At 69.0% G+C, this 40,506-nt stretch carries 44 protein-coding genes; 19 read left to right on the top strand and 25 right to left on the bottom strand.

Going from position 1 to position 40,506, the window contains the following annotated elements; all coding sequences use genetic code 11:
- The 5 genes from NM203_RS21100 to NM203_RS21080 all read right to left on the bottom strand — a co-directional run.
- The coding region (locus NM203_RS21100) for a cadherin-like domain-containing protein (RefSeq protein WP_255062359.1) at positions 1 to 1,803 on the bottom strand (1,803 nt) is incomplete at its 3' end.
- A 160-nt stretch (positions 1,804 to 1,963) separates the two neighbouring features.
- On the bottom strand, positions 1,964 to 3,031 hold the full coding sequence (locus tag NM203_RS21095; RefSeq protein ID WP_255062358.1) for a dihydrodipicolinate reductase: 1,068 nt from the start codon (positions 3,029 to 3,031) through the stop codon (positions 1,964 to 1,966).
- A gap of 96 nt (positions 3,032 to 3,127) precedes the next feature.
- Positions 3,128 to 3,427, bottom strand: a complete 300-nt coding sequence (locus tag NM203_RS21090) for a hypothetical protein (protein WP_255062356.1) — start codon at positions 3,425 to 3,427, stop codon at positions 3,128 to 3,130.
- A gap of 187 nt (positions 3,428 to 3,614) precedes the next feature.
- Positions 3,615 to 4,043, bottom strand: coding sequence for a TIGR03668 family PPOX class F420-dependent oxidoreductase (locus NM203_RS21085; protein WP_255062355.1), 429 nt, complete (start codon positions 4,041 to 4,043; stop codon positions 3,615 to 3,617).
- Entirely contained in the window at positions 4,040 to 4,639 is a 600-nt protein-coding gene (locus NM203_RS21080) for a hypothetical protein (protein ID WP_255062354.1), read from the bottom strand. Before NM203_RS21080 ends, NM203_RS21085 begins: the two co-directional genes overlap by 4 nt.
- Before the next feature lie 204 nt (positions 4,640 to 4,843).
- Here NM203_RS21080 and NM203_RS21075 point away from each other — a divergent pair, with 204 nt between their 5' ends.
- Genes NM203_RS21075 through NM203_RS21060 form a run of 4 tightly spaced genes read left to right on the top strand, consistent with a single transcriptional unit; the run spans position 4,844 to position 8,635 of the window.
- Positions 4,844 to 5,974: an ABC transporter substrate-binding protein gene (locus NM203_RS21075; RefSeq protein ID WP_255062352.1), complete on the top strand. Its 1,131-nt coding sequence runs from the start codon at positions 4,844 to 4,846 to the stop codon at positions 5,972 to 5,974.
- The gene (locus NM203_RS21070) at positions 5,971 to 6,831 is read left to right on the top strand and encodes an ABC transporter permease (protein ID WP_255062684.1); all 861 of its coding nucleotides are present in this window, start codon (positions 5,971 to 5,973) and stop codon (positions 6,829 to 6,831) included. The genes NM203_RS21075 and NM203_RS21070 overlap by 4 nt, the downstream gene beginning before the upstream one ends.
- A complete protein-coding gene (locus NM203_RS21065; protein ID WP_255062351.1) occupies positions 6,828 to 7,589 on the top strand; it encodes an ABC transporter permease in 762 nt (253 codons plus the stop codon). Before NM203_RS21070 ends, NM203_RS21065 begins: the two co-directional genes overlap by 4 nt.
- Positions 7,586 to 8,635: an ABC transporter ATP-binding protein gene (locus tag NM203_RS21060; protein ID WP_255062349.1), complete on the top strand. Its 1,050-nt coding sequence runs from the start codon at positions 7,586 to 7,588 to the stop codon at positions 8,633 to 8,635. Before NM203_RS21065 ends, NM203_RS21060 begins: the two co-directional genes overlap by 4 nt.
- On the opposite strand, the gene NM203_RS21055 is transcribed toward NM203_RS21060, so the two are convergent.
- Both NM203_RS21055 and NM203_RS21050 read right to left on the bottom strand, forming a co-directional pair.
- Positions 8,632 to 9,210: an orotate phosphoribosyltransferase gene (locus NM203_RS21055; protein ID WP_255062348.1), complete on the bottom strand. Its 579-nt coding sequence runs from the start codon at positions 9,208 to 9,210 to the stop codon at positions 8,632 to 8,634. The genes NM203_RS21060 and NM203_RS21055 overlap by 4 nt on opposite strands.
- Positions 9,211 to 9,243: 33 nt before the next feature.
- On the bottom strand, positions 9,244 to 10,044 hold the full coding sequence (locus NM203_RS21050) for a HugZ family pyridoxamine 5'-phosphate oxidase (protein WP_255062347.1): 801 nt from the start codon (positions 10,042 to 10,044) through the stop codon (positions 9,244 to 9,246).
- Positions 10,045 to 10,164: 120 nt separating this feature from the next.
- Here NM203_RS21050 and NM203_RS21045 point away from each other — a divergent pair, with 120 nt between their 5' ends.
- The 3 genes from NM203_RS21045 to NM203_RS21035 all read left to right on the top strand — a co-directional run bounded on the left by NM203_RS21045 (position 10,165) and on the right by NM203_RS21035 (position 13,021).
- Positions 10,165 to 11,319, top strand: coding sequence for a hypothetical protein (locus tag NM203_RS21045; protein ID WP_255062345.1), 1,155 nt, complete (start codon positions 10,165 to 10,167; stop codon positions 11,317 to 11,319).
- Between the two features lie 94 nt (positions 11,320 to 11,413).
- Positions 11,414 to 11,713: a hypothetical protein gene (locus NM203_RS21040; protein ID WP_255062344.1), complete on the top strand. Its 300-nt coding sequence runs from the start codon at positions 11,414 to 11,416 to the stop codon at positions 11,711 to 11,713.
- Positions 11,714 to 11,779: 66 nt separating this feature from the next.
- Positions 11,780 to 13,021, top strand: coding sequence for a maltokinase N-terminal cap-like domain-containing protein (locus NM203_RS21035; RefSeq protein WP_255062343.1), 1,242 nt, complete (start codon positions 11,780 to 11,782; stop codon positions 13,019 to 13,021).
- Positions 13,022 to 13,028: 7 nt separating this feature from the next.
- On the opposite strand, the gene NM203_RS21030 is transcribed toward NM203_RS21035, so the two are convergent.
- Positions 13,029 to 14,129 (bottom strand): cellulase family glycosylhydrolase, encoded by a 1,101-nt coding sequence (locus tag NM203_RS21030; protein WP_255062342.1) that lies wholly within the window; start codon positions 14,127 to 14,129, stop codon positions 13,029 to 13,031.
- A gap of 208 nt (positions 14,130 to 14,337) precedes the next feature.
- Between NM203_RS21030 and NM203_RS21025 the strand changes: the two genes are divergently transcribed.
- Complete coding sequence (locus NM203_RS21025; protein ID WP_255062341.1) at positions 14,338 to 16,230, top strand: ArnT family glycosyltransferase; 1,893 nt, start codon at positions 14,338 to 14,340, stop codon at positions 16,228 to 16,230.
- On the opposite strand, the gene NM203_RS21020 is transcribed toward NM203_RS21025, so the two are convergent.
- From NM203_RS21020 to NM203_RS21010, 3 genes are all read right to left on the bottom strand, one after another.
- Positions 16,223 to 16,963, bottom strand: coding sequence for an ABC transporter permease (locus NM203_RS21020; RefSeq protein ID WP_255062683.1), 741 nt, complete (start codon positions 16,961 to 16,963; stop codon positions 16,223 to 16,225). The genes NM203_RS21025 and NM203_RS21020 overlap by 8 nt on opposite strands.
- Before the next feature lie 67 nt (positions 16,964 to 17,030).
- On the bottom strand, positions 17,031 to 17,849 hold the full coding sequence (locus tag NM203_RS21015) for an ATP-binding cassette domain-containing protein (RefSeq protein ID WP_255062340.1): 819 nt from the start codon (positions 17,847 to 17,849) through the stop codon (positions 17,031 to 17,033).
- A complete protein-coding gene (locus NM203_RS21010; RefSeq protein ID WP_255062338.1) occupies positions 17,846 to 18,295 on the bottom strand; it encodes a MarR family winged helix-turn-helix transcriptional regulator in 450 nt (149 codons plus the stop codon). Before NM203_RS21010 ends, NM203_RS21015 begins: the two co-directional genes overlap by 4 nt.
- A gap of 96 nt (positions 18,296 to 18,391) precedes the next feature.
- Here NM203_RS21010 and NM203_RS21005 point away from each other — a divergent pair, with 96 nt between their 5' ends.
- A complete protein-coding gene (locus tag NM203_RS21005; protein ID WP_255062337.1) occupies positions 18,392 to 18,733 on the top strand; it encodes a hypothetical protein in 342 nt (113 codons plus the stop codon).
- Positions 18,734 to 18,740: 7 nt separating this feature from the next.
- Here NM203_RS21005 and glgX read toward each other — a convergent pair whose 3' ends face one another.
- The 8 genes from glgX to NM203_RS20965 form a co-directional block, all read right to left on the bottom strand.
- Complete coding sequence (glgX, locus tag NM203_RS21000) at positions 18,741 to 20,885, bottom strand: glycogen debranching protein GlgX (RefSeq protein WP_255062336.1); 2,145 nt, start codon at positions 20,883 to 20,885, stop codon at positions 18,741 to 18,743.
- A gap of 178 nt (positions 20,886 to 21,063) precedes the next feature.
- Positions 21,064 to 21,615, bottom strand: a complete 552-nt coding sequence (locus NM203_RS20995) for an isochorismatase family protein (RefSeq protein ID WP_255062335.1) — start codon at positions 21,613 to 21,615, stop codon at positions 21,064 to 21,066.
- Between the two features lie 9 nt (positions 21,616 to 21,624).
- Positions 21,625 to 22,944: a hypothetical protein gene (locus NM203_RS20990; protein ID WP_255062334.1), complete on the bottom strand. Its 1,320-nt coding sequence runs from the start codon at positions 22,942 to 22,944 to the stop codon at positions 21,625 to 21,627.
- Positions 22,945 to 22,947: 3 nt separating this feature from the next.
- Positions 22,948 to 23,391 (bottom strand): hypothetical protein, encoded by a 444-nt coding sequence (locus NM203_RS20985; RefSeq protein WP_255062333.1) that lies wholly within the window; start codon positions 23,389 to 23,391, stop codon positions 22,948 to 22,950.
- Complete coding sequence (locus NM203_RS20980) at positions 23,388 to 23,579, bottom strand: hypothetical protein (RefSeq protein ID WP_255062332.1); 192 nt, start codon at positions 23,577 to 23,579, stop codon at positions 23,388 to 23,390. The genes NM203_RS20985 and NM203_RS20980 overlap by 4 nt, the downstream gene beginning before the upstream one ends.
- Complete coding sequence (locus NM203_RS20975; RefSeq protein WP_255062682.1) at positions 23,579 to 25,345, bottom strand: hypothetical protein; 1,767 nt, start codon at positions 25,343 to 25,345, stop codon at positions 23,579 to 23,581. Before NM203_RS20975 ends, NM203_RS20980 begins: the two co-directional genes overlap by 1 nt.
- 212 nt (positions 25,346 to 25,557) lie before the next feature.
- Positions 25,558 to 26,940, bottom strand: a complete 1,383-nt coding sequence (locus tag NM203_RS20970) for an acyl-CoA dehydrogenase family protein (protein ID WP_255062331.1) — start codon at positions 26,938 to 26,940, stop codon at positions 25,558 to 25,560.
- 70 nt (positions 26,941 to 27,010) lie between these two features.
- The gene (locus NM203_RS20965) at positions 27,011 to 27,775 is read right to left on the bottom strand and encodes a CDP-diacylglycerol diphosphatase (RefSeq protein WP_255062330.1); all 765 of its coding nucleotides are present in this window, start codon (positions 27,773 to 27,775) and stop codon (positions 27,011 to 27,013) included.
- A gap of 28 nt (positions 27,776 to 27,803) precedes the next feature.
- Here NM203_RS20965 and NM203_RS20960 point away from each other — a divergent pair, with 28 nt between their 5' ends.
- From NM203_RS20960 to NM203_RS20935, 6 genes are all read left to right on the top strand, one after another.
- Positions 27,804 to 28,337 carry a hypothetical protein gene (locus tag NM203_RS20960; RefSeq protein WP_255062329.1) on the top strand — a complete coding sequence of 178 codons (534 nt, stop codon included), beginning with the start codon at positions 27,804 to 27,806 and terminating at the stop codon, positions 28,335 to 28,337.
- A 91-nt stretch (positions 28,338 to 28,428) separates the two neighbouring features.
- On the top strand, positions 28,429 to 28,731 hold the full coding sequence (locus tag NM203_RS20955) for a hypothetical protein (protein ID WP_255062328.1): 303 nt from the start codon (positions 28,429 to 28,431) through the stop codon (positions 28,729 to 28,731).
- A 42-nt stretch (positions 28,732 to 28,773) separates the two neighbouring features.
- Positions 28,774 to 29,229 (top strand): PPOX class F420-dependent oxidoreductase, encoded by a 456-nt coding sequence (locus tag NM203_RS20950; RefSeq protein ID WP_255062327.1) that lies wholly within the window; start codon positions 28,774 to 28,776, stop codon positions 29,227 to 29,229.
- A gap of 96 nt (positions 29,230 to 29,325) precedes the next feature.
- Positions 29,326 to 30,573 carry an MMP alpha-(1->4)-mannosyltransferase gene (locus NM203_RS20945; RefSeq protein ID WP_255062326.1) on the top strand — a complete coding sequence of 416 codons (1,248 nt, stop codon included), beginning with the start codon at positions 29,326 to 29,328 and terminating at the stop codon, positions 30,571 to 30,573.
- Positions 30,560 to 31,279, top strand: coding sequence for a class I SAM-dependent methyltransferase (locus tag NM203_RS20940; protein WP_255062325.1), 720 nt, complete (start codon positions 30,560 to 30,562; stop codon positions 31,277 to 31,279). Before NM203_RS20945 ends, NM203_RS20940 begins: the two co-directional genes overlap by 14 nt.
- On the top strand, positions 31,279 to 32,340 hold the full coding sequence (locus NM203_RS20935) for an MMP endo-(1,4)-3-O-methyl-alpha-D-mannosidase (protein ID WP_255062324.1): 1,062 nt from the start codon (positions 31,279 to 31,281) through the stop codon (positions 32,338 to 32,340). The genes NM203_RS20940 and NM203_RS20935 overlap by 1 nt, the downstream gene beginning before the upstream one ends.
- Before the next feature lies 1 nt (position 32,341).
- Here the strand turns inward: NM203_RS20935 and NM203_RS20930 are convergent, their stop codons facing one another.
- Positions 32,342 to 33,001 carry a class I SAM-dependent methyltransferase gene (locus tag NM203_RS20930; protein ID WP_255062323.1) on the bottom strand — a complete coding sequence of 220 codons (660 nt, stop codon included), beginning with the start codon at positions 32,999 to 33,001 and terminating at the stop codon, positions 32,342 to 32,344.
- Positions 33,002 to 33,053: 52 nt separating this feature from the next.
- On the opposite strand from NM203_RS20930, the gene NM203_RS20925 reads away from it, so the two are divergent.
- The gene (locus NM203_RS20925; protein ID WP_255062322.1) at positions 33,054 to 33,623 is read left to right on the top strand and encodes a TetR/AcrR family transcriptional regulator; all 570 of its coding nucleotides are present in this window, start codon (positions 33,054 to 33,056) and stop codon (positions 33,621 to 33,623) included.
- Here the strand turns inward: NM203_RS20925 and NM203_RS20920 are convergent.
- Complete coding sequence (locus NM203_RS20920) at positions 33,620 to 34,228, bottom strand: TetR/AcrR family transcriptional regulator (protein ID WP_255062320.1); 609 nt, start codon at positions 34,226 to 34,228, stop codon at positions 33,620 to 33,622. The two genes, NM203_RS20925 and NM203_RS20920, sit on opposite strands and share 4 nt — an antisense overlap.
- A gap of 113 nt (positions 34,229 to 34,341) precedes the next feature.
- Here NM203_RS20920 and NM203_RS20915 point away from each other — a divergent pair, with 113 nt between their 5' ends.
- Positions 34,342 to 35,697 carry a cytochrome P450 gene (locus NM203_RS20915; RefSeq protein WP_408633390.1) on the top strand — a complete coding sequence of 452 codons (1,356 nt, stop codon included), beginning with the start codon at positions 34,342 to 34,344 and terminating at the stop codon, positions 35,695 to 35,697.
- A 107-nt stretch (positions 35,698 to 35,804) separates the two neighbouring features.
- Here NM203_RS20915 and msrA read toward each other — a convergent pair whose 3' ends face one another.
- From msrA to NM203_RS20900, 3 genes are read right to left on the bottom strand one after another with little or no spacing between them, the layout of a single operon-like run.
- On the bottom strand, positions 35,805 to 36,314 hold the full coding sequence (msrA, locus tag NM203_RS20910; RefSeq protein ID WP_255062318.1) for a peptide-methionine (S)-S-oxide reductase MsrA: 510 nt from the start codon (positions 36,312 to 36,314) through the stop codon (positions 35,805 to 35,807).
- Entirely contained in the window at positions 36,311 to 36,769 is a 459-nt protein-coding gene (msrB, locus tag NM203_RS20905) for a peptide-methionine (R)-S-oxide reductase MsrB (RefSeq protein ID WP_255062317.1), read from the bottom strand. The genes msrA and msrB overlap by 4 nt, the downstream gene beginning before the upstream one ends.
- A gap of 46 nt (positions 36,770 to 36,815) precedes the next feature.
- Positions 36,816 to 37,724, bottom strand: coding sequence for an alpha/beta fold hydrolase (locus NM203_RS20900; RefSeq protein ID WP_255062316.1), 909 nt, complete (start codon positions 37,722 to 37,724; stop codon positions 36,816 to 36,818).
- A gap of 57 nt (positions 37,725 to 37,781) precedes the next feature.
- Here NM203_RS20900 and NM203_RS20895 point away from each other — a divergent pair, with 57 nt between their 5' ends.
- Both NM203_RS20895 and NM203_RS20890 read left to right on the top strand, forming a co-directional pair.
- Complete coding sequence (locus tag NM203_RS20895; RefSeq protein WP_255062315.1) at positions 37,782 to 38,300, top strand: nuclear transport factor 2 family protein; 519 nt, start codon at positions 37,782 to 37,784, stop codon at positions 38,298 to 38,300.
- Entirely contained in the window at positions 38,297 to 39,316 is a 1,020-nt protein-coding gene (locus NM203_RS20890) for an NAD-dependent epimerase/dehydratase family protein (RefSeq protein ID WP_255062314.1), read from the top strand. Before NM203_RS20895 ends, NM203_RS20890 begins: the two co-directional genes overlap by 4 nt.
- A 6-nt stretch (positions 39,317 to 39,322) precedes the next feature.
- Here the strand turns inward: NM203_RS20890 and NM203_RS20885 are convergent.
- The coding region (locus tag NM203_RS20885) for an HNH endonuclease signature motif containing protein (protein WP_255062313.1) at positions 39,323 to 40,506 on the bottom strand (1,184 nt) is incomplete at its 5' end.

The raw sequence follows: 40,506 nt of genomic DNA, 5'->3' as shown, positions 1-40,506 counted from the left end.
GGGCACGCGGTAGGTGACGGTGTCGCCGTCCGGGTCGGTGCTGACGGCGGTGCCGGTGACGACGCCGGTCGACGCGTTCGGGTTGTTCACCGTCACAACCGGAGTCGTCGGCGGTTGGTTCGCTCGCGGTGCGACGGTGACGGTGACGGCCTTGGTGGTGCTGCCGCCGTGGCCGTCGGTGATGGTGACGGTGAACGTGTCGGTCTTCGCTGACGCCGGGGCGTTGACTGCCGCGGCGGCCCGGCGGGCGGCGGCGGTGGGGGTGTAGGTGAAGTCGCCAGTGCCGGTGATGGTCACCGCGCCCTTCGAGGTGGCCGCCGGGGTGGTATAGGACAGCGTGTCGCCGTCGGCATCGGTGGCACGTACCGTGCCGGTGACCACGCCCGTCGCCGGGTTCGGATTGCCAACGGTGGCAATCGGATTGGTCGGTGCGGTGTTCTTGGGGATGATGGTGAGGGTGACGGGGATGTTGGTGGTGCCGCCGTAGCCGTCGCTGACGGTGAGGGTGATGGTGTCCTGTTTGGCTGAGGCGGGCGCGCCGATTGCGGCGGCGGCGTGTCGGGCGGCGGTGGTGGGGGTGTAGGTCCAGGCGCCGGTGGTGGTGACGGTGACGGTGCCCTTGGTGGTGTTGGCGGCGCTGTAGCGCAGGGCGTCGTAGTCGGCGTCGCTGGCGGAGATGGTGCCGGTGGTGACGCCGGTGGTGGTGTTGGGCCAGCCGACGTTGGCCCAGCCGCCGGGGGCGGTGTTGCGGCCCAGGATGTTCACGGTGACCGGGGCGGTGGTGGTGCCGCCGTAGCCGTCGCTGACGGTGACGGTGAAGGTGTCCTGTTTGTCTGAGGCGGGGGCGGTGATCGCGGCGGCGGCGTGTCGGGCGGCTGCGGTGGGGGTGTAGGTGAACGCGCCTGCGGCGGTGATCGTCACCGCTCCCTTGGTCGTGGTCGCGGGCACGCGGTAGGTGACGGTGTCGCCGTCCGGGTCGGTGCTGACGGCGGTGCCGGTGACGACGCCGGTCGACGCGTTCGGGTTGTTCACCGTCACAACCGGAGTCGTCGGCGGTTGGTTCGCGGCTCCGGCCAGCGCCGTCGTGCGGGCGAACGCGACGTCTCCGACCTCGCGGCGTGCCGCGGCGGCCAGAACCCAGGACAGTGGCGTCTGACTCGGTGTCTTCGGACCGGGGCCGCTGCCGAAGATGGCGGCCAGCGCGTTCCAGACGGGGTGCACCGCCGTCGACACCACCGCGGTGCGTGGTTCGGCGGCGAGCCCTGGCGGCGAGGTGACCACCTCCGCCACCGCCGTCGACACCACGGCGGGCGCGGAAACCTCGGCGACCTTCGGCGCGACCGCGCGTTCGGTGCTCGACTCCGCGGGGGCCGGCGGCGACGCCGTGGTGGATGCCGGCGCTGCCTTCACGGTGTTCGGCTTGTTCGAATTCTTAGGCGGTGCATCGTTGTTCGACGCCGATCCGTACGTCGAGTCCTGCGCGCCGCCCGAGTGGGCGACGACTACACCGGGCACCACCTCGACGCGAGACTGCGTGGTCTCCTCCGCGGGCACTGAGGTGGGCGGCGCTGTGAGGTCGGCCGTTGGCCCGGCTGTCTCGGGCTGCGGTGTCGGCTCAGCCGTCACCGCATCCGCCACCGGGTTGTCCGCGGTCTGCGCCGGGTCCGAGTCGGTGGCCGCCGACGTCGCGGCCTTCTCGGCCGGCTCCGCCCAGGCAGTACCAGCCGAGCCGGCGATCGCCGTGCCCACCCCCAGTGCCACAGCCAGCGCGCCGACTCGGCCTACGTGTTTCGCGTACCCCATCGATGTCCCCCCAGGCGTCAGCAATGACGCCTGGGGGAAGGCTAGCCCCCCGGAACGCCCGAGGCAATGGCCAGGGGATTCGCTGCCCGAACCGTTGCGCCGCGACCGGTCCCGCGATTTCGCATGTCAACGGGATCGGCCGAACGGGCACGCCGTCGGCTCACGTGTTGCCGAAGCCGATGAGGCTGCGAACCGCGGGTAGGTCGGCGATCGTCGCGAAACCCGGTGCCGCCGCGCAGACGGCCGGTACCGCGTTGACGACCTGCATGGCCGTGGCCACGTTGGCCGAATTCACGTGCTCGAGCATCGACGCCTCGCGCTCGAAACTGGCCAGCGACATGAAGTGGGCCTGCATCGACGGGTCTCCCTCGATGGTCAGCGTCCACCCGTGCCGGGGCTTGGGCCAGTGCCGCGGATACTCGTTGCCCACCGTCCACAGTGTCTCGATCTCGACCAGCGGTTCGCCCTCCCGACGTCCGACCCAGTTCCACCGCTGGCCAGCCGTGGTGCCGGCGCGCAGCACGTGGTCGAAGATCTCGTGATCATGTTGCGCGGCAACGGCTTCGACGTCGGCGGTGACCTCGTCGATGCCGGCGCGCAGTGCGTCCGCCAGCAGCCACACCTGCTCGGTGAAGATCGCACTGTTGAACGCCAGGAAATCGTTGGCGGTGACGCTGATCTCCTCGACGGGAGCACCGAAGCGCATGTTGTCGAACGTGATCGCCGTGCTGTCGTACACCGACCAGTCCGCGCGCTCCTGCAGGGTGAGCTTCTCGATGGTGCGGCTCATGCCGGACAGCGCCAGCGGCAACGCACCCGACAGGTTGCCGGGATTCAGTCCGCAGCCGTGCACGCTCGCTCCGCCGGCGAGCGCCGCCGCGAGGACCCGGTCGCGGTCGACCGGTGCGATGCGCTGGGGGTGGAACAGGAACGCCGTCGTCACCACGTTCTTACCCGACTCGAGGATCGCGCAGACCTCGTCGATCGACGTCAGACGCGGTGTGTACACCACGCAGTCCGCATCGAGGGCGAGCACGGTGTCGATGTCCGCGGAGGCGGCCACCCCCATGGCCTCCCGATCGAGCAGCGCGCCTGCGTCGACGCCGTCCTTGGCATCGGAATACACACGTACGCCGACTAATTCGAGACCGCTACGGGAGTCGAGGACCGCGCGCAGCGCCTCTCGTCCGACCGCTCCGGTACCCCATCCGATGATGCGCAGCGCCATCGGTCCACCATTCACTGCGGCGTGGCTCGACACAAGGGGCATCAGACGACGGCAGGGGCGCCCCGTGCCGGAGCGCCCCTGCCGAGTTGCGTCGTGTTACTTGACGTCCACGTACACCGTCTTGCCGGTCACCTGGGTGAGCAGGTCGTCGCCGGGGTTGCCCGAATCGGTACGGGTGTAGGTCTGGCCGGGCCGCACGGCGACCACGGTGGCCTGATCCAGCGGCGTGTTGCCGACGTGGTTGACGATGACCTCGTAGCCCTGCGATTCGAGCTTGCTGATGGTGGCCTGGGCTCCGCCGGGACCGCTCGGCGCGGCAACGGCGGGTGCGGCGAATCCGAGAACGGCGGCGGCGAGACCGCTGGCGGCAATGGTGGTGAGTCCGAGTTTCTTCATGGTGGTGCTTCCTCTTCTGCGTCGTCGGATCGCCACAAGCCCCGATGCGTGGCGATCCACTGGAGGGAACCGGCCGCTGACGAGGTTTAATTCCGTTGGCAGGAATTGATCGACGGTTGGCAGAAATTGTGCTGCGGCGTTGCGCCGCAAGGATTTCGGGTGTGCCGACCGAAGGGGGCGCAGCGGCTCACGCGTGCCAGGACGCCCAGTGGTCGATCTCGACCGTGACGACGGGCCCGTTGAGGGCGATCCGCTCGTACTGCGGGTACTTGCGGCGCAACAGCGCGTAACCGGTCGCCATGGCGTCGCCGTGCTCGTGGACAGCGGCCGCGCCGTCGGCGCGAACCCACCACAGCTGCTCCCAGTCGACGTCGTAGTGGTCGGCGAGCATGCTCACGCGCGGGTTCGCCGCGATGTTCGCGAGCCTGCGCAGCTTGTGCGTGCTCTTGCGCTTGGCGTCCACCGCGGTGTACACCGTGACGCCGTCGGGGTGAACGCGCACCGCGAACACGACCGGCACGGTGTGCGGGGCGCCGTCGGCGCCGACGGTGGCGAGCACCGCGACCGGTGCCGCGGCGAACGCGTCCACCGCATCGAAGGCGCCGGGCACGGTCATCCCTGGCCGCGCGGTTGCGGGCGCACGCTGATCGGCTTGCGGGTGACGTTGATCTCCGGCTTCTTCGTGGGCCGGGTGCCGACGGGACCACCACCGCCACCGCCACCCCCTGCGGGTGCCGATACCGGCGGCGGCGGGGGCGGCGGAGGTGGTGGTGGCAGCGCGCTGCTGGTCGCGGTGACGGTCGTCGGAGTCGCGGTGGCGGGCGTCGTCGACGTGCGGGGGGCGGGCACGTCGTCGTCCGCCGGCTGACGGAAGGCCAGCAGCACGACCGCGACGACGAGAGCGACGAGGGCGATCGCCACCGCCGTGATCCCGACGACCGCGGGTCGCGTCCGATACCAGGGCACCGGCGCCGGTTTGAACCGCCACGTGCTCGCATTGAACGCGTCGAAGGGCGTGAAGCTCGGGTCCTCGGGAACCGGCGGCTGCGGGCTCGCCGTGTCTGACTCGGGTTCGGGCTCCCGCTCGGGCGTACCGAGCAGGTAGTCGAACTCGTCGTCGGGCTCCGGGGTGGGCGGCTCCTGGACACTCAACTGGTCGGTATCGACCGGGTCGTCCAGCACCGACTCTCCCGAGCCCTCGCTTTCGGGCACGGGGTAGATGCTAGGTGGATCGGGCCACGATCGTGCGTTCGGGAGCGAATCGGGCCGGCCGCGTCGTGAACCACGGGCGTCGAGGTGTGCCCCCGGGTAATGTCCCTGGCGATGTTCACACGTTCACTGGTGCGTCCCGCACCAGTCACTCCGACGTCGGGTCTGCGTCACCGTCACGCATCCCGCCCGTACGAAGGTTCGGCCATGAATAGTTCTCGGCTCGCCGCCGCCGCAAGCGCCCTGATCCTCGTCGCCGCCGGCGTGGCCGGGTGCGCACCGCCGGAGAAGGAGGCCGACGGTGCGGTCACGTCGTCGGGTGTGAAGGCCGGAGAGGCCACGTCGGCCGCGGACTTCGGTGGGATGGACGGGCTCGTCGCAGCCGCCAAGGAGGAGGGCGCACTGAACGTCATCGCGCTGCCGCCGGACTGGGCGAACTACGGCGCCATCATCAAGGCGTTCTCCGAGAAGTACGGCATCATGGTCAATTCGGCTCAGCCCGACGCCGCCAGTCAGGACGAGATCAACGCGGCGAACCAGCAGAAGGGCAAGAGCACCGCGCCCGACGTGTTCGACCTCGGACAGTCGGTGGCACTGGCCAACACCGCGATGTTCGCGCCGTATCGGGTGGAGAAGTTCGACGAGATCTCAGATTCGTTCAAGGACCCGGATGGCAAGTGGGTCAACGACTACGGCGGCTTCATGTCGATCGGCTACGACTCCTCCCAAGTGCCCGACATCACCTCGGTCGACGATCTGATGAAGCCGGAGTTCCGGGGCAGGGTCGCGCTCAACGGCGACCCGACCCAGGCCGGCGCCGCGTTCTCCGGCGTGATGATGGCCGCGCTGAGTCAGGGCGGTTCACCCGACGACATCGCGCCCGGTGTCGAGTTCTTCCGAAAGCTCAACGAGGCGGGCAACTTCCTGCCCGTCGACCCGACGCCCGCGACCATCGAATCGGGTCAGACGCCGGTGGTGATCGACTGGGATTACCTCAACGTCGTCGAGACGAAGAAGCTGCCGTCGTGGAAGGTGTACATACCGAACAACGCGGTGCTCGCCGGGTACTACTTCCAGGCCATCAACGCCGACGCGCCGCACCCCGCCGCCGCACGACTGTGGCAGGAGTTCCTGTTCAGCGACGAGGGCCAGAACCTCTACCTGCGGGGTGGCGCCCGCCCGGTGCGCGCCAACTCGATGGTGACCGCGGGCACGATCGACATGGAGGCCTACCGCGTGCTGCCGCCGGTAGACGGATCGTCGCAGTTCGTTTCGGAGGCGCAGAACGACGCCGCCAAGAAGTACCTGGAAGCCAACTGGGCGAAGGCGATCAGCTGAGTACGGCAGGCCTCGTCCGTCGCGGTAGGGACACGCTGCCCCTGCTGCCGTTCTTCGCGATCGTCACGATCTTCCTGATCGTTCCGACCGTCACGGTGGTGGTGAGTGCGTTCGTCGACGAGAGCGGGTTCTCGACCGCGCGCATCAGCGCGCTGTTCAGCGAGACGGCGCTGTCCGCGCTCGGGCGCAGCGTGCTGCTGTCCGCCAGCACCGCACTGCTCGGTGCGGTGTTCGGGGCGCTGCTGGCGTGGCTGATCGTGTCGCGTCCCCCGTCGTCGATGATCCGCCGCGCGGTGCTGGCGCTGTGCAGCGTGCTGGCCCAGTTCGGCGGTGTGGCACTGGCTTTCGCGTTCCTCGCGACCATCGGATTGAACGGCGTGCTGACCCTGTGGGCGCAGGAGTACCTAGGCTGGAACCTCGCGGGGTCGGGGTGGCTGTACGGGCTGCCGGGTCTCGTCGTGGTGTACACGTACTTCCAGATCCCGCTCATGGTCATCGTGTTCCTGCCCGCTCTCGAGGGCCTGCGCGACCAGTGGCGCGAGGCGGCGCTGAACCTCGGCGCGTCGACGTGGCAGTACTGGCGTCAGGTCGCCATCCCACTGCTCACGCCGGCCTTCCTCGGGGCCGCACTGCTGTTGTTCGCCAACGCATTCGCGGCCTACGCCACCGCGGCGGCCCTCGTCAGTCAGGGCAGCCCGATCGTGCCGCTGCTCATCCGGTCCGCGCTCACCAGCGAGGTGGTGCTCGGGCAGGCCGGGTTCGCCTACGCGCTGGCGCTGGAGATGATCGTCGTCGTGGCGGTCGTCATGGTGGCCTACGCCGCGATGGTCAAACGCACTGCGCGGTGGCTGCGATGACCCGCTCGATACGCGTCGCGCTGTGGGTGCTGTTCGGCCTCTTCTTCCTGTTCCCGCTCTACGCGATGGCGGACTTCTCCACCCGGAACCTGTTCGTGGCGGGTGGCCGAACCATGGGGGCGTGGGCGAACCTCGTCACTGACGAGGCGCTCTACCAGTCGATCATCACCTCGCTGTTGCTCGCCGTGCTGACGGTGGTCGCGATGCTCGCGATCCTGGTTCCGACGATGATCTGGGTGCGACTGCGTACACCGTGGGCCAAGGGTGCCATCGAGTTTCTCTGCCTGCTGCCCTTGACCATTCCCGCGCTCGTCGTGGTGGTGGGGTTGAAGAACGTCTACCTGTGGGTGACGTACCTGCTCGGTGAATCGGCGCTGACGCTGACGTTCGTCTATGTCGTCGTGGTGCTGCCGTTCGCCTACCGGTCGATCGACGCGGCCCTGTCGGCGATCGACCTGCGCACGCTGACCGAAGCCGCGCGCTCGCTCGGGGCCGGCTGGGCGACGACGATCACCCGCGTCGTCGTGCCCAACATCGGCTCCGGCATCCTGTCGGCGGCGTTCATCTCCGTGGCGGTCGTGCTCGGCGAGTACACCATCGCGTCGCTGTCCGGCTTCCAGACGCTGCCGGTGCAGATCGTGGCGATCGGCAAGAGCGACGGACCCACCTCGGTGGCCGCGTCGCTGGCGACGCTCCTGTTCGGTTTCGTTCTGCTGCTGGCACTCTCTCTGGCCACCCGAAGGAGGCGACGCGCGTGAGCGCCACTGTCGACACCACCGGCGTCCGCGTCGAGCTGACGGACCTGACCAGGGTCTACGGGTCGGTCAAGGCCCTCGACGGGCTGACGCTGCGCATCGAACCCGGGGAGTTCGTCGCCCTGCTGGGGCCGTCGGGCTGCGGCAAGACGACCGCGATGCGCATCCTCGCCGGCCTGGACGAAGCCACCTCCGGGTCGGTCACCGTCGACGGCCGCGACGTCACGTCGGTACCCGCCAACAAGCGCGACATGGGAATGGTCTTCCAGGCCTACAGCCTGTTCCCGCACCTGACCGCGCTCGAGAACGTCGAGTTCGGGCTGAAGGTGCGGGGAAAGGGCAAGGGGGAGCGCAGTTCCCGTGCCGGCGACATGCTCGACCTCGTCGGCCTGTCGGCGCACAAGGCCAAGTACGCCTCCGAACTGTCCGGCGGCCAGCAGCAGCGGGTGGCGCTCGCGCGGGCGCTGGCCATCCAGCCGCGCGTGCTGCTGCTCGACGAACCGCTGTCCGCGCTGGACGCCAAGGTGCGCACGCAGTTGCGCGACGAGATCCGTCGGGTGCAGCTCGAAGTGGGCACCACGACACTGTTCGTCACGCACGACCAGGAGGAGGCGCTGGCCGTCGCGGACCGGGTCGGCGTGATGAGCCAGGGCCGCCTCGAGCAGCTCGCTCCGCCCGCGGACGTGTACGAGAACCCCGCGACTCCGTTCGTCGCCGAGTTCGTCGGGCTGAACAACCGGGTGCCCGCACGGGTGGTGGACGGCACCGCGGAACTCCTCGGGAGTCGGGTGCCCACGCTGCCGGGATCGATCGAAAGCGGTTCCGGCACTGCGCTGTTGCGTCCCGAGTCCGTCAGTGTGACGGCGTCGGGTGAGGCGACGGTCAAGTCGATCGCCTTCCTCGGTGCGATCTCGCGGGTGTACGTCGAACTGGCGGACGGAGCGGTGATCCACGCCCAGATGTCGACCGCGCAGGCGCAGCACTTCGCGCCGGGGGCACCGGTGTCCGTCGGGGTCGAGCAGACCAGGGTGCTGGTGGTGCCGGGTTAGACGTCCTTGACCGGTTCGATGCCGAGGTCGCGGTAGGTGACCAGGGCGGCGAACGGCACCTTGCGTTTCGCGAAGCGGCCGGCGGCGACGTCGCCGCGATCCACCATCGGGATGACGCCGGTGACCGTGACGCCCAGCGGCGCGATGCGCTCCAGCGCCAGTTCGGTCGAACCGCCGGTGCTGATGACGTCGTCGACAAGCAGCACCCGCATGCCGGGTTCGAGCCTGGTGCCCTCGACCCACTGCTCGCGGCCGCGCTTCTTCTGTTCCTTGCGCACCGAGAACCAGGCGCAGCCGGTGACCATCGCGACGCCGTGGGCGAGTGGGTCCGCGCCCATGGTGAGGCCGCCGACGGCGTCGAATTCGATACCGTGGATGGCGGCGAGATCAGCGACCGCGCGGCTGACGATCGTCAGGCGTTCGCCGTTGTCGATCGCGTACTTGCCGTCGATGTAGTCGTGGCTGAGCTGACCGCTGGCCAGGGTGAACGGCTCCTCGCGTCGCTCGTAACCACGGGTCCGGACCAGGTCGAACGCGGCCTGCCAGCTGTCGGGTCGTGCGGTCTCAGCAGCCATGCGCGCAATCGTATCGGGCGTCTCGTCGTGGTATCAGCCCTGGCGGGCGCGATGCGTCAATTCGACTGCGGCCTTGCGTAATTCACCCAATGAGTCGATGGGTGCGGCGTACCCCACTCGGGTATAGGCGATTCCGCGTTCGGCGGTCACCTTGAGGTCCAGTCCGTAGCGATCGGCTCCGGTGCACAGCGCCGAGACGGTGTCGGGGTAGCCGCCGAGCGTGCGTGCCATGGCGGCCAGCGCGTCGGCGTGGTCGGCGTTCAGGTGCTCGACCGCGCCCGCCGATGAGGGTTTGACCGGATCCGGCTCCGCGGCGGCGTAGTCCTGCGCGGTCGCGGAGTCCATCCGGCCGTAGCCGCCCACCCAGCGCACACGCTGCACGCGAAGCACCCACAGGGTGAAGTCGCTGTAGTCGACGTAGTACTTGGCGGCGGGCACGGCGTCGAGGTGAGCCTGGCGCGCGGCGGCCAACTCGTCGCCGGAGGGCTGTTCCACCTCGCCGGCGAGGGTGATGCGGCTGTTGGCCAGCGGGTCGCTCTCGGTAGCGGGGGCGACGATCGCGATGCTCGCGCGCGGGTCGCCCGCCAGGTTGCGACCGTGCTCGGCGAGGTTGGAGACGCACAGCACGGGCGCACCACCGAGCAGGCCGTAGGTGATGAACGACGCCCAGGGATCGCCCGTCGCGGTCAGCGAGGCGAGCGTCCCGGTGTTGGTGGACGCCGCGATGGTCCGCGCTTCCTCAGCCGCCGACGGCCGGGTGTCGTCGACTACCGGAGTGAGGGGAGGCGGGGCCGACGGGGCATCGCCGGGGTCGCCGTGATCGCGGGTCGCCACGAAGGGAACCCTACCCCGCTGGCTGGCTATTCGAATTTTGACTGACGTGGTGATTGATATGCGACAATCAGCTAACACTTGGCTTTACTCTGCGTCCGAACAAGCTGAAGCGAGAGGGTTGTGCCGACCCCCGTAACACGCTGTGCCCTTGCTGTCGCCGCCGTCATGACGGTGCTGGCATTCGGCGGCGTGGGTGCTGGTGTCGCACTGGCGGACCCGGACGAACAGAGCAACACCACCGAACCGACGGGAAGCACCGAACCTAGCAACGTCGTGGAGCCCCCGACGACGCCGACTCCGACCGTCCCGACGACGGTGCGGAGTCTGCCCGAGCAACTGCGTGACTTCCTGCATAAGCCGCTGAGCGTCTTCGGGAACGGACGCGTGCCCGGCGAGGTGCCCACCACCTCGACGACACCGGATAGCGCAGCCGGAGCGAAGAACGCTGAAGATCAGACCGACACCATCGAGGGCGTGCTCCCGCGCAAGGACGAGAAGCCCGAAGCCCCGGCGCCTCCCAAACCCGAGGTTCCAGCGCCGGTCGTGATCAAGAAGCCGGTGGGGTCGACGGCCGAGGTGCGACTTCCGTTCGTCGCGCCGTTCAGCGTGCCGGTGCCCTCGGTACCCGGTACCCGCGACATGCAGTGGTCGATCAACCTGACCGATCCCGTGTCCACCTACGCCACTATCGAGCAGACGTTCGCGACGTTCAACTCGCTCATCGCCGACGCGTACGCGCCGTACGACCCGTGGCCGAAGCCGGCGCCCGCACCGGCGTTGCGCACCTTCCAGGAAGGTCCCGTGCTGGAGGTCGACGGATCACCGGGCGGCGGTGGCGGCGTCACTCCGGTGTCGGCGGGACCCGGCGGTGACCTTCCGATTGTGGCGGCACCGCCGGTGGTGGTGCCGCGGGCCGTGCCGCCGAGCGTGTCGAACCGACCCGTGCGCGGCGTGTCACCTGTACCCGAGGTGCTCGCGGGCGGGTCCGCGGGCGCGCATACGCCGGGCCTCCGCGGGTCGGTCGCGTCCACCGGAACGGTGGCCGTCGAACCCGTGCCCGCGGCGCCGGCGGGCACGTCGCCCATGGGCACCCCCGCCGTACGCCAGGGCTACGCGCAGAGTCTGCGCATCGCGCGGATGGGCGAGATCGCCGTGGTCGCCGTGCCGGGCGCCGCCGGCCTGCTGGCGCTCACCTTCAGCGGTGGCGTCATCGGCTATCGCCAGGCGAACTCGGGCAGGTACCTGCGCCAGGAGGCCGTGCGCTTCGTGCGCTGATCTCGCGACTTCCACAGCTCCGTTGTGGGTGTCGTCCGGAAATACAGGGAAACCCCCGATTCACCGTCGGCCGATCTCGACCAGAATCGATCGCATGTTCATCGCTGCCGACCCAGCCCGAGGGGAGCTGGGTCGGGAGCGTCGCTTCCTTGCGGAGTGGTACCGACCCGAGGTCACCGGCGCAACGGTGGACGACGTCGTCGGCAGGCTGAGGCGGGGCGCTGCCGAGGTGGCCGCCGTGCGGCTGGTGATGGCGCTGTCGGTGCCGAGCGACGAGGTCTTCTACTGCCTGTACGCCGCCGAGTCCGCGGATGACGTGCTGGCCGCCAGCACGTGTGCGGGCATCCCCGCCGAGCGGATCACCGCCGACGTCGACGCGCGCATCGACGGCTGACCCGAGGCGCCGCACCCGTCGGCGGCGTGATTCGAACCGGGTGGCGCTGGGTAGGTTCCAGAACTGATGGCTTCCCTCGACTACTCCGAATGGTTGACGCGACAGCGGTGGTACGCGGGCCGCGGCCGCGTGCTGACCGGCGTGCACACCACCCTGTCGGTACCGCTGACCGGCGACGTGGACCTGGTGCTGCTCGACGCCAACTACGCCGACGCCACCACCGATCGGTACCAGGTGCTGATCGGCTGGGCGTCGACCGGCACCGACGCGCACGTCATCGGCGTGGACGGTGCACACGTCGCGCATGACGCGCTGTTCGACCCGACCGCGACGCAGCACCTCCTCGCGCTCGTCGACCGCTCGGCGGTGGTCGACCAGCTGCGCTTCGAACGCGAGCCGGGCGCCTCCCTGCCCGTGACGGCCGCCCCGCGGGTGATCGGCGCCGAGCAGAGCAACACCAGCGTCGTCTTCGACGATCGGGCCATCTTCAAGGTATTCCGCCGAGCGACGCCGGGGATCAACCCGGACATCGAACTGAACCGTGAGCTGGCACGTGCGAACAACCCGCACGTCGCCAAGCTGCTCGGCTCGTACGGCACCGAGATCGACGGCGAGCCCTACGCGCTGGGCATGGTCACCGAATTCGCGGGCGGTTCCACCGAGGGGTGGGAGATGGCGACGACCGACGCGGGCACCGACTTCGCGGCCGAGGCGCGGGCGCTCGGTGAGGCCGTCGCGTCAGTGCACGCGACGCTCGCCGAGGCGCTGGGGCAGGCCCCCGAACCGTTCCCCGCCGACGTGCTCACCGCCCGGCTGCGATCGGTCGCGGCCGCCGTGCCCGCCCTCGAGCCGTACGCGGCGCCGATCGAGGAGCGTTACCGCAAGCTCGCCGAGGACCGCGTCGTGGTGCAGCGGGTGCACGGCGACCTGCACCTCGGTCAGGTGTTGCGCACGCCCGAGACGTGGCTGGTGATCGACTTCGAAGGCGAGCCCGGCCAACCGCTGAGCGAACGTCGCGCTCCCGATTCACCGCTGCGCGACGTCGCGGGAATGCTCCGGTCCTTCGACTACGCGGCACATCAGCGGCAGCTGTCCGGCGGCGGAGGCGGTCGCGAGTGGGTCGAGGCCAACACCTCGGCGTTCTGCGCGGGCTACGCGGCGGTGGCAGGAGCCGATCCACGCGACGAGGCCGACGTGCTCGCCGCCTACGAGCTGGACAAGGCCGTCTACGAGGCCGGGTACGAAGCCCGCTATCGACCGTCGTGGCTGCCGATCCCGCTCGCCTCGATCGAACGGCTGGTGCGGTAGGCCCGCCTTACGTGAGCGCTGCGACCGCCGCCTGCGCGGGCTTCGGGGTCCAGTCCGAGCGGTACACGCCGAGGGTGTCGACGTCCGCACCGCTTCCGGTGTTGCGGTCGCGGGTGGTGTAGATGTACGCCGGTCCCGCGAAGGGCAGCGTGCGCCAGGTGGTCAGGAAGTCGGTGAGGTAGGCGGCCTGGGTGGCCTCGTCGGATGCGGAGGTGGGCTGACCGTACTCGGTGGCCCACACCTTCTTGCCGCCGTCGCCGTAGTTCGCCATCACCCCGTGGATCGCCTCAGCCTGGCTGAAGGGCGTGTTCGGGGTGCCGCGGCCCTGGGAGAACTCGTTGTTGTAGAGGTACGGGTGGAACGAGACCGCGTCCAGCGAGCCCTTGGCCCCCGCCGCGTACATCTGCTCGACGAACGTCACCGGGTCCATCGTCAGCGCGAAGAACTGCACGACGGCGCCGACGACCCCGCCGATGACGAGGGCCGACGGATCAGCGCCCTTGATCTTCGGATACGCGGCCTTGAGCATCTCGGCGTAGCGCGCGGGCTCGGGTCCCTGCGGCCCCGAGGACCAGGACATGACGGCGTTGGGCTCGTTCCAGATCTCGTACGCCGCAACCCGGCCGCGGTAGTGCGCGGCGGCGGCACCGGCGAAGTCGCCGTACGTGGCGGCGGAGGCGGGTGGGCTCGACACGGGCAGGAGACCGGGCTCGACCGCCCAGCCCGGTGACGACACCAGCGTGCCGAGCACCGACATGCCGCGGGCGTTCGCGGCGTCCACGATCAAGTCGACCTTGCCCCAGTCGTACTGACCGGGGTTGGGCTCCATGCCCGCCCACGGCATCATCACGCGCACCGTCCGCACACCGGTGGCGGTCATCAGGTCGAGGGTGCGGTTCACATCAGCCGGCGACATCCCCCAGAGGTCGGAGTCGGCGAAGCCGATCGTGGCGGACGACGTGTTGATCGCGGCGGCCTCCTGCACCGGGATCGAGCGCGTCGGCGGCGTCGACGACGTCGGAGTGAGCACGTGCACGGCCGTGGCCGAGACGACGGCGACGGCGGCGATGACGGCCGCAACCTTGCTGATCTTGACGATATTCGGCACTACTTCCCCGATCTTCGGAGTCCAGTTCGCGGGCTTCGACAGTCTTGAAACTAGCAAAGTCGCTGCAAGAAGGCCGAATCGCGAGTCACCTGCATGTCGTCGTGGACCCGCCCCGGCGTTACCGGGCGATGGGTGCGGAGCCGGACTCGAAGCAGCCTCGCGGCCGGTTCACAGGTTGCCACAATGTCGCGATGCCTCACTTGTCGGTGTGACGACGCCTCTGGGAACGCGGGACATCGAGGATCAGCCGCCGCCGACGGCGCCGCTCGCCGTGCCGCCGGACGCGGGCGCCGGAAGTCGGTGGCGTCCCGCCTACCTGGTGGTTCTGCTGTTCGCGACGGCGGTGCTCTACCTCTGGAACATCACGATCAACGGCATGGGCAACCAGTTCTACGCCGCGGCCGCCCAGGCCGGTTCGCGGAGCTGGAAGGCGTTGCTGTTCGGGTCGCTCGACGCACAGAACTTCATCACGGTGGACAAGCCGCCGCTCTCGCAGTGGGTGATGGGGCTGTCCGGCAGGCTCTTCGGCTTCAGCAGCGCGAGCATGCTGGTGCCGGAGGCGGTGATGGCGGTCGGCGCGGTGGCGCTGCTGTACGCGGCGGTGGCCCGCCTCGGTGGGCGCTGGGCCGGCCTGCTCGCAGGCGCGGCACTGGCCCTCACACCGGTCGCGGTGCTGATGTTCCGCTTCAACAACCCCGACGCCGCGATGGTGCTGCTGATGACCGCCGCCGCGTACTGCACGGTCCGGGCGCTGCAGTCCCACGGCGGGCGGTGGATGGCGCTGGCAGGCGGAGCGGTCGGACTGGCGTTCCTGGCCAAGATGCTCGAGGGCGTCATGGTTGCCCCCGCACTCGCGGCCGCGTACCTACTGGCCGCACCCGTGTCGATGCGGCGCCGGTGGCTTCACCTGGCGGGTAGCGCGGCCGCGTTCGTCGCGTCCGCGGGCTGGTTCGTGGTGCTGACACTGCTGTGGCCGGCCTCGGCGCGGCCCTATCTCGCCGGGTCGACGGACGACAACTTCATGAACCTGGTGCTGGGCTACAACGGGTTCGCGCGCGTGCTCGGGCACAACCATCCCGGTGCGCTCGATGTGCAGGCGAACCCCTTCCCGTCGAAGATGCTCGGGTCGCCGACGCCGACGTTCCTGCGCCTGGTGTCCGGGGAGTTCGGCTACGAGATCGGCTGGCTGCTGCCGACGGCGCTGGTCGCCGCGGTGCTGGTGGTGCTGGCGCGGGGCCGGGCGCCGCGGACCGACCCGGCCAGGGCGGGCGCCGTGCTCTTCGGTGGGTGGCTGGTGGTCGACGCACTCGTGCTGACGCTGATGCACGGCATGGTGCACCCGTACTACAGCCTGTCGATCGCCCCGCCGATCGCGGCGCTCGTCGCGCTCGGCGGGCACGAGCTGTGGGCGCATCGCGAATCCGTTTGGTACCGAGCCGCATTCGCAGCAGTGGTCGCGTCGACCGGCGTGTTCGGCTGGTGGATTCTCAGCCGCAACGCGCACTGGCTGCCCGAACTGCGCTGGGCGATTCCGGCGGTGACGGTCGTCGCCGCGGCCCTGCTGGTGCTCAGCGGCCGGGCGCTGCGGGGCAGGACCGCCGGGGCGGTGCTCGGACTGGCGGTGGCCGGCGTGCTGGCCGGCCCCGCGGCGTACTCCCTGGCCACCGTCGACGTCGCGCACCGCGGCGGCGGGCCCTCGGTGGGGCCGGTGCTGGCCGGGCACGAGACCCACGGGCTGTGGAACCTCAGCGTCGAGAGCCCCGAACTCGACGCCGTGCTCGAGGGCACCACCACCGAGTGGTCGGCCGCGATCGATCGGTCGGCGAATGCGGCGAGCCTCGAATTGGCCACCGGCACATCGGTGATGGCGATCGGCGGCTTCACCGGGACCGACCCGACACCGACGCTCCAGCAGTTCCAGTCCGATGTCGCCGCGCACCGGGTCGGCTATTACGTGAGCAGCGTCCAGTCCGGGCACGAGCCGGGATGGAACGGCCGCACCCACGCCGACATCGCGCGGTGGGTGGCGGCGACCTTCCCGGCGCGACACGTCGGCAAGGCCACCGTGTACGACCTGTCGACGCCGCTGAGCGCTACCTGACGAGGCGGCGCAGCAGCGACGACGCGGTGAAGACTCCGAGGACGGCGGCGACCAGGAGTACGCCGACGTCGAGCAGGGTGTTGCCCGGCGTACCCAGCAGCAGTGCCCGCAGCGCGTTCACCTCATAGGACAGCGGGTTGACCGCGGACAGCCAGCGCAGCCACTCCGGCATGACGTCGACCGGGTACAGCGCGTTGGAGGCGAAGAACAGGGGCATGGTGATGGCCTGCCCGATGCCCATCAGCCTGTCGCGGTTGCGCACCAGCCCGGCCAGAGTCATTGACAGACAGGCGAAGAACGCGGCTCCGAGGACGACGATGACCATCGCGGCCAGGATCCGCAGCGGGTTGACGGTCAGGCCGATGCCCATCAGGTACGCGATCGCGAGCACGCCGACCACCTGGGCGACCGACCGCACACCCGCAGCGAACGACTTGCCGGTGATCAGCGCCGCCGCGGGCGCGGGGGTGACCATCAGCTTGGCCAGGATGCCCGCGTCGCGATCCCACACGATCTGGATGCCGTAGAAGATCGAGATGAACAGCGCGGACTGCGCGATGATCCCCGGCGCGAGGAACGCGAGATAGGGCACCCCGCCGGTGTCGATGACGCCCAGCCGGGAGAACGTCGTGCCGAAGATCAGCAGCCACAGCGCCGGTTGCACCATGCGGGTGAGCAGCTCACTGCGATCGTGGGCGAGCTTCTGAAGTTCGACGAGGCCGAACGCGCCCATGCGGCGCAGCAGTCCACCGACTCGACGGACCCCGCGCGGAGCCCGGACCAGGGTCGGGGTGATCACGTCAACCGGCACGGCGTGCCACCCTTCGACTGGATCGGATCTCCTTCAGCCCGCGGCGCGTGCTGTCCTCGGCGAGGTCGGACCCGGCGTGGTGTCGGAACACGTCCTCCAGCGTCGGTTCCGGAGCCTGCTCCGTGGCCAGCTCCGCCTTGAGATCGGTTGGGCTGCCCACCGTTTGGAGCACCCCGTGGTGCATGAGCGCGACGCGGTCACACAGCGCGTCGGCCTCCTCCATGTAGTGCGTGGTGAGCAGTACGGTCATGCCGTACTCGGCCTGCATGTCGGCGACCCTGGTCCACACGCTGTCGCGTGCGATCGGATCGAGACCGACGGTGGGCTCGTCGAGGATCAGCAGCGACGGCCGGTTCACCAGCGCCTGGGCCAGTTCCAGTCGGCGCACCATCCCGCCGGAGTACGTCCCCGCGAGCGCGTCGGCGACGTCGAGCAACTGCATGGCCTCCAGCGCCTCGTCGACCCTGGCCCGGCGCCGCCGCCGCGGCACGTCGTACAGACGCGCGAACAGGTCTACGTTCTGCCTGCCGGTCAGCGCCGCCTCGATGGAAAGCTGTTGCGGCACATAGCCGATGTTGTGGCGGATGTCCATCGTCTCGCGACGGCTGTCCATGCCGAAGATCCGGACGTCGCCGCTCTGCGGCGGCGTGAGCGTCGTCAGGACCTTCACCACCGTCGTCTTTCCGGCGCCGTTGGGCCCGAGGAGGCCGACGGTTTCGCCCGCCGCGACGGTGAGCGTCAGGTCGTCGACGGCGGTGAAATCGCCGTAGCGGTGCGACAGGTTGCGGCACTCGATGGCGTCGATCACGAATTCTCCTCTCGTAACAGCCGAGTCACTTCGGTCAACACCTCGAGCCCGCCGGCGAGGCGATCCAGTTGGTCCGCGTCGAGCCGGTCGAGCGCCGCGTTGAGCGCGGCGCGCCGCGCGGCCCTGGACTCGTCGGCGAGGCGCTGCGCCGACTCCGTCAGTTGCAGCCTGCCGACGCGGCGGTCGTCGGGGTCGACGGTGCGCATCAGCAGTCCGTCGGCCGACAGTCGGGAGACCAGGGTGGACGCGGTGTTGGCGGCCAGGCCGAGTTCGTCGGCGGCCTGACGCACCGAGATGCCCGGTTGACGGCCGATCAGGCGCAACAGTTCGGCGTGCGACTCCGGCAGGCCGGTGTCAATGGCCGGACCAGCAGTGCGCTTGACCTGGCGGCGGAACCGGCCCACGGTGCCGAACAGCTCGGCCGCGAGCTGAGTGCGGGTGTCCACTCGTCTGACATTACCTCTGCTACAGAGGTAATTACCAGCGGACGATTTGTCGAGCCCGTCGTTTACCGGTAGGTCGCGTCGGGCACCATGGCGCACATGAGCGATCAAGACGACTTCCCGCTGAGCCAGTCCGAGGAACTCGATTCCGACGAGATCCGCAACGATGACGGCGACGACGTCGCCGATCCGCCGGAGCGCTGGATCGAGGCGAAGGACGACGAGACGCTCGACGAGAGGCTGGCGGAGGAGGAGCCCGACGTCGCGGACGACGGCGTCGACACCCCGACCGAGGCCCACGACTCCGACCAGGGCGGTGGGCTGACGCTGGAGAGCAACGCCGAACTCGACGACGTCGATCCCGAGCAACACGGTCGCACCCGAGGCCAGATCGACGGCACGCCCGAGGACGGCGACTCGTTCTTCAACGTCGTCGAGTAACCAGCGGTCAGTCGGGGTCGACCGCCTGCCACACCACCGTGGCCCGCGCGTCGACCGTGACGGACCCTCCCGCGGCGGCCTCGGTGCCCTTCTCGACGCCGTCGGTGCTGAGCACCACGGTCCACGCCTTCCCGAACTCGGCTGGGGGAAGGGTGAATTCGAGCGGCTCGTAGTGCGCGTTGAAGAACAGCACGAACGAGTCGTCGATGACGGGCTGGCCGCGGGTGTCGCGGTCGGGGATACCGTGCCCGTTCAGGTACACGGTGACCGACCTCGCGAAGCCGGAACCCCAGTCCTCGCCGGTCATCTCCGTACCCTCCGGAGTGAACCAGGCGATATCGGGCAGGCCCGCCTCGCCGCGCCTGCCGACCGGCTTGCCGCTGAAGAACCGGCGCCTGCGGAACACCGGGTGCGCAGCGCGCAGCGCTGACACCTCCCTGGTGAAGTCGAGCAGTTCGGTGTCGGCGGCGGCCCAGTCGATCCAGGTGATCTCGTTGTCCTGGCAGTAGCCGTTGTTGTTACCGCCCTGGGTGCGGCCGAGTTCGTCGCCGTGACAGATCATCGGAACACCCTGGGAGAGAAGCAGAGTGGTCAGGAAGTTCCGTTCCTGACGGCTGCGCAGCTTCAGGATCTCGGGATCGTCGGTGGGGCCTTCGACGCCGCAGTTCCACGACCGGTTATGGCTCTCGCCGTCGTTGTTGTCCTCGCCGTTGGCGTCGTTGTGCTTCTCGTTGTAGGACACCAGGTCCCGCAGCGTGAAGCCGTCGTGGGCGATGACGAAGTTGATCGACGCCACCGGCCGCCGTGCGGTGTTCTCGTAGAGATCGGCCGAACCCGTCAGCCGATAGGCGAACTCGTCGAGGGTGGCCGGCTCGCTGCGCCAGAAGTCGCGGACGGTGTCGCGGTATTTCCCGTTCCACTCCGTCCACTGCGGAGGGAAGTTCCCGACCTGGTACCCGCCGGGGCCGACGTCCCACGGTTCGGCGATCAGCTTCACCTGGCTGACCGTCGGATCCTGTTGCACCAGTTCGAAGAACGTCGACAGCTTGTCGACGTCGTAGAACTCGCGGGCCAGCGTCGACGCCAAGTCGAAGCGGAAGCCGTCGACGTGCATCTCGGTGACCCAGTAGCGCAGCGAGTCCATGATGAGCTGCAGCGAGTGCGGGTGGCCGACGTTGAGGCTGTTGCCGGTGCCCGTGTAGTCCATGTAATAGCGCTTGTCGTCATCCACCAGGCGGTAGTAGGCGGCGTTGTCGATACCGCGCATGGAGACCGTCGGGCCCATGTGGTTGCCCTCCGCGGTGTGGTTGTAGACCACGTCGAGGATCACCTCGATGCCCGCCTCGTGCAGGCTGCGGACCATCGCCTTGAACTCCTGCACCTGACCGCCGGGCGTGCCGCTGCTGCTGTACTTCGGATCCGGGGCGAAGAAGCCGATCGTGTTGTAGCCCCAGTAGTTCGACAGTCCCTTGTCGATCAGGGTGGAGTCGTTGGCGAAGTGGTGCACCGGCATCAACTCGATCGCCGTGATGCCCAGCGACTTGAGGTGCTCGATGATCGCCGGGTGGGCGACCGCGGCGTACGTGCCGCGCATGCCGTCGGGAATGTCCGGGTGCGTCTCGGTGAGGCCCTTGATGTGGGCCTCGTAGATCACCGAGTCGGCGTACTCGTGGTTCGGCGGGCGATCGGTGCCCCAGTCGAAGAACGGGTTGATGACGACCGACTTGGGCATGCTCGCCGCGGAATCGTCGTCGTTGCGGCTGTCCTCGTCGCCGAAGGTGTAGCCGAACAGCGACTGATTCCAGTCGAAGACGCCGTCGATGGCCTTCGAGTAGGGGTCGAGCAGGAGCTTGTTCGGATTGCAGCGGTGGCCCGCGGCGGGATCGTTGGGGCCGTGGACCCGGTATCCGTAGCGCTGCCCCGGCTCGATGTTGGGCAGGAAGCCGTGCCAGACGAAGCCGTCGACTTCGGGCAGCGTCATCCGGGTCTCGGTGCCGTCCACGTCGAACAGGCAGAGCTCCACACGTTCGGCGACCTCGCTGAACAGCGCGAAGTTGGTGCCGGAGCCGTCGTAGGAGGCTCCGAGCGGGTAGGCCTTGCCCCGCCAGATCTCCTGGGGGACGGCGTTCGGACTCGAGGCGACTTGCGTCAAGGGGCAACCTTCTAATTCGGCGGAAAGCGATCAAGGCGACCATACGACGCCACGGGGTGCGGGAGCATGGCGGGCGAACCGACCGCATCGGAGCCAACAGCGTCGTTTGCCCGTGATGAACTGCCCGTTTGTCGCACCCTGCAAACAGGCTCCGAGGACGGTGTGGGCACTCTCACCCCTAGCCGACCAGCACGCCGACGTCGCGCAGGGCCGCGATGGCCTCGGCGGTCGTCGTCGGGGAGACCCCCGCGGTGAGGTCCACCAGAACCCGGGTGTTGAAGCCGGCGGCGACGGCATCGGCGGCGGTGGCCTTCACGCAGTAGTCGGTCGCGATGCCGACCACGTCGACCTCGTCGACTCCTCGTGCGCGCAGCCAGTCCTCCAGCGACGTGTCGTCGTCGGCGTGCTTCCCCTCGAAGCCGCTGTAGGCCGCCGAGTACTGCCCCTTGTGGAACACCGCCTCCGCGACGGCGGGGTTGAACGCGGGGTGGAAGTCGACGCCCGCCGTGCCGACCACGCAGTGCGGCGGCCAGGAGTCGCGGTAGTCGGGGTTGTCGGAGAAGTGGGCGCCGGGGTCGATGTGGTAGTCCTTCGTGGCCACGACGTGTGCGTAGTCGTGCTCGATCAGCAGGTCGGTGATCCTCTGGGCCACCTCGGCTCCGCCGTCGACCGCCAGCGAGCCGCCTTCGCAGAAGTCCTTCTGTACGTCGACGACGATCAGTGCGCGCATGGTGCGAAACTACCCGCCGAAGAGCAGGTACAACCCGGTGAAGGTGTAGCCGACCATCACCAGCATCATCGCCAGCTGGCCGGTCACCCGGTGCCGTTTCGGCAGCAGGCGAAGCGCGCGGTCGTGCGCCGCGATGACACCCGCGATGTGCCCGCCGACCACGAAGCCGACCTTCAGCGTGGCGAGCAGCGAAGGGTGAACGGACAGAAAGTAATTCACCTCGGTGGCGCCCAGCCAGCCGGTGCCGAACGGGTCGGCGAGCCGGAAGATCGTCTGCTGTCCGCGCTCGACGAGGTAGGTCAGGTAGTGCGCGAAGATGTAACCGACGACGATCGGGATCAGCGAATGCGCCATGGCGCCCGGCAGTGCGCGCCGCTGCTCGCGGGTGACCCCACCGGTGGCGCGGGCCGCGGCCCAGAACGTCACGCCGACCACGCCTGCGAACAGCAGCAGGCCGAGGGTGCGGATCAGCACGCCGCCGAACGGCACCGCGTCGGAGTGCTCGTCGACGAACGCGCGGAACTGCGGCATCGCCGAGAAGCTGTCGAACGCCGTCGACCCCAGCAGGATGGCCAGCACCGCGACGGTGCCCGCCCGCACCGGCAGCGACGGCAGGTGGTCGAACGGATTACCGATGGCGATCCGCCCGTCGGGGTTGCGCCGCATCGGCGACAGCCGCGATACCGCGACGCCGTACACCTCGAACGGATCGGCGTTGGCGGGCCAGCGCAGCCCGCAGACGATCGTGCCGACCATCGTGATCAGGAGGTACAGCAGCAACCACGTCGTCACCGCGGGCAGGGAACCCGGATCGGGACTGGCCAACTCGAGCCAGACGAACGCGAACAGGCCGAGCGCGGCCGGCCAGTACCCCCACGCCGACGGATACGCCACCGGTGCCGGTCTGTCGTGCAGTGGCGTGAGGGCGTACAGCGCGCGCACGGGCGAGATGGCCCGCCACACCGGGCCGATCGCGAGTGACACGGCCACCAGGCCCACCCACAGCAGAACGTAGAAGACGCCCTGGAGTGCGTTGCTGCCGTCCTGCGGGCCCGCCACCGCCGCGACGGCGACCCACAGCGCGAGCAGTACTCCGAGGATGCCCATCGCGTACCGGGTGGCCGGTGCGTCGACGACGTCGGTAACCCGTTGCGGCAGAGGGCGTCCCGGTTTGGCGGCGTCGAACCGGGGCGTGCGCCACGCCAGCGCGACGACGGCGAACGTGAACGTCAGCGCCCAGGCCGCGCCGATCAGCGCGTACGAGTAGGGGATCGGAAGGTCAGCGGACCCGCCCAGCCCGTGGGCGAGTAACTCCGTCGTCCGATCCAACGGTCACTGCACCGTGATCGTCGCGACGGTCTTACCGAGGTCGTGCAGTTCCACGTCGATCCTGCCGGGCACGGTCGGGGTGAACTGGAACTGCTGAGCTTCGCCCCTGGCGTCGATCGCGAACGTGTGCTCGGGGTTGGAGTGCACGTGCAACTCGTCCTTCGCGTCGCTCATCACCCGGAACACGACGGACTCGTTCAGGCCGGACTGCAGCGACTCGTTGGTCGGCGTCACCTGGCCGCCCTTGATCGTCACGTCGACGACGAGGCGGGTCGGGGGTGCCTGCTGATCGGTGAAATCGGGTGCCGCCGTCTGCGACGGCGTGCTGGCGGCAGCGCCCGACGAGGACGCCGGCGCCTCATCCGACCCGCCGCAGCCGGCGACGAGCAACGCGGCGGCGGTCAGGGGCAGCAGGGTTCGAAAGATGTGGGTTCTACGGGTTGTCACGGTGCCCCATCTTGGTCTGCCCCACCTGACCGATCACTGTGAGCCTCGTCTCCGTCCTCGCCGTCGTCTTCGCCGCCGCGCCGATCGCGCATGGCGACGAACACCACCACGCCGACCACCAGGACAGCGGGCGCGAAAGCCGGGAGCGCCAGCAGCAGCGAGTGGTCGGCGAGGTGGGTGACCGTCATCAGGTTTGCGTCACCGGGTTCTTCGGCTCCGACTTGGCGTCGGTGCGGGTGTCGCGGTCGTTGATCCGCCCGGCACCCCACGTCAGTGCGGCGATCAGCACCAGCGTGCAGAACAGGACCACCAGCGACGCGACGGTGAACAACCAGTCCGGATGGTTCTGGTTGCGTTCGCGCTGCAGGATCGAGAGTTCCTCGACGAACGGCCGCTGGAACGACGCGAGGGCGGGCGTCTCCTCCGCGCCGATGCCGGGGTCGGCGGCCAGGTAGATCGGGACGCCAGCCATCGTGTTGCCGTCCTGCACGCGGATCAGCGTCTTCCACTGACCCCACACCGGGATCGGCTTCGTCGACTCGTAGTAGCCGGGGCCGATCCTCTTGAGGTTGTCGATGATGAGGCCGCGGTCGTTGGCCAGGCCGCCCTGCCACGCCAGGATCGTCACCCACTCCGGGTCGTCGCCGATGAGGTTCTCGGGGTCGATCTGGACGCGCGCCGACACCATTCGCTTGCCGGGGTCACCGGGCAGATCGGTCAGCACGACCGATGCGAGGGCGTTCTGCGGCACTTCGGTGCGCAGCCCGTTGGCGACAGCGCCGCCGATCGCGAGCACGGTGATCACGACGACGGTGATGCCGACCGCCGGCCGGGGCAGCTTCTGCCCCGTGAGCACCATGCCGAGTAGCGCGCCGCACACGCCCATGCCGATCGCGACCGGGATCGCCATGCCGAGCGCTTCCGGCCACATGCTCGTCGGCCACGGGTACTGGTAGACGGCGTCGATCCAGAAGGACTCGAGCCAGAGACCGACGGTGGCGACCCCGAGACCGGCGACCGCGCCGAACAGGATGGGGCGCTTGACCAGTGCGGTCAGGGCGATCAGCTCGACGACGAGGGCGGGGCCGAGGTACAGCGCCCACCAGCTCAGCGGACCGCCGAGAACCGGACCGACGATCAGGGACACGCCCCCGCGCAGCACGATGGCGAGCGCCGCCGCGATCAGCGCGCCGCCGCGGCCGAGTACCAGCCGGGCCGCGACGGCGGCCATGGCGGCCGCCCCCGCGATCATCATCGGCTGCAGCACCAACCGGAACTGCTCGACGCCGAAGTCGTACTCGATCTGGAACACCGACAGGCCGATGAACAGGCCGGCGAACGACAGGTAGCGCAGCAGCTTGAGGTACCAGGTGTCGTCATCCACGTCCCCGTCGGGCATCGCGCGCCTGCCCTCGTACTCGAGCAGCAGCACCGCGATCAGGGACAGTCCCGCACCGCCGATCAGCATCAAGTGGGTGGGGCCCCAGAGGGTGACGTCCTGACCGAAGATCCGGTGCCAGACGTCGTCGAGCGGGAACCCGATGAGCGCGTACAGGCCGCAGATCGCCATCAGCACGCCGCCGACCGGTGCGAACCACGTCCTGGTGATGCGGATCGCCGCGGCGCCGGGCTTGTCGTACGGCTGCACGATGGCCAGCGTTCCCGCGATGAAGAGCAGGAACAGTCCGAACAGGATGAAGTAGTGCGCGGGGTTCGCCAGCGGACCGGCATCACGGCCCTTGCCGATGTGCAGGCTCACGTCCCAGATGAACCCGAACAGCGCGGCGATGATCGTGGCCGTGAAGAGGAACACCTGCAGCGCCACCCACGGTGGCCGCTTGAACTTGGTGCCCAATCGCTCGGCGAGGTTCTTCAGCCACGTGATGCGGCGCTGTCGATGCAGGTAGCCGATCCACAGCAGGCCCGCGGAGACGATCGCCGCGACGACCGACATTCCGATGACCTGGTCGAGCGCGGCGCCGCCACCTTCGCCGCCGGGTGCGGCGATGAGGGTGATGTCAGGAGAGTTTGCAGACCACACTGTCTTTTCCACCTGTCGAGTAGTTCGGACCGGATGACCCTACTGGCCGGTAATGTTGCCAGACGTCGGTATGCGTGACCAGAGGTACCGCCGACAAAGCACGCGATTTTGTCAAAGTCGTGGTGTCAGCGGCGCGGCGGGCGCAACACCTTCATCGCGAGATTCATCACGGGCCCCGGCACCTTGTCCCTCGCATCGAGAGCCGCGTTGGCGACCCGCGTTCGGGCCGGCGTGCCGCGGCCGAACCAGGCGTTGAGTGGACCGCCGGTCGGTTCCAGGTCGACGTGCATCGGCGGCTTACCGTCGGCGGCACCGAGCGCGTTGGAGATCACGATGCGCTGGATCTCGCTGGTGCCTTCGAAGATGGTGTACAGCTTGGCATCTCGGTACCACTTCTCCACCGGATGATCGGTGATGTAGCCCCACCCGCCCATCGTCTGGATGGCGCGTTCGGTCGTGTCGACGGCGACCTCGCTGGCGGCCAGCTTGCACATCGAGCCTTCGCCGCGGTCGAACGGGACGCCGGTGGCCGCCATCCACGACGCCCGCCAGGTCAGCAGCCGGGCGGCGTCGATGCGGGTGGCCAGGTCGGCGAGCGGGAAGGAGATGCCCTGGTTGTCGATGATCGGGGCACCGAACGCCTCCCGGCGGTTGGCGTACTCGGTGACGTACTCCAGTGCCGCCCTGGCGATTCCGAGCGCCTGCGCGGCGACCATCGGCCGGGTCTGCTCGAACGTGCCGAGCGTTGCCGAACCGGAGCGCCGCCCGCCCTCGACGATCTCGCGGGCCTTCGCGAGCTTGTGTTCGAGCTTGTCGTCGCCGCCGAGCAGGTTCGCGGCGGGCACGCGCACGCCGGTGAACTTCAGCTCCGCGGTGTGCGACGCCCGGCAGCCCAGCTTGTCGAGTTTGCGCACCAGTTCCAGGCCGGGTGTGCCGCCGGGGACCACGAACAGCGCCTGCCCGCGGTGGCCGAGTTCCTGGTCGACGACGGCGTTGACGACGTGGACGTTGGCGATGCCGCCGTTGCCGATCCACATCTTGTGTCCGTCGATGATCCAGTCGGAACCGTCACGGCGCGCCGTCGTTCGCAGGTTGCGCACGTCGCTGCCGCCCTCGGGCTCCGAGATCGCGAGCGCGGCGAGCTTGAGGTCGCCGGGCGAGCCGAAGCACTCCGGCGCCCAGGTCAGCATCTGCTCGGGCGTGGCCGCCTGGCCGATCGCGGACAGCGCCAGCGCGGGCATCACGACCGCGAGCCCGATACCTGCGCAGCCCCAGAACAACTCCTCCATGAACATCGGCAGCGACAGTCCGGTCGGATCGCCGATCAAGTCGCGGTAGAACAGCGGGCTGTAGAAACCGCGTTCGGCGGCCTCCTCGAGGACCGGCCAGGGGAACTCCTGGCGGGCGTCGTAATCGGCGGCGACGGGCCGAACGACCTGCTCGGCGAACTCGTGTGCGCGCTTGGCCAGGTCGTGCTGGGCGATGGTGGGAGTCAGGTCGAAGCTCATAGCGCTCCCCGAACTTCAGTGGACATGTGTTCACTGATACCCGGTCACTTCGCCGGGAAACCTTCGAGGGTCACTTGCTCCACGTTCCGGGCGGAGGCGGACAGGCGTCGTGGTCCTGCAGATCCTCGCCGTGGCCGCCGCCGCCGTCGGCCGCGCTGTTCGCGAGCAGGACGAAGCCGGGACCGCCGTCGGCGAGGTGGGTGCCCACCGCGACCAGCGTCTCGGCGCCCATGTCGGGGACGTCGTTCGCGAGCAGGCGGAACGGGTCGACCCCGTCGAGGTTCTCGCCGGCGACGACCATCGCCTCGTAGCGTTGCCCGACTAGCGGTTCGGGGAACGTCGTCCACTCGGGGCCCACCGCGGAGATGTTGCGGCCCAGCGCTTCTCGGACGTCCGTGCGCACGCAGTCGACGTGGATGTGCAGCTGGTTCTGGGTCCGCGCCGCTGCCGAGTTGATCGCCAGGCTGATCAGGTCCCGCGGGAGCGGTTGGCCCGCCCGCTGCTCGACGAACGTGCGCGCCCGCCAGGCCGCCGCGAAGTAGTCGGGGGCATCGGGGGCCAGGACGGCGGGATCCTCGATGCCGCTGATTCTGGCGGTCGGGATGAGCAGGAACTGCGTCGCGCCGACGAGGTCCTTGAGCACCGCGTAGCCGCCCTGCAGGTCGACCTCGGCACAGGGGGCGGGGGCGCCGTGCTGCTGCTGGTTCGGTACGCACTGGTCGTGCACGATCGTCCACAGCGCGTTCGGATCGGCGTGCGCGGGAGCGGGGGCGAGCGCGAAGACGGTGACGAGCGCCGCCGCCGCCAGTCGGCTCGCGCGCATCAGCAACGACATCCCAGGAGCGTATGCCTAACCTGGCTGGATGGACTTCGCCGCGTTGCGCCTGACCCAGCGCGACGGCGTGACGTGCGGGCCGTCGGTCGCGGTGGTCGCGAGCGCGATCCTGAATCCCGCGTACGGCGAGAGCCTCAGCGGCCGGGCGTGGTTCGACGCCGAGCAGGGTCGGGTGCACGACGCCGTCAACCGGATCTGGCCGCAGCGCTACGGCACGACGCCGATGGGGGTGGCGCGGGCGATCAGCGAGCGCAGCGGAGTGCGTTACCGGTGGCGGCTGTGGTGGGGCGGGCGGGACCGGTTGACCGACGTGCTCGCCGCGGTGGACGCGGGCAGGCCGGTGGCGATGCTGGTGGGGCGGATCGTGCCGCGGCACTGGGTGCTGCTGGTTGGCCGCGACCGCGTTCGCGCGCCCGGCGTGCTGGCCTGTTACGAGCCGTCGTCGGGCCGGGTGCGCGGGGTGGAACTGGAGGCGATCAGGACGGCGACGCTGACGAACGTCGGGTTTCCGCGGCCCTACGCGTTCGTGTTGCCGTCGGGGTCGAGTGCGGTAACCCGTTGAGCGACAGCCCGCGACATCTGCGAACACCTCGTAGTTCCACGTCGGCGAGCGGAGGCTATACCCGGCCTTGATTCGAACATATGATCGAACAGTGGGCGAGTTCAAGTCGATAGGCCATCACGGTCAGCCCACGCCGCAGGCGTTCCGGCGAGTCGATCCGCCGGTGCCGGTGCTCGTCGACCTCTCCGCGGTGTTCCCGCGCGAACCGCACAGGGCGGGCGGCTACCACCCGGCGGGACTGCAGATGCACGCCGTCGTCGAAGGCCGGCTGTCGTGCTGGGGGATGTGCGAGCAGGGCTTCTGGTGGGGCTGGGTCACCTACGAGGTCGCCTACGGCGCGCAGTGCCGATCGGTGACGCACTGGATTCCGGCCTGGACGCTCAAGCGTCGCTAGGTTGGAGTGCATGGCTCGCAAGCTCGCCACTAGGTTGGACTGATGGCTCGCAAGCTCGCCACCGCGGACTCAGTCGCTCTGCCCGAACTCCTCGACTTCGTCCGGCCCCGGCACCGCATGGTGCTGACGACGTTCCGGCGCGACGGCTCGCCGCAGAGTTCGCCGGTCACCGGGGGCGTCGACGAGCAGGGCCGAATCGTCATCTCGAGCTACCCGCAGCGCGCCAAGTCGGCCAACCTGCGGCGTGATCCACGGGCCAGCGTGACGGTGCTGTCCGACGAGTTCAACGACGCCTACGTCCAGGTCGACGGCGACGCCGAGGTCATCGCGCTGCCCGATGCGATCGAGCCGCTCGTCGACTACTACCGGGCCATCGCGGGCGAGCATCCGGACTGGTCGGAGTACCGGCAGGCGATGGCCGACCAGGGCAAATGCCTGATCCGGATCACCCCGAGGAGTTGGGGTCCGGTGGCCACCGGGGGCTTTCCGCCCGCGTAGCCCCGACCGGCCGCGTTGCGGAGCATAGGTGGTCAAACTATAGTCTGGACACATGTCCAGAGACCGTTTCCCGACTCTGGTCGTGGTGATCTGACCATGCGCATCGCCCTGCTGTCGTACCGAAGCAAGACGCATTGTGGTGGCCAGGGTGTGTACGTCCGACACCTCAGCCGTGGTCTCGTCGAACTGGGCCACGACGTCGAGGTGTTCTCCGGCCCGCCCTATCCCGGCGGCCTCGACCCTCGCGTCACGCTCACGGAGGTGCCGAGCCTCGACCTCTACCGCGAACCCGATCCGTTCCGCATCCCGCGGCCCAGCGAGATCCACGACCGCATCGATCTCCTGGAACTGCTGGGCACCTGGACGGCCGCGTTCCCCGAGCCCAAGACGTTCTGCATGCGCATGGCGCGAATCCTCGCCGAGCGCCGTGACGACTTCGACGTCGTGCACGACAACCAGAGCCTCGGAACGGGTCTGCTCGACATCGCGGCGGTCGGGCTGCCCGTGGTCGCCACGGTGCATCACCCGATCACCCGTGACAAGGTGCTGGACGTCGCCGCGGCCAAGTGGTGGCGGAAGCCGTTGGTGCGCAGGTGGTACGGATTCGCCGAGATGCAGAAAGACGTCGCGCGCCGGATCCCGGAGCTGCTGACCGTCTCGTCGACGTCCGCCGCCGACATCGCCGACGACTTCGCCGTGTCACCCGACCAGTTGCACGTCGTCCCGCTGGGCGTGGACACGGAACTGTTCAAGCCGGCGGGGGATCGGGTACGCAACCGCGTGATCGCGATCGCCAGCGCCGACGTGCCGCTCAAGGGGGTCAACCACCTGCTGCACGCGGTGGCGCGGCTGCGCGTGGAGCGCGATCTCGACGTTCAGCTGATCTCGAAGCTCGAACCGAACGGGCCGACCGAGAAACTCATCGCCGAATTGGGTATCTCCGACATCGTGCACATCTCCAGCGGTATCAGCGACGGCGAACTGGCCGAGTTACTGGCGTCCTCCGAGGTCGCCTGCATCCCGTCGCTGTACGAGGGGTTCTCGCTGCCCGCGGTGGAGGCCATGGCCAGTGGCACCCCGATCGTCGCCAGCCGGGCCGGCGCCCTGCCGGAAGTGGTCGGCGTCGACGGCGAGTGCGCGCGGTTGGTCACGCCGGGTGACGTCGACGATCTGACCCGCGTACTGGGCGACCTGCTCGACTCGCCGCTGGAGTTGCGTCGACTCGGTGCCGCGGGCCGGCGCCGCGCCGTCGACGTGTTCAGCTGGGAATCGGTTGCCGCGCAGACCGTTTCGGTCTACGAGATGGCGCGTGAACGTGTGAGGAAACAGCATGCTGACCGTTGATTTCGACCGGCTGGGCGTGGGCGCGGGTACCTCCGTGATCGACGTCGGGTGCGGCGCGGGCCGCCATTCGTTCGAGGCCTATCGCCGTGGCGCCGACGTCGTCGCCTTCGACCAGAGCGTCGAGGACCTCAACGACGTCGACGCGATCCTGCAGGCGATGGCCGAGCAGGGCGAGGCGCCCGCGGGCGCCAAGGCCGAGGCGGTCAAGGGCGACGCCCTCGATCTGCCCTACGAGGACGGCACGTTCGACTGCGTGATCGCCTCGGAGATCCTGGAGCACGTTCCCGCCGACGACAGTGCCATCGACGAACTGGTCCGGGTGCTCAAGCCCGGCGGTCGACTCGCCGTCACGGTGCCGCGCTGGCTGCCCGAACGGATCTGCTGGCTGCTGTCCGACGAGTACCACGCCAACGAGGGCGGCCACATCCGGATCTACCGGGCCGACGAGTTGCACGACAAGATCGCGGCGCGCGGGCTGGTCCTCGACCACCGGCATCACGCGCACGCGCTGCACTCGCCGTTCTGGTGGCTGAAATGCGCTGTCGGCGTGGAGAAGCCGAATCACCCCGTCGTCGCCGCGTACCACAAGCTGCTGGTGTGGGACATGATGTCGGCGCCGTGGCAGACGAGACGGGCCGAGGCACTGCTCAACCCGCTGATCGGTAAGAGCGTCGCCCTGTACTTCACCAAGCCGGCGGTCGCCTAGTGCCGTTCCGACCCGAGGTTCCCGGTGTTCCCGGCGTGCTGACGCCTGCTCGGGTTCGTCAGACCGCGGAATCGATTGCGGCGACTCAGGAGTCGTCGGGTGCGCTGCCGTGGTTCGTCGGCGGTCACACGGACCCGTGGGACCACGTCGAGAACGCGATGGCACTGACGGTCGGCGGACTGTGGGACGAGGCCAGGGCCGGCTTCCACTGGTGCCGTGACACCCAGCGTGCTGACGGGTCGTGGCCGATCCAGTTCCGCAACGGGGTGATCGAGGACGCCAACAGCGACAGCAACTTCTGCGCCTACGTGGCGACCGGCGTGTGGCACTACGTGCTGATCACCGGCGACCGACGGTTCGCCGAGGACATGTGGCCCGTCGTCAGCAGGGCGATCGACTTCGTGCTGACGATGCAACTCAGCGGCGGCGAGATCGCCTGGGCCAGAAGCGATGCCGGAATCCTCCAGGAGGCGCTGCTCACCGGCAGTGCCAGCATCTACCACAGCATGCGCTGCGCGCTGGCGCTCGCCAACTTCCTCGATGAACCGCAGCCGGAATGGGAGGTCGCAGTGGGTCAGTTGGGCCACGCGATCGCCGAGCATCCGGAGGCGTTCAACGCCAAGGACTCCCACGCCATGGAGTGGTACTACCCGGTGCTCGGCGGTGCAGTGCGCGGCGATGCGGCCAGGACGCGCATCGACGCCCGCTGGGACGAGTTCGTCGTTCCGGGTCTCGGCATCCGGTGCGTCGACCACCGGCCGTGGGTCACCGGCGCGGAAACCTGTGAGCTCGTCATGACGCTCGACGCGATGGGCGACGGCGCCCGGGCCCGTGAACAGTTCGCGGCCATGCACCACCTGCGCGAACGCGACGGATCCTATTGGACCGGACTGGTTTTCGCCGATGGCAAGCGCTGGCCCGAGGAGCGGACCACGTGGACGGGCGCGGCCATGGTGTTGGCCGCCGATGCGCTGTCCCGGACCACACCCGGCAACGGCATCTTCCGCGGTGCCGACCTGCCGCGCGGCCTCGAGCGCGAGTTCGACTGCGCCTGCGCCTGAATCAGGCCGGCGCGGTGACCCTTTCGAGCACCCGCAGCGTGCCGGTGGCGGAGACCTCGCGGAATTCGCCGGAGTCCAGTGCCCGCCGATAGATGTGGAACGGTGCCTGCCCGCCCTCGTCGGGATTCGGGAACACGTCGTGGATGACGAGGCCGCCGCCGACGGTCACCCACGGCGCCCAGCCCGCGAAGTCGCGCTGGGCCGCCTCCTCGGTGTGCCCGCCGTCGATGAAGAGGAACTGCACCGGGGTGCGCCACGACCGGGCCACCACGTGGGACTTGCCGACGACGGCGACGACGTGGTCGTCGAGGCCCGCGGCGTCGAGGGTGTGCCGCAGCGTGGGCAGCGTGTCGAACAGGCCGGTGACGGGGTCGACCATCGTGGTGTCGTGGTACTCCCAGCCGACCTGATGCTCCTCGGAGCCGTGATGGTGGTCGACGGTGTAGAGGGTGCCGCCGGTCTGCTGGGCCGCCGCACCGAGCATCACCGTCGACTTGCCGCAGTACGTGCCGATCTCGACGCCGGTGCCGTCGCCGAGGTACCGCACGGCCGCGTCGTAGAGGGCACGTCCCTCGTCGGCGGGCATGAATCCGGTGACCCGTTCCGCGAGGTCGAACAGGCGCGCGGCGGACGGCGGAAGGGTCGTGTCGCATGCGCTCATGCGGCCAACTTACCGTTGCCGGTGACAGGGTGTTGTAGTAGCGTCCAGACACGTGTCCGATCCGACTTTGGAGTCGACTCGGCGCCGTCTGACCGCGAAGCAGGCCGACACCGTCGATCGCCTTTCCCACGCCGCGGTTGACCTCCTGAATCGCGAGGGATTCGCCGGTCTCACCGTGCGCCGCGTCGCCGCGGAGGCGGGTGTCGGGGCGGCCACGGCGTACACGTACTTCTCCTCCAAGGAGCACCTCGTCGCCGAGGTCTTCTGGCGTCGACTGGCCGCGGCACCGCCCGCCCCGCATGATTCCGGCGATCCGGCCACCAGGGTCGTCGACGTGCTGCGGCACATCGCGATGCTGATGGCCGACGAACCCGAGTTCGCGGGCGCGGTGACGTCGGCGCTGCTCGGTCGCGATCCCGACGTCGACGTGCTCAGGCAGCGGATCGGCCGGGACATCAGGGAGCGGTTGGCCTCGGCGCTGGGCCCCGGCACCGATCCCGATGTCATCGACTCGCTCGAGATGCTCTACTCCGGAGCACTGGTGCGCGCGGGCATGGGCTACGCGTCGTACGGAGACATCGCTGCGCGCCTGGAGAAGTCGGCGCGCCTGATGCTCAGCTAGGCGACCAGCCCGAGCATCGCGATGGTGGCGGCCTCCGACGCCTCGGCGATACCGCGGACGTCGCGCCCGTCCTCCACGTAGGAGGCGGTGAGCTCGCGCAGCCCGCCCAGCAGGATCAGCGCCAGCTCACGGGAAACCGGTGCGAGCCCGGCCTTTTGAAAACCGGGGCTGGTGCTGATGGCCACCAGCATGTCCGAGAGGTGATCCATCGCTAGGCGATGCAGTGCCCGCGCGGATTCGCCGAGTGCCGGGGCCTCGCGAATCCAGCTCAGCGTGATCGCCGGCCGCGACGAGATGTGGTCGATGTACGCGCCGAGCGCGGCGTGCACCTGCTCGGGCGGCGTGGAGTCGGGATCGACCGCATCCCGGATGCCGACGATCATGTCGGTGTTGTTGGTGCGCAGCAGGTCGATAAAGCACTCCTCCTTGCTGGCGAACTGGTCGTAGAACGTGCGCTTGCTGGTCTTCGCGTGGCGCACGATGTCGGCGACCGTCGTCTCGCGGTAGCCGCGCTCCACGATCGACTGCGCGAGGCCCTCGAGGAGGCGGGTGCGGAAGACGTCACCCGACGCGGTTCGCGCGGCATCGCCGACTGCGGTCGTCACCACGTCACCTCACAACCCTTGCGCTCGTCCGGTACCACCCGGTACCGTACCGGATGAAGCTGTGGTACATCGCAGTACCAAACCTACCGCTGGAGCGCGCCGTGACAGAAACGCTGAATGCCGAACCATCGTCCGATGCGCCCGCCGCACCCGCGCCGCATCCGCTGAAGACGCCGCCCGCGCCGCGGATCCCGAAGTTCCTCCAGGGCGTGGGGTTCGCCGTGAACCGGCAGTGGCTCACGTGGTACGCCGCCCGGCGGTTCGGGAGCGTGTTCACCCTGCACATGCCGGTGTTCGGGCCCACGGTGTTCGTCACCGACCCCCAGTTGGTGAAACAACTCTTCACCGCGAACACCGCCGACGTCGGCAACATCCAGCCGAACCTCAGCCGCATCCTGGGGCCCGGTTCGGTGTTCGCGCTCGACGGCGTCGAGCACAAGCGCCGACGCCGTCTGCTGACCCCGCCGTTTCACGGCAAGAGCATCAAGAACTACGAGCGCATCTTCGAGGAGGAGACGCTGCGGGAGTCGGCGTCGTGGCCCGAGGGGCGCGAGTTCGAAACCCTGGACCCGATGATGCGGGTCACGCTCAACACCATCCTGCGCGCGGTGTTCGGTGCCGACGGCGAGCAACTCGACGAACTGCGCCGCATCATCCCGCCGTGGGTGACGCTCGGGTCGCGGCTGGCGGTGCTGCCCTCGCCGTCGCGGACGTACGGCCGCTTCAGCCCGTGGGGCAAGCTCGCGCGCTATCGGCGCACGTACGACGAGACGATCGACCGGCTGATCGCAAAGGTCAAGGCGGACCCCGACTTCGAGTCGCGTGACGACGTCCTGACCCTGCTGTTGCGCAGCACCTACGAGGACGGATCGACGATGTCCAACCGCGACATCGGCGACGAGTTGCTGACGCTGCTCGCAGCGGGACACGAGACCACCGCAGCGACGCTGGCGTGGGCCTTCGAGCGCGTCACCCGCCACCCCGAGGTGCTCGCGAAGCTCGTCGCCGAGGCGGGCACTGACGACAACGAGTACCGCCAGGCGGTGATCCTCGAAGTGCAGCGGTCACGCACCGTGATCGACTTCGCGGGCAGGCACGTCTACGCAGATGAGTTCCAGCTCGGCGAGTGGACGGTGCCGCGCGGATACTCGATGGTCGTCCCGATCAACCAGTTGCACAGCGGTGCAGATGCTTTCGAGCACCCCGAGCGATTCGACCCGCAGCGCTTCATCGACAACAAACCGTCGGCGCTGTCGTTCATGCCGTACGGCGGCGGCACCAGGCGCTGTGTCGGCGCGGTGTTCGCCAACGTCGAGATGGACGTCGTGCTGCGAACGGTGTTGCGCCACTTCGTGCTCGACACGACCACCGCGCCCGACGAGAAGCTGTTCAACCGTGGCGTCGCCTACCAGCCGAAGGCCGGCGGCAGAGTGGTGCTCCGCCGCCGGACGACGGTGCTGGGCGGCTAGCCCGAGAATTGGTGCGCGGCTCCGCCGTTACGGCGACTTAGCCTTGACCGAGACCTACCGGCGTGAGCTGCCGCGGCGCTCGGAGAGGGAGCGCCGCGGCAGTTCGATCAGACCTCGGCGCGCTTGGGCAGCTTCCAGCCGGGCCGCGGGAAGTGGCAGGTGTACCCGTTGGGGATGCGCAGCAGGTAGTCCTGATGCTCGGGTTCCGCCTCCCAGAAGTCGCTCGCCGGCGTCACCTCGGTGACGACCTTGCCCGGCCACAGGCCCGACGCGTCGACGTCGGCGATGGTGTCCAGCGCGACCTGCTTCTGCTCGTCGTCGACGTAGAAGATCGCCGATCGGTAGCTCGACCCGCGATCGTTGCCCTGCCGATCCTTAGTGCTCGGATCGTGGATCTGGAAGAAGAACTCCAGCAGGGCGCGGAAGTCGGTCTGCGCGGGGTCGTAGGTGATCTCGATCGCCTCGGCGTGACCCGGATGATTCCGGTACGTGGCGTTGGCGTTCTGGCCGCCGGTGTAGCCGACTCGCGTGTCGACCACGCCGGGCTGCCTGCGGATCAGATCCTGCATGCCCCAGAAGCAACCGCCGGCCAGGATCGCCTTCTTGTTCTCGCTCATGCCTGAGCCTCCTTCTTGAAGAGCTTGGTGTACTCGCCGTACCCCTGTGACTCGAGGTCGTCGAGGTGGATGAACTTCAGCGAAGCCGAGTTGATGCAGTAGCGCAAGCCTCCCGCTTCGCGGGGCCCGTCCTTGAAGACGTGTCCGAGGTGGCTGTCGCCGTTGGCGGAGCGCACCTCGGTGCGGACCATCAGGTGACTGAAGTCGCGCTTGGAGATCACGTTCGCAGGTTCGATGGGCCGGGTGAAGCTCGGCCAGCCGCTACCGCTTTCGAACTTGTCGGTCGAGGCGAACAGCGGTTCCCCCGAGACCACGTCGACGTAGATGCCGGGCTCGTGGTTGTCCCAGTACTCGCCGGTGAACGGACGCTCGGTGCCGCTCTCCTGCGTCACGTGGTACTGCTCGGGCGAGAGCGCGTTCACGGCCGCTGGATTCTTGATGTACTCCCTTGCCACTGGTCCTCCTAAGGTTGGCATCTCTACAACCTGGAGTGGCATCGGGTTAGTTCCCGTTACGGACCTCGTCGACGACCGTCACGATTTCGTCAGCAACCGCCTGTGGCTGGTACAGCATCTGGTTGTGCCCGGTGGCCGGAACGATCACGTTCGTGGTGCCGAGAGCAGCGGCCAGCATGTCGTTGGCCTGGTGGATCTGCGCCTGGGTGTAGTTGTCCGGCTTGAGGATCGCCGGGTCCGCGAACTTGTCGGCGCTGAGCACGATCGCGGGAACCCGTGGCAGCGGGGGCGCCGTCGCGAGGGTCGCGAACGCGTCCTCGGCGAGGATCGCCTCCTCGCCCGGCGAGCCGGCCTGTCCGTCCACGTTGAACGCCGTGTTCTGGTCGGGTCGGCCGAGGCGCCAGAGGAATTCGGACGTCGGCTCGGTGAACACCAGACCGCTGACGAGCTCCGGGTGTTGGCGGGCCAGCAGGTCCAGCACCAAGCCGCCGTAGGAGTGTGCGACGAACACCATCGGCGTCGTCAGCCCCGCGGCGTCGATCAGTCTCACCACGTCGTCGACGTCGGATTGGACGGTGTGCGGCTGCGCCACCGGAGTCGACTGATCGGCACCGTCGGGCCGGGTGTTCGGCCGGTCGTAGACGCAGATGCGGGTCGTCTTCGCGACGAGCGGCTGAGCGGCGGTGGGGCTCGGCTCGATGGTGGCCCGCTCGATGGCGTCGTAGGGCAGCGAGCGGACGGGGTCGTCGGGAACGACCGCCGCGTTCCAGGCCTCCGCGTAGCTGCCCTTGCCGGGGATGACGAACACCGTGGGTGAGCCGGTTCCCTGACAGTCGAGGAACAGACTGCGGCCGCCGCCGATGTCGACGAGGCCGGCCGTGTCCTCGGCATTGGCGACCGGCGCGCTCACCATGGCCGCCGCGGCGCCGACGGCGAGCACGCGCACGATATTCACGCGAGTGACAATACGACTGCTCGACAAGGTCGGGTAGAACGTGTTCTAGTTCTGGGTGTGACGGGTAGCACTTTCAGCCACGACGAGCTGGTCGAGGCATTCGCGCGGTTCGAGCGGACGGTCGACGATGCCGCCCGCACCAGGGACTGGGATCCGTGGGTTGACCAGTACACGGACGACGTCCTCTACATCGAGCACGCCGCGGGCACGATGCGCGGCCGCGAGCAGGTGCGACCGTGGATCTGGCAGACCATGGAGACGTTCCCCGGCAGCTACATGACGTCGTTCCCGTCGCGCTGGTCGGTGATCGACGCGCCGACGGGACGGATCATCTGCGAACTCGACAACCCGATGCGCGACCCCGGTGACGGCACGATCATCAGCGCCACCAACATCTCGATCATCACCTACGCCGGCGACGGGAAGTGGAAACAGCAGGAGGACGTCTACAACCCGCTGCGCTTCGTGAAGGCGACGATCAAATGGTGCCGAAAGGCCGAGGAACTCGGCAACCTGCCCGATGTCGCGGCCGAGTGGATGGCGAAGTTCGGTGGGACGTCTGGGGGAACCAGGTGACCTCGCGCCCCGTCCTCGTGATCGGCGCCAACGGCTACCTCGGCTCGCACGTCACGCGGCAGTTGGTGAACGACGGGCACGACGTCCGCGTCATGGTGCGCGACGGCGCCGGCACGATCGGCATCGACGACCTGAAGGTCACGCGGTTCGTCGGCGACATCTGGAACGACGATGTGCTGCGCGATGCGATGGCCGGCTGCGGCGACGTCTACTACTGCGTCGTCGACACCAGGGGCTGGCTGAAGGACCCGGCGCCGCTGTTCCACACCAACGTCGCGGGCACCCGCAACGTGCTCGACATCGCGAAAGATGCCGGCCTGCATCGGTTCGTCTTCACCAGCAGCTACGTCACCGTCGGACGCAAGCGGGGAAGGGTGGCGACCGAGGAGGACGTGATCACCGACCTCGCACCGCTCACGCCGTACGTGCGGTCGCGGGTGCAGGCCGAGAACCTCGTTATGGACTACGTCCGCGAGCACGGCCTGCCCGCCGTCGCCCTGTGTGTGTCGACGACGTACGGCGCGGGGGACTGGGGACGGACCCCGCACGGCGCGATCATCGCGGGTGCCGCATTCGGCAAGTTGCCGTTCGTGATGGCGGGCATCGAACTGGAGGCGGTCGGCATCGACGACGCCGCGCGGGCCATGATCCTGGCCGCCGAGAAGGGCCGCGTCGGGGAGCGGTACCTGATCTCGGAGCGGATGATCAGCAACGCCGACGTCGTCCGGATCGCCGCTGAGGCCGCGGGGGTGCCCGCCCCCACCAAGTCGATGCCACTGCCGGTGTCCTGGACCATGGCGGCGTTGGGCAGCCTCAAAGCCAGGCTGACGGGCACCGACGAACAGTTGTCGCTGGGATCACTGCGGCTGATGCGGGCGGAGGCACCGGTCGACTGCAGCAAGGCGCGCCGCGAACTCGGTTGGGAGCCAAGGCCCGTCGAGGATTCGATCCGCGAGGCGGCCGCCTTCTGGGTGGGCCTTCGGGAGGCGAAGCGCAAGAGCAAGCAGGCCGGCTGAGCAGCTTTAGAACGGTGGGATGGTGTCGCGGAGGTACTGCTCGGCCCGGGGGGCGTTGCGTTCGCGTTCGTCGTCGATGCGCTTGTCGCGGGCCTGTTTTCGGGTGATCGCGCGTGTGGGCATGGTCAGGCCCGCGGTGTGTTTCGGTGGTGGGGTCCCGCGGGTGGCGGCCGGTGCGGTGGGGTCGCAGAGTTCACCGAAGAGCAGTCGGCTGCCCGGGTAGCTGGTGGAGCTCTGTGCGTCGGGGTCGGTGAACACGATCCGCCCGTCGGGGTACTGCACGCTCGACCAGCCGGGGAAGAACGTCTTGAGCAGATGGTGCTCGCGGCAGAACCCGGCCAGGTTCGACGCGCACGTCGGCCCCCACGGGTAGGGGATGGTGTGGTCGAGGTCGTCGATGTCGCGGGTGCAGCCGGGCTGACGGCACCTCAGATCCCGCGCCTTGACGAAGTCGGCGAGTTGTCGGGAGGGCCGGTAGCGCGGTTCGGGTGGGGCGTGACCCGGATGGATCAGGTCCGTGACGGTGGCGTGCATCGCCAGCCGCGCGATCACCGGTGCCGGCAGCACCGGGCCGCCCAGGATCACCCCCGGTGAGGCGGGGCAGTGCTGGCCGCGGTCGGCGCTGACCTCGTCGACGAGTTCGGTGATGGTGTACTCGCGCAACGGTTTGGACAGCATCCGCGGCTGCTCACCGACCAGGCCGCGGCGCTGAGCGGTCAGATCCCCGGCGGGAACGTCGGCGGGTGGTTCGGGTTCGGGGTCCGGGGGTGGTTGATCGGTGGTGCCGTGGAGGGTGTCGCGGCGGGTGATGACGTGGATGACGACCCCGCCGACGGCCGGTCGGCTCGCCGCGGCGCAGCCGTCGGTCTCGCACAGGCAGGGCAGCCGGTCCCAGCCGAAGCCCATCGCCCCGACCGCGGCCGCGCGGCGTTGATCGGCGGTGCGGGGGTCGCGGTCGCACACGGTGCGGGCCAGCAGCTCGACGCGCCGCTCGAACGCCGCCCCGTCGGTCGCCTCGACCGTGGCCTCGATGCGGGACACCCCGGTGGCCTTCTCGGTGTCCACGCTGACGCCGGTGGAACGCACGACGTCCTGCACGCGGCGCACCGCGTGCGGGTCGTGACGCAGGATCAGGGCGTCGATGTCGGCGTCGGTCTGATCCAGTGACTTCGCACCCCAGCCCCTGAGTT

Source organism: Mycolicibacterium arenosum (assembly GCF_024320865.1).
Taxonomy (GTDB): Bacteria; Actinomycetota; Actinomycetes; order Mycobacteriales; family Mycobacteriaceae; genus Mycobacterium; species Mycobacterium arenosum.
Note: the sequence above shows the minus strand (reverse complement) of the source record. Positions and strands in the feature narration are given on the sequence as shown.

Bases quoted from the DNA above. Each gene is read 5' to 3' on its own strand.
- NM203_RS20975 (WP_255062682.1), bottom strand. From the start codon at position 25,345: ATGTCGGTCGTCGCGGCGATCGTCTCCGCGGGCCTGCTGTGGATCGGC.
- NM203_RS21065 (WP_255062351.1), top strand. From the start codon at position 6,828: ATGACCCGCTCGATACGCGTCGCGCTGTGGGTGCTGTTCGGCCTCTTC.
- NM203_RS20940 (WP_255062325.1), top strand. From the start codon at position 30,560: ATGCTGACCGTTGATTTCGACCGGCTGGGCGTGGGCGCGGGTACCTCC.
- NM203_RS20965 (WP_255062330.1), bottom strand. From the start codon at position 27,775: ATGTCGTTGCTGATGCGCGCGAGCCGACTGGCGGCGGCGGCGCTCGTC.
- NM203_RS20960 (WP_255062329.1), top strand. From the start codon at position 27,804: ATGGACTTCGCCGCGTTGCGCCTGACCCAGCGCGACGGCGTGACGTGC.
- NM203_RS21075 (WP_255062352.1), top strand. From the start codon at position 4,844: ATGAATAGTTCTCGGCTCGCCGCCGCCGCAAGCGCCCTGATCCTCGTC.
- NM203_RS21035 (WP_255062343.1), top strand. From the start codon at position 11,780: ATGGCTTCCCTCGACTACTCCGAATGGTTGACGCGACAGCGGTGGTAC.
- NM203_RS20930 (WP_255062323.1), bottom strand. From the start codon at position 33,001: ATGAGCGCATGCGACACGACCCTTCCGCCGTCCGCCGCGCGCCTGTTC.
- NM203_RS20980 (WP_255062332.1), bottom strand. From the start codon at position 23,579: ATGACGGTCACCCACCTCGCCGACCACTCGCTGCTGCTGGCGCTCCCG.
- NM203_RS21090 (WP_255062356.1), bottom strand. From the start codon at position 3,427: ATGAAGAAACTCGGACTCACCACCATTGCCGCCAGCGGTCTCGCCGCC.
- NM203_RS20995 (WP_255062335.1), bottom strand. From the start codon at position 21,615: ATGCGCGCACTGATCGTCGTCGACGTACAGAAGGACTTCTGCGAAGGC.
- NM203_RS20970 (WP_255062331.1), bottom strand. From the start codon at position 26,940: ATGAGCTTCGACCTGACTCCCACCATCGCCCAGCACGACCTGGCCAAG.
- NM203_RS21020 (WP_255062683.1), bottom strand. From the start codon at position 16,963: ATGGGCGCGTTCGGCCTCGTCGAACTTCAGAAGCTCGCCCACGATCGC.
- NM203_RS21085 (WP_255062355.1), bottom strand. From the start codon at position 4,043: ATGACCGTGCCCGGCGCCTTCGATGCGGTGGACGCGTTCGCCGCGGCA.
- NM203_RS21040 (WP_255062344.1), top strand. From the start codon at position 11,414: ATGTTCATCGCTGCCGACCCAGCCCGAGGGGAGCTGGGTCGGGAGCGT.
- NM203_RS21055 (WP_255062348.1), bottom strand. From the start codon at position 9,210: ATGGCTGCTGAGACCGCACGACCCGACAGCTGGCAGGCCGCGTTCGAC.
- NM203_RS20945 (WP_255062326.1), top strand. From the start codon at position 29,326: ATGCGCATCGCCCTGCTGTCGTACCGAAGCAAGACGCATTGTGGTGGC.
- NM203_RS20950 (WP_255062327.1), top strand. From the start codon at position 28,774: ATGGCTCGCAAGCTCGCCACCGCGGACTCAGTCGCTCTGCCCGAACTC.
- NM203_RS21005 (WP_255062337.1), top strand. From the start codon at position 18,392: ATGAGCGATCAAGACGACTTCCCGCTGAGCCAGTCCGAGGAACTCGAT.
- NM203_RS21095 (WP_255062358.1), bottom strand. From the start codon at position 3,031: ATGGCGCTGCGCATCATCGGATGGGGTACCGGAGCGGTCGGACGAGAG.
- msrA (WP_255062318.1), bottom strand. From the start codon at position 36,314: ATGAGCGAGAACAAGAAGGCGATCCTGGCCGGCGGTTGCTTCTGGGGC.